Consider the following 46,939-nt stretch of genomic DNA (forward strand, 5'->3'; position numbering starts at 1 on the left):
CTGCAGCGGGCGCAGCCGATTCTGTTCGCGCATCACATGATGGCCTACGTCAGCATGTTCCAGCGCGATCTGGAGCGCTTGCAGGACAGCTACAAGCGCATCAATGTGCTGCCGCTCGGCGCAGGTGCGCTCGCCGGCACGACGTTCCCGATCGACCGCCATTTCGTGGCCGAGCAGCTCGGGTTCGACCGCGTGTATGAGAACTCCCTGGATGCGGTTAGTGACCGCGACTTTATTCTGGAGTTCCTGTCGAACGCGTCGATGATTATGATGCACCTCTCGCGCTTCTGCGAGGAGATGGTGCTCTGGTCCAGCACCGAGTATGCGTTCATCGAACTCGATGATGCTTTCTGCACCGGCAGCTCGATCATGCCGCAGAAGAAGAACCCGGACGTAGCGGAGCTCGTCCGCGGTAAAACCGGCCGCGTGTATGGCAACCTGTTCGGTCTGATGACCGTACTGAAGTCGCTGCCGCTGGCGTACAACAAGGACATGCAGGAAGACAAGGAAGGCATGTTTGATACGGTTCGTACCCTGCAAGGCGCGCTTCAGCTGTTTTCTCCGATGGTGTCTACGATGAAAGTGAACACCGAGCGAATGAGACAAGCGGTCAACCAAGACTTCTCGAACGCGACGGACATCGCGGATTATCTGGTGAACAAAGGGCTGCCTTTCCGTCAAGCGCACGAAGTGATTGGCAAGACGGTGCTCTACTGCATCCAGAACAAAAAATATTTGCTCGATATGACCATCGAGGAATTTAAGACGTTCTCGACGCTGTTTGAATCCGATATTTATCAGGTGCTGCAGCCGGAGCAAGTCGTTAACGCCCGCAACGTGTACGGCGGTACAGCAAGCAATCAAGTCTCCGATGCAATCGGCCGTGCCGAGCAAGTGCTGCAAGAGTCCAACGCCTGGTTTCAAACGTATTTGGAGAAGAGCAAATAACGCTCATCTTATGAAAAATCCTCCGGCCACTGAAAGAGTGAAGCCGGAGGATTTTTTTATTTGCTGCTAACCCTTATGGAGCCAGTGTCGGTACGTACAGTCACTTTATTGCTGCCGTCGCCAATGGTCGCTTTCGCCTGGTGAGGATCGGTGTGCTGTGCGTTTACCCCGGGAATATCCAAGAACACTCTGCCTGTATCCGTGCTTAAGTCGAAACTTGCCGAGCTAGGCGGTGGCGTAAGATGCAGTTCAACGCTGCCTGTGTCCGTCGTCAGAGTGACATTGTTGCCGATATCTTGAAGAGTGGCCTGAATGCTGCCTGTGTCCGCCTGCATAGCTACATCATCGCCCATATTATGGAGATTGGCTTCGATGCTGCCCGTATCCGTAGTTAAGCGGACATTGCCCTGCCCATCTTTGACCTCGATACGTCCCGTATCGGTCTGGAGGTTCAATTGTTTGCCTTCATATCGGTTAATCGTGATACTGCCGGTATCCGCATTCGCAGTCAGAGTCTCGGCTTTCACTTCTTTTAAGTCAATTGGACCCGTATCCGTCGTTAACGTTATCGCTTTGTAAAGTTTGTTCGGCAGGGTCACTTCGGTTCTCAGCCGGTTGCCATGATTGCTGATCAAGTTTTTGAGTTCCTCTAAATTAAAGCTGAAATGGGTCTTCTTGTCTTGGCATACATTCACTTTCCAGCCGTTGGTTCCGACCGTCTCTGCTTCGACGGTGCAGTTCTCGGCGAGACTCGTTGTCGCTGCCCCGACTAGATGCACTTTGATTTCATCGGAGTCGCCGGGGATAAAAGTAATTCCCGCCCGCCCGCTGTTGATGCTAAGTGTATCAATATTCGCCGCGGCAATCTTCTTCTCGACATCTATGTTCGTCGTGCTTGCCGTCCAATCTGTGTCTCTAAATGAAATGGCGCTGCCAATGAGGCCAACGGCCAGACATGCGAAGCCCAGCACCAAGAAAAATTTCATTCCACCATTCACGGTCTAAGCCCCCTTAATCAATTTGGCGTTGAAACGAATATATTTCCATGTCAATTTGAAATACCACTTAAACAGCCAGGAGCTGATGGTGGTCAGGATAATACCGACGCCGAAGCAAGCCAACATGGCGAAAAAGATCAGCCTCATGTCGCTGCCGGCATTGCCCAGGAAGCTCCCTATGACGCCGATGAGAGGCGCAATTAGCAAGGCAATTCCAGAGGTAAATAACGCTACCAGAGCGCCGAGAACTCCAAACCAAGGGGCTATGACAAACAACAGGTTGAAAAAGCCGAGTGCAATGCTCACGATGATCGCTTTAATGCCTGACTCCGGTCGCGTTGGATAAGGCGGGTACGGCGGTTGTTGATATTGTTGATATGCAAAAGCATGGCCATAAGCGTGTGGATTCGCCTGGGTTTGTGCATGGGCTTGAGGTGCATGGCGCTCTGGCTGTTCATAACTTGGCGGAGTGACCGGCGACGGTTCGGGTCTGCGGGGAGGGAGTTCCGGCTCCTCGGCCTTTGCTTTTCTCACCGAATCGGAAGGGCTTGGAGCAGGCTCTGCCGCTGCTTCCTTAGCGGCTTCCCAATTCGGTACGCGTGGATAGCCGAGCGAAGCCGCGACATCCTCTTCGTTTTTGCCGTTCTCCATGGCTTTTTGAAACAGTTCTTCATAAACCGTCAATATATTTTGTCGTTCCTTTTCAGGAAGACCGCGTAGTCGATAGTTTAATTCCTTGAAATAGTCGTATTTACTCATCGTCGTTCCTCCTTCAGTCTTGCTCATGTATATATCATAAAATAAAAAAGTCATAATGACCTAGTATCTAGAGTCATATGACCTGTCACGGGAATTCGTATGCAGTTGAAAGTTTGGCTTGTACTCAGCGAGAGTTAGGGCCCTTTACGCCATCCTCCAGGATCGGAGCCTGGTTCTTGTTCGGATTGTTGTCCTCCGGTTGATCGTCCGCACGATTGGAAGCGAAGAGGGCAGGTACCGGGGCATAGCGGTCCTTGGAGATGAGCTCTTTACTGACGACGCTGCCGTTCACTTTTTTGTAGCGGTAAGTTTCGACAACATACCCTTCTTTCCCTTTGCTGATCAGCTTCGTAGCGCCGCGCTTAATGTTCGGATTGTGCACATATTGAATGGTTGGCTGAATGGTTTCAATGACCTTGGATTCGATATCGTACGAGTCTGAGGGGGGCATGTGGCCATAAAGCTTCACTGTCACGTTGTTGTCCGTCGTTACAGCTCGAATGAGCAGGTAAGCTCCCATGTTGTTGCGGAACTTGAAGTTAATATATCCGTTGGCGAAAGTGGCATCTTGGCCTAAAGGAACGTAGCTGACAGGCAGCGAATGGTTCCGCCGTTCGACAATTTCCAAGCCGCTGCGCAGGACAGCGTTATACAAGGTGGAGGATACTTGACAAATGCCGCCTCCCACGCCGGGAACAAGCTTGCCGTTCAAGATAACGGGTGCCTCCTGATAGCCGAATTTGGCTTCGGTTTGTTCAATGATTTTACTATAGTCAAAAATGTCTCCCGGCGCCAGCAGCATGTCCTGAATCGTTGTTGCTGTGGAACGGATATTGTGGATGCGTCCTGAACCGGAGAGCGGGAATGAGGTCGTGAATTCGATGATTTTGCGGTCTACGCCCTGCTTCTGGAGGGATTCGACTGTCACAGCCGGCGCTTCCGTATAGAAGGGAAGCGTCACGTTGAGCGGTTGGCTGGCTGGCGGCTTGTCCGTAAAAGAGGGCAGCTTTGCGCTAAGTTCTTTGTTCAAGGTGATGGTGTCGAAACGCAGCACACTGCGTTCCGGCTCATAGCGGATAGAATCATTCGGATCGACAATGCGGCGGGCTCCCAAGGGCTGAATGGCATAGAGCTCCTTCCATGACTGCCGCACCGCGGCATTGAGCTTGTCAGGGTCTATCGTCAATGGCAGGGATATCTTGGCGTGGCGCAGGGACCATCTGGCCTCGATCCGCTCTGTGAGTGTCCCTTGAAATAAGCGCTGCATGGCTTGATCTAGCGCGCCTCGCTGCACGACTAAGCCTAGTTGTGATAGGGTTAGGTCTTTGCTTGCGACGTCCGGATGTGAAGAGACGAGATGGACGGGAAGTGAGGCATACTGCTTGAGCTGATGATCGAATTGCTCCTGAAACTGCGCGTGTGTGAGGCCTCCGGCTTGCCACCCGGCAACTTGAAACTGAGCGGGGAGCTTATCGCCAGATCCATAGATATAGAGAGCGCCGCAGCTGGCTCCTGCCAGTGAGGCAACAAGTGCAAGAGCAAGGAGATGCTTTCGAGATAACGATCCGAAGGAAGGAGTGTGCGACATATTCAGCGGCTCCTTTGTATTGATTTTTGAAGCAGGCGCAAGTGTGCCTGTATTCTATTTGTATAGCGGACTAGCGGTATTTAGTACATATTCTAGCTGGAGGGATTTTGCTATTCGGCAAAACTCTCATTCTGACGCAAATAATGATATAATAAGGGTAATCCGCGCTAATGTATGGGAATTCTAAAGGATTTTCGGCCTTTATGTCGAATACGTAGGGGCTATCTATTAAACTAGGATGTGATATTGTGATCGAAATGCAGGACGTATGGAAAACGTACTCCAACGGCACTCATGCATTGAGAGGGATTAATATAAAAGTGGACCGCAACGAGTTCGTCTATGTTGTCGGGCCATCCGGCGCTGGTAAATCTACTTTTATGAAATTAATGTATAGAGAAGAGAAGCCTACGAAAGGGCAAATCTTCGTTAACGGATTTAATTTGGATAAATTAAAACAACGAAAAATTCCGTATGTCAGAAGAAATATCGGCGTTATTTTCCAAGATTTCCGTTTGTTGCCTAAGCTTAACGTGTTTGAAAATATTGCTTTTGCTATGGAAGTCATTGAAGCCCCGAAAAAGCAAATTAAGAAGCGCACAATGGAAGTTTTGGAGCTTGTAAAACTAAAAGATAAAGCGAATTCGCTGCCATCTCAGCTTTCGGGCGGCGAACAGCAGCGCGTGGCTATTGCCCGGGCAATAATTAATAATCCAGCCGTCATTATCGCCGATGAACCGACAGGAAATCTCGACCCTGAAACCTCTTGGGGCATCATGAAATTGATGGAGGAAATTAATTTCCGCGGCACAACGATCGTTATGGCTACACACAACAAAGAAATCGTCAACACGATGCGTAAACGGGTTATCGCCATTGAACAAGGGCTTATCGTTCGTGACGAGATACGAGGGGAGTACGGCTATGAAGATTAGTACTTTTACTCGGCATTTAAGGGAAGGGACTCGCAATGTAATCCGAAATGGATGGATGACGTTCGCTTCGATCTGTTCGATTGCGATTTCATTGTTTATTCTTGGTGTTTTTGTGCTCATCACTTTGAATGTGAACGATATTGCCAGCCAGATTGAGAAACAAGTTGAAATTAACGTTTATCTTGAGGTTAACACGCCTCAGTCGCAGATTGATATATTGCAAGGCCAGATCAAGGCGATACCCGAGGTGAAGAGCATCAAGTTCGTCTCCAAGGAAGAAGGCCTGATTTATCTCCGCGACAAGCTTGGGGAGAGTGGCAAGGCGTTATTGGAAGGCTTTGATGGTGAAAATAATCCGCTCAATGATGCCTTTACTATTGAGGTTAACGATCCGAGGAATGTAGCGGCCGTTGCCGATCAGATTAGCGCGCTTAACCAAGATAAAGATCCTAAACCTATTTACAAAGTGAATTATGGTAAAGGCACGGTTGAAACGCTGTTTAAAGTAACCGAAATTGTACGTTGGGTTGGCTTCGGTATTGTGATTTTATTGTCGTTCACCGCGGTTTTTCTCATTGCGAATACGATCAAGCTCACCATTCTTGCAAGACGCAAAGAGATTGCGATCATGAAGCTCGTTGGAGCGACCAATTCATTCATTCGCTGGCCATTTTTTATTGAAGGAGCGTTACTTGGTGTGATTGGCTCGGTCATCCCGCTGGCCCTCATTTTAGGCGGATATTGGAAGCTATTGAACACAGGCTCTATTGATCTCAGCCTACTTATGATTAAACTAACGCCATTCAATCAAATCTCCCCCACATTGTCAGCCCTGTTGTTAGGGATCGGTATTGTCATTGGTATTTGGGGAAGCTTGATTTCTGTGCGCAAATTTTTAAAAGTTTAATAGATTCGTGTTCACTAGACTCATAGTCCGGGCTAAGATTTGGAAAAGTAGGGAGGCTATTTGATTGAAGAAGAAAATTCTACCCTTGTTGCTGTCCGTAGGGATTGCCAGTACGCTGGCGATTCCCTATGCGGGCTATGCCGCATCAGCAACAGAAAAGATCGATCAGCAGCTGTCTCAGCTAAAGAAGAAGAAGCAGGAAGTGCAGCAGAAGGCCGATGACGCGCAGAACCAAATGTCGAAGGTGCAAACGGAGAAAGACCAAACAACCAAGGACATGAATATGCTTATCGCGCAAGTGAATGAAGCGAGCAAGAAGCTTACAGAGCTGAATAATCAGATCGATAAAGTGTCAGATGATTTGGAAGAAAACGGAAAACAATTGGACGAAGCTGAAGCGCGTGTGGAGACGCGCGATCAGATGTTAAAGTCTCGCTTGCGTTTAATGTATATGAATGGTTTCGTTTCGTATATGGATGTGCTGATGAGCGCCACGAATTTCTCTGATTTCCTGAATCGTCTGGAAGCTTTGAAATCAATCGTAAATCAAGATAAAGAGATTCTGGTCGCCAATCAAAAAGACCGCGACACCGTCGAACAGAAGAAGAAAGAAACCGAGCAGGAGCTTGAAAATGTCAAAGCTCTTTACGCGGAAGCGGATAAGGTGCGGATGGACTTGCAGTCCAAGGAGAAAGAGAAGGAAGTCAAGATTGCTTCTCTCTCCAAGCAGGAGAAAGTGCTGGAAGACATCTCCGAGGAAAGCGAGCGCGAGGTTACGCAAATTGCTAGACAAGAGGCTGCCTTGCAAGAGAAAAAGCGCGCTGCATCCAACGCCAAGTCGCCATTCACCTATTCAGGCGGTAAACTGGGATACCCGTTGGCGGTTCAAGCGCCGATTACATCGGATTTCGTGAACCGGATCAATCCGGTGACCGGCAGGCCGGAAAACCATAAAGGCATCGACTTGGGCGCGCCGAAAGGCACGGAAATTCGCGCCGCCGAGAATGGCACCGTAATCTACGCATCATGGATGAACGGCTATGGCAATTACATCATTCTGAACCACGGCAATGGTCTGTGGACCGCCTATGGCCATATTATGAATGATGGTATTTATGTGAAGGTCGGAGATACGGTAAAGCGCGGCCAAAGGATTGCAGGAGTCGGCTCTACAGGGCAATCAACCGGGTATCACTTACATTTTGAAGTGCGCGTGAACGAAGTACCTGTGGATCCAAAGCCCTATTTGAGATAGATGAACTTGGTTATAAAACAGGGAGAGCTTGTCATATACTAAGCAAGCGGACACGAATGGAAGCGGGCTCGTGGAACATTGCGCAGCCCGCTTTCCGCATAAATGGGTTTCAAGAAAAAGGTGGTGACTCACGCTGTGCAGTTTAAAGGACGCACCGTGCTGGTTTTTGTCTTGCTGACCATGATGGCAAGCAGTTTGTTGACATTGATGATTGTGGATACAACTCCGCTTCAGCTGTGGAAGGAGAAAGCTTCAGGCAGCTCCGCGGCTTCGGCGGCTTCATCTTCGAGTCTGACGAGCAAGGATTTGAACAAAATCTCGACGACGTACCAGTTGATTGAGAGCAAGTATTTGAATCAGACTGACCATGACAAGCTGGTTAATGGGGCGATCAATGGGATGCTGGAATCATTGGAAGACCCGTTTACTGTGTACATGGATCAGAAAGAAGCCAAGCAATTTGATGAAAGTATTTCCTCGTCTTTCCAAGGCATTGGGGCCGAGGTTTCGATGGATGATGGCAAATTCGTCATCGTCTCTCCGATAAAAGGCTCTCCTGCCGAAAAAGCAGGAATTCAAGCCAACGATGTCATCGTTGCCGTGAATGGTGACAAATTGGACGGGCTCACACTCAATCAAGCCGTCATGAAAATTCGCGGCCCCAAAGGTACGCAGGCCAAGCTTGACTTGGTCCGTCAAGGTGTGGGCGACCCGATTCAGGTCATCGTTGTGCGCGATAACATTGATGTGGAAACGGTCTACGCCGAAATGCTGCCGGATCAGATCGGCAAGATTGAAATTCGCCAATTCTCGGCGAATACGGCAACCCGCTTTGCCGAAGAGCTGAAGAAGCTTGAGGGCAAAGGAATGAAAGGGCTTGTCATTGACGTGCGTAACGACCCAGGCGGTCTGCTGAACGTCGTCGTCGACATCGTGAATCCGTTCGTACAGAGCGGCAAGCCGATCGTTCAAGTTGAGAACCGCGACGGGAAGCGGGAGCCGACGCCATCAACCGGCAGCGGCAAGAATTACCCGGTTACGGTCTTGATTAATAAAGGCAGCGCCAGCGCATCGGAGATTTTGGCTGGAGCTTTCCAGGAAGCGGTGGGCAGTAAAATCATCGGGGAAACTTCCTATGGCAAAGGAACGGTTCAAGTGACGTTCGAGAAGGAAATGGGCGATGGTAGCAACATCAAGATGACGGTGTACAAATGGCTGACGCCAAACGGCAACTGGATTCATAAGAAAGGCATTCAGCCGGACATCACTATCGATCAGCCAGCTTACTTTAAGGCGGCCCCGCTGACTAAGAAGTCGGTGTTGAAGCCGGACACGACGAGCGACGATGTGAAAAATCTGCAATTGATGCTCACCGGACTTGGCTTCTCCACGGAGCGGACAGACGGTTACTATAATGACAATACGGTTACGGCTGTCAAAGCGTTCCAACGCACGAACGGATTGCCGATGACTGGCGAAGTGGATACCGATACGGCGAACAAGCTGGAAAAGGCGGTCTTAACGCAAATTCGCGATCCGAAGAATGATGCGCAGCTGAAAGCGGCTGTACAGGAATTGCAGAAAGAAATCGCGAAATAAACTTAGTTTGTTATTGGAAATGAGCGCTGTGCGGCAGGAAATAAAGCTCTGGAGTCGAATTGAAATAGGAAGGCTGCAAATGGAAGCGGCCTTCCTATTTCTTTTGTCAAGGAGCTCGAAAACTTATGGATCTGTTCGTTCAGTTCATGGAGAGATTTCTGGACGCTATATTGCAATTGGTTATGAACCCCTTTTACTATATAGGTATCCTTTTCATCGTTCTGCAATACCGCAAGCAGGTTCAACTGGAGCGTAAGCTTTTTCATACCAAGCTGCACTCTCTGGTCAATGAGACCTGGCGTACCGTATTGTGGGGCTGGATTGGAGGGTTGCTAGCCTCTGTGCTGATGCTCTTTATCGGCGTGACTGTGCAAGCGGAAGCCGTGCTGCTGCTGTGGGTCATAGCTGTGATCCTGTTAATCATAAGGGTTAGATTTCTATGTCTTGCCTATTCGGTCGGCATCTTAGGGGTTGCACACGCAGTAATCGGGTATCTTCCGAATATGGACAGCATGCAGAAAGCAGTACCTTTGCTCAAAATAATTACGGACGCAGATATACCGTCATTGTTGGCGATTGTGGCTGTCCTTCATCTTGTAGAAGGGCTGCTTGTAGGTGTTCAAGGCTCCCGTATGGCCAGCCCGCTATTCCTTGAAGGCAAGCGGGGTAAAATCATCGGCGGCTATCAGCTGCAAGGCTTTTGGCCGGTGCCGCTGTTCCTGCTGGTGCCGCTGGCAGGCGGAGCGCATGGCTTGCCTTGGGGGACGCTGTTCGGCACCAATCTGGCCGCCGGCTGGACGCTGCTGGCTTTTCCAGCGATGATCGGCTTCACCGAGCTGACGACGTCGAGGCTGCCAAAGATGCAGGCGCGGAACAATTCGAACCTGCTGTACATTTACGGAGCCATCCTGTTTGGAGCTGCCGCTGCGGCCCATTTCTGGTCTCTGTTCATCATCGTTGCAGCGCTGCTCAGCATCGCCTTGCACGAGGCGCTGATGGTGTATAACCGCATCGTTGAGTCCAGGCAAAAGCCTTATTACGTTCATTCCAATCAGGGGCTTACGGTGCTTGCCGTGGTTCCTGGCAGTCCGGCAGAAGCGATGGGCATTCAAATCGGCGAAAAGATTTACAAGGTCAACGGCCACAGGGTGGCCAGCAAAGCGGATATTCATGCCGCAATGCAGTTGAATGCCGCGTTTTGCAAGATTGAGGTGCTCGATGCTCGTGAAGAGGTGCGCTTCCTGCAGCGGGCAATCTACGCAGGAGACCATCATCAGCTTGGGATCATCTTGGCGCCAGACCAACAGGCTTTATATTACTTGGAGCAGAAGCCGCTGCATCTCTTTTCTTATTTGCGTGGCAAGCTGACCGGCGTGTTATCCAACGATACGGCCAAATCGAAACCTTTGTAAAGTAAAAAGCCCCGAATCTCCGCAGAGATTTGGGGCTTTTGGTTATTTCGCTGAATCTGTCGAATTAGCTTCATTCCGCAGCACGACAATCTCGACGCGCCGGTTTTTGGCGCGGTTGGCGTCGCTGTCATTGCTGACCTTAGGCATGGTATCGCCATAAGCGGTGGCAATGAATTTATGATCGTCCAAACCGGCTGTGTCGCTAAAATAACGAAGCACGGAAAGTGAACGGGCAAAGGAGAGTCCCCAATTATCCTTATAGGGATTGCCTGTTGCCAAGGGGATATCATCCGTATGGCCCTCGATGCTGACTTTACTGTTCAGCGTCGGGAAGAGCGAAGCGAGCTTCTGAAGAATAGCATAAGAGGCCGGCTTCAAATCCGCTTTACCTAGATCGAATAGGAATAAGTCGTTAAGCGTAATCTCTACGCCGCGCTGTGTATCGCTTGCGGATACTTGGGCTTGCAGGTTTTGATCGGTGATATAGGCTTGAACCTGCTTCAATAAATCCTGCAATTCCTTTTCGCGCTTTTCTTTTTCATTGTCATTCGGCTTGCTCTTATCGTGTTCTTCCTTTTGATCATCTTGATTATGCTGCGTGAAATCTTTGTCTTTGCTGTCAGCATCGCCTTGCTTCGGCGTCATCTGGCCGCTGATGCCATGGCCTTTGTCGAGGACGGAGTCCGCTTTCTGGAATTGCAGGTTCAAGGCTTGCGCCAGAACTTCATACTTCTGCGAGTCGACCTTGCTCATCGCATACATGATAATGAAAAACACAAGCAGAAGCGTGATTAAATCCGCATATGTGATGAGCCAACGCTCATGGTTGACGTGTTCTTCCTTCTTCTTACTTCTCCTCGCCATCATCAACACCTGCCTCTATCGGGTTCTTCGATGGTTTCTCATGGAGGAAGGAGGTCAGCTTTTTCTTGATCAGTTGAGGATTCTCACCGGCTTGCAGTGCAAGAATGCCCTCCAGCATCAATTCCATTTCAGAAACCATCTCTTTGCCGCGAAGCTTGATCTTGCTCGCAATTGGAAGATAGATCAGGTTGGCGCTCATAACACCATATAATGTAGCTGTAAAAGCAACCGCAATGGCAGGGCCCAGCTTGGATGGCTCATCCAGATTGCCGAGCACGTGAATGAGTCCCATGACCGTACCGATGATCCCCATAGTAGGCGCGTAGCCACCGCCGGCTTCAAATATCTTAGACATATGATCAAACTTATGTTCAATAGCGTCCATTTCCAACTCCAGAATTTGCCGCGTCAGTTCTGGATCCGTACCGTCTACGACCATCAACAGGCCGTCTTTCAAGAAAGGGTTCGGGTGCTCTTGAGCACGTTGCTCCAGTGCCAGCACGCCTTCTCTCCGGGCGACAGTGGCCATATCCACAAGCTCTTCGATTGTAGCAAGAGAGTCGCGCTGTTCTTGTTTGAAAGCGATGCGCAGCGCTTGCGGGATCTTGGCTAAGATCGAACCGGGAAAACTAACGGCGACGGCTCCGAACGTGCCCCCGAATACGATCAGCATAGCGCTTGGAATGACCAGGGAGCTAATATGCCCGCCATCCCAAAGATAACCGCCGATTAAACCTGCCAAACCTAAAACTAACCCCAAAATCGTTGTTAAATCCATGAACGTTCCACTCCTACATCAGCATGAGAAAAAAATGATTTGCAAGGTTTGCATTCTGATGAAAGCAGACAGACTGTAAGTATTGCCGTTTGCATCAAAAGTGCAAAAAGAGTATAATGGAAAAACGAGAACAAACATTCTTATGATCCGGAAAATATAAGTCTTCTCATGTTGTTGAAAGAAAATGCCGGAACTTCTATTTATTTATCGGAAATTGTAAAATGATATTTTATAGGATAAAAGTCCGATATATATTTCCATATTGTGGGTGATAATAATGAGTGACATTACGGTCAGTTCAAAAAAGTTTGAACTTGTTTCCGAGTTTGCTCCACAGGGCGATCAGCCCAAAGCCATTGAAGAAATTGTGCAAAGTATTCAGGCAGGCAACAGACATCAGACGTTGCTAGGCGCTACTGGAACCGGAAAAACGTTCACAGCGGCGCAAGTCATTGCAAAGCTGAACCGTCCCACTTTGATCATTGCACATAATAAAACATTAGCGGCGCAGCTGTGCAGCGAGTTTAAAGAATTTTTCCCCAATAATGCCGTCTCCTACTTCGTGAGCTATTATGACTACTACCAACCTGAAGCTTATATCCCGTCCTCCGACACTTACATCGAGAAAGATTCCAGTATTAATGAAGAAATCGACAAGCTTCGCCATTCAGCGACCAGCTCTCTGTTTGAGCGCCGTGATGTCATTATTGTCGCGAGCGTGTCGTGCATCTATGGTTTGGGATCGCCGCAGGAATACGGCTCTTTGCTGCTTTCTTTACGTGTGGGGATGGAGAAATCGCGCAATGAGATATTGCACCGTCTCGTGGATATTCAATATCAGCGCAACGATTTGAATTTTGTACGGGGCACGTTCCGCGTGCGTGGGGATGTTGTGGAAATTTTCCCGGCTTCGCATGGGGAACAGGCGGTTCGGGTAGAGCTGTTTGGCGATGAGATCGAGCGTATAACGGAAATTAATGTGCTTACCGGCGAGATTATCGGGGAACGCGAACATATTGCAATTTTCCCGGCGTCTCACTTCGTAACGCACGAAGATACGATGAAGCGGGCGCTTGTCAATATTGAGCGTGAGCTGGAAGAGCGGCTTGAGGAGCTGCGCGGACAAGGCAAGCTGTTAGAAGCGCAAAGGCTGGAGCAGCGGACCCGCTATGATATGGAGATGATGCAGGAGATGGGCTTCTGCTCCGGCATCGAGAACTATTCAGGACCGCTGACGTTCCGTGAACGTGGCGCTACGCCTTATACCTTAATTGATTATTTCCCGGATGACATGCTGTTCATCGTTGACGAGTCCCATGTCACGTTACCGCAAATCCGTGCGATGTACAACGGCGACAGAGCGCGCAAAGAGGTGCTTGTGGATCATGGCTTCCGCTTGCCGTCGGCTTTGGATAACAGGCCGCTGCGCTTTGAAGAATTTGAAGATAAGGTTAGTCAGATCTTATATGTGTCAGCTACACCGGGGCCTTATGAGCTTGAGCACTGCCCGACCATGATTCAACAGATCATTCGTCCGACGGGGCTTTTGGATCCGATTATTGACGTCAGGCCGACGAAAGGCCAGATTGACGACCTGTTGGCAGAAATTCAAGACCGCATCCGCAAAGATGAGAGGGTTTTGGTGACGACCTTAACGAAAAAGATGGCGGAAGATTTAACCGACTATTTTAAAGAAATCGGAATTAAAGTGCGCTATTTGCACTCTGATATCAAAACGTTTGAGCGGATGCAAATATTGCGCGATCTGCGATTGGGCACCTTCCATGTTCTCGTCGGGATCAACCTGTTGAGGGAAGGGCTCGACTTGCCGGAAGTATCGCTGGTGGCCATTCTCGATGCGGATAAAGAAGGATTCCTGCGCGCGGAGCGCTCCCTGATTCAGACGATAGGCCGGGCGGCACGTAATGCGAACGGCCGAGTCATTATGTACGGGGATAAGATTACCGATTCCATGGAAAAGGCGATCCGCGAGACCTCCCGCCGTCGGACCATTCAAGAAGCCTATAATGAACAGCATGGCATTACACCTCAGACCATTGCGAAGAAAGTTCGCGATGTGATCGAGGCGACAAAAGTGGCTGAGCAGAAGGCGGATTATTTGACTGAAGTGAAGGGTGCCAAAATATCCAAGAAGGATCGGGCTTCGCTCATCGAGCGTTTGGAAGCGGAGATGAAAGAAGCTGCCAAGAATCTGCAGTTTGAGCGCGCCGCCGAGCTGCGTGATGCGATTATGGAAATGAAGGCTGACGCTTAATATAGAAGGATGTTGAAGATAAAGGGTTAGGAGAGGAAGAAACGACGTGTCCAGAGATAATATCGTGATTAAAGGAGCGAGAGCTCATAATCTGAAAAACATCGACGTGACGATACCCCGCGATAAATTTGTCGTACTGACCGGGCTGAGCGGGTCGGGCAAATCATCGCTTGCCTTTGATACGATCTATGCGGAGGGGCAGCGCAGGTATGTAGAGTCGCTGTCCGCCTACGCGAGACAGTTCCTGGGACAGATGGATAAGCCGGATGTAGACTCAATTGAAGGCTTGTCACCGGCGATTTCAATCGACCAAAAGACGACGAGCCGCAATCCTCGCTCAACTGTCGGTACGGTGACGGAGATTTACGATTATTTGCGTCTTTTGTTTGCGCGAATCGGGCGGCCGCATTGCCCGACGCACGGCATCGAAATTACGTCACAGACCGTGGAACAAATGGTTGACCGGATTATGGAGTACCCGGAGCGGACCAAGCTGCAAATTCTTGCCCCGCTGATTTCCGGGCGCAAAGGCGAACATGCGAAGCTGCTGGCTGATACGCAGAAGCAAGGGTTCGTGCGGGTGCGCGTTAACGGGGAAACCCTTGATCTTTCGGAGAAAATTGAGCTCGACAAAAACAAGAAGCACACGATCGAGGTTGTCGTGGACCGGATCGTCGTGAAGGACGATGTGCATGCCCGTCTGGCCGACTCCCTGGAGACGGCTTTAAAACTTGCTAACGGCCGCGTCATTGTCGATGTCATTGATAAGGAAGAGCTGCTGTTCAGCCAGAACTTGGCTTGTCCCGTATGTGGGTTCAGCATTGAGGAGCTGGCTCCGAGAATGTTCTCATTCAACAGCCCTTTCGGGGCCTGTACGGAATGTGACGGATTAGGCAGCCAAATGATCGTTGACCCTGATTTGCTCGTGCCGGATAACAAGCTCACGATTGAAGAAGGAGCTTTTGAAGCATGGGCAGGCAGCACGTCGAACTATTACCCGCAGTTTTTGGCGGCGGTATGTGTGCATTATAATATTCCACGCAACATGCCTGTTTCGGAACTGACGAGCGAGCAGATGAAGGTCATCCTGTATGGTACAGGCGGCGAGAAAATCCGTTTCCGCTATGAGAACGATATGGGCGCGACCAAAGAAGCGCTAGTACCGTTTGAAGGGATTATCCGCAATCTGGAGCGTAGATATAAGGATACATTTTCAGAGGGTATTCGCGAACATATAGAGACTTATATGAGCACGAAGCCGTGCCCGAAATGCAAAGGGCAGCGCTTGAAGCCGGAAACGCTGGCAGTCACTATCAACGGCAAGAATATTGCGCATGCAACAGCGCTATCGATCGGTGAGGCCGATGAGTGGTTCAAATCGTTGAACCTGACGGAGAAAGAGTTGACGATCTCCAATTTAATCCTGAAGGAAATTCGCGCGCGTCTTGGGTTCCTCGTCAATGTGGGACTGGATTATTTGACGATGCATCGCGCCGCGGGCACATTATCTGGCGGCGAGGCTCAGCGGATTCGCTTGGCCACACAGATCGGCTCCAGCTTGATGGGCGTACTCTACATCTTGGACGAGCCGAGCATCGGTTTGCATCAGCGCGATAACACGAGATTGATTCAGACGCTTGAACATATGCGTAATCTCGGTAATACGCTGATTGTCGTCGAACATGACGAGGATACCATGATGGCCGCCGATTATATCATCGACATCGGTCCTGGCGCAGGTATCCATGGCGGTCGGGTTATCGCGCAAGGTACACCGCAGGAGCTGATGGAAGATCCGAATTCGTTGACAGGCCAGTATCTCAGCGGCAAGCGATTTATTCCGATTCCAGCGGAGCGCCGCAAGTCGAATGGCAAGTGGTTAGAGGTGAAAGGCGCCAAAGAGAACAATCTACGCAACGTGTCGGCGAAGATCCCCCTGGGCGTATTCACTTGTGTGACAGGCGTCTCCGGCTCAGGCAAAAGTACGTTGATTAACGAGATTTTGTTCAAAACATTGGCGCGTGATTTGAACGGGGCCAAAGTTCGCCCTGGTGAGTATAAAGAATTTGTCGGTCTGGAGCATGTCGACAAGGTGATTGATATTGACCAGTCGCCGATCGGTCGTACGCCGCGCTCCAACCCGGCCACCTATACAGGCGTATTCGACGATATCCGGGATGTCTATGCGAATACGAACGAAGCCAAGGTGCGAGGCTATAAGAAAGGCCGCTTTAGCTTTAATGTGAAAGGCGGCCGCTGTGAAGCCTGCCGTGGCGACGGTATTATCAAGATCGAGATGCACTTCCTGCCCGATGTCTATGTGCCATGCGAAGTGTGCAAAGGCAAGCGCTATAACCGGGAGACCCTTGAAGTGAAATACAAGGGTAAGAGCATTTCGGAAGTGTTGGAGATGACGATTGAAGATGGCTGCGAGTTCTTCAAGAACTTGCCGAGAATTCATCGGAAATTAACAACACTGCTCGATGTAGGGCTGGGCTACATGACGCTTGGACAGCCGGCTACGACGCTGTCCGGGGGCGAAGCCCAGCGTGTGAAGCTTGCGGCGGAGCTGTACCGCCGCAGCACAGGCAAGACGATCTATATCCTGGATGAGCCTACGACAGGGCTGCATATTCACGATATCGATCGTCTGCTGAAAGTGCTCCACCGCCTCGTCGAGAGCGGTGAGTCCGTGTTGGTCATCGAGCATAACCTCGATGTCATTAAGACGGCTGACCATATCATTGATCTAGGTCCGGAAGGCGGCAGCCGCGGCGGACAGATCATCGCGACGGGTACGCCGGAAGATGTGGTGAAAGTGGCCGGATCTTACACAGGCCAGTACTTGAAGCCGATTCTCGAGCGGGATCGCGAACGGTCGAATAATGATGCCAAACGACTTGAATTGATTGAAGACGCGGTAGGCTAGAGTTGATAGAGCAAGGTCATCTAAGGCGTTACAGCGCCTGGTGCTCTTGCTCTTTTTATGACGAGCGCCCGCGAATGATGTTATAAAGATGCGCGGAGTTGGACATTTTATACTTACGAGGCAGGTTTTGAGGACGTGCGCTTGCTTGAAATTGATGGAAAACGTGACAAACTTGTTACACATCGAGGGAAATACTTGCATCTCTTGTCTAATCAAGCTAACATAGAAATAAAATAGCAGGACGTGTGCCTTGCACCGAGTTACGATGAGGAGGATTCACCATGTTATTTGCGGCAGAAGAAGCGGCAGTATCTACAAGTACGTATACGAGTTTTGATATCTACGTATTGATTTTCACGGCAATCATCGCGATTGGTTTCATTAGGCAGTTAATTATGCCTAAGAAGAACTTCTTCGCTATAGGTTTTGCAGCTATTGCTTTGATTGTATTCGCTATCATGGATGTTGTGATGATCAAAGGCTGGTAAGCACGAATCACTTCCGAATTCAAAACGTAAGAAAGCCCGCGGCTCTGATCTGAAGATCGGAAACTGCGGGCTTTTTATTTGGCTTAAGGAATTATACCCACCACATGTCGCCAAGCGGTTCTTTGATAAGCACTTGCTGTAGGTTAGCTACAGCTTTAGAGAAGCCTTCCTCCACGGACATTAAGCCGTCTTCGTGCTCAATGCTGACAACATAGTCATAACCGACAAGACGCAACGCGCTGATAATATCAGCCCAAGTCTTAAGGTCATGACCGAAACCAACGGAACGGAACTGCCAAGCGCGGTCCAGCATGTTGGAGTAGGACTGCATGTCCGTCACACCATAACGGTTCACGTTAATTGGATCAATTGTCGTGTCTTTGGCATGGAAGTGATGGATCGCGCCGACACGGCCAAGAATTTGAACCGCTTGTACCGGATCGATACCTTGCCACCACATGTGGCTCGGATCCAAGTTCGCGCCAATGACATCGCCAGCTGCTTCGCGGAGGCGAAGGAGTGTTGCCGGAGTATGTACGGAGAAACCGCCATGCAGTTCAAGACCAATCTTGATACCGCGGTCAGAAGCGTATTTACCTGTCTCTGTCCAGTAAGGAATGACTTTGTTCGTCCACTGCCAGTCCAAAATTTCTTGGAAATCGTTTGGCCAAGGCGCTACCGGCCAGTTCGGATACTTGGCATCCTCGTGGTCGCCAGGGCAGCCGGAGAATGTGTTCACAACAGGCACTTCTAAACGCTCTGCCAGGTCAATCGTACGAATGATAGCATCGTGAAAATCTTTGGCAATATGTTTTTGCGGATGTAGCGGGTTGCCATGAACGCTAAGTGCACTAATAGTCAGCCCGCGGGATTCGACTGCGCGTTTGAAAGCTTTCAGCTTGCCTTCATCTGCTAGAAGCTCTTCCGGTTTACAATGTGCGTCGCCCGGGTAGCCGCCTGTGCCGATCTCTACGGCATCCAAGCCTTTGGACGCGATATAATCCAATGCTTCTTCAAAAGGTTTACCACCAAATAGAACCATAAATACGCCTAACTTCATTACGGACACCTCCATTTATAGGTAAAAGAACCCTTACAAATTATAACACTCTCGCTAGCTAAAATGAAGCAAGCCCTTATAAATCCGCAGAACGGTTTCGTAATTGGAACTGTAAATAATGACCGAGAAGGTGACCAATGCTTGGGTGACGAAGCAGCGGAAGTAAAAATACGTTTTCGACACCTTCTTTTTATTGACGGTTGTAATTTTCAACAAGTTCTCAATCGCTATAATAACACCGTGGTATAAGCCATAGAGGAAATACAGCCAGGTGAATCCATGCCAAAGTCCCATCAGAACCATAATGAGCACGGAGAGCCCGGCAGCGACCCAGCGGGACGGTACAGAACGAGAGAAGAACATGAAGATGTGATCTCGGAAAAAGTCCCCCAGCGTCGCGTGCCAATTGCGCCAAAACTGTGTCATGGTTGGGGAGAGGAACGGACGCTTAAAGTTCTCAGGCATCGTGTAGCCCATGAGACGGCCGAAGCCAATCGCCATGTCCGAGTAACCGGAGAAATCAAAATAGATCACGGCATAGAACCATACGAGCAAAAACAACGATTGATGCGTATGCAGATCCTGCTTCAGCACGTGATCGAAAATACCGGTCATCCAGGTGACGACGACGATCTTTTTGAACATGCCGAGTATAATCCGTTTGATGCTGTCTTCAAATAACGCGGCGTCGACTGTGTAAGGCTTCTTGCTATCAGCCATGAAATCGCGAAATTTTAGAATCGGACCCGATGTGAAGGTCGGCACAAATAAAATATAATTCGCATAATCGATGAGCGGAACCTGACCGTCTTTTCCGAAGAAATAAGCGAAATAGTAGGAGTCGATTACTTTTAGCACATTATAAATGAGTCCTAGATAGATGATGGCGTCGAACAATGGATTATGCAGAACATCCATGACATACAGCCGCACACCAAGGAAGACACCGACAACATTCGCGGCGATGCCGAAAATGAAGGTCGCTTTTCGCCAGAGCGCAGTCCGGCATAAATAAACAAAACCACCATAGTTGATAAGCGTATAAGCGGCATAGAACAGACAAAGCTTCTTGCTGAACAGCAGCAAAAAGCACAGATTGAAAATGATCATGAGGACGCGTTTATTTGCCGACCATTTGCGTGTGAGCATGAGAACGGCAATCATTCCAGCCATAGCAACGATTGCGTTCATATTCATATAAAACATAGCTGTAGAACTCCTCGCTAGAACTTCTCATAGATAAACAAGCCCTTACCGGTGAAATAAACGAAAACCAGATAAAGCATGCCCAGATAGATTAGGATTTCGACGGTTTTTTTAATGAATTTAACCATGCGTCAACCTCCTTCGTGAACACTGGAGCCCCATCCTCGCGATTTAAGTGCACGAGATCGTGGAAATACTGCGGATCATACGTGTGCATCAAATCAAGTACTGGCACATTCGCTGCCTGCAGCTGGCGGTTGACTTCTTGCTTCAGCGGAGCTACATAGGGCGGATCAGGATAAGCCTTGTTATACGGCATCCAAACCACGCGCAGCGGAAGCTGATGCTCGCCTGCATAGCGAATGATATAGCCGAGTGCTTCGAGGTTGGCTGAAAAATCTTTGAGCGTCATGGCGCCGAAACGTTTGTTATAATCGTCCCATTTGCTTTGCAGATAAGCATTGTCCTGGCGGCCGGGGTATAATTCCTTATCGATCCAGCGCGGCTGGTATTCGAGGCTGCCTTTGGCCAAATTTTTAACGAACTCTTCGCCCGAATCGCGAAAATAATCGCGGTACGTATACACATAAGGCTGATACCAAGGCTTGAACCATTGATAAGTCGGATCGGTCTCCAGGGCATCAATCATGGTATGGACATCAATGCCGACGACAAGCTCATCCTTCACCTGATAGAGATCGCGTTTTAAAATTTGCTCCAGATCCGTCAGCTTCCCGTAAGAAAGTCCCATTTCGACGAGACGGTCTGTCGACTTCTCTTCGATATAGGCGCCGGTCACAGACGAATTACCGAAGAAAACCGGTCCCGATTGGGACCAGTTATGATGGTAGAGCGTTTTGGTAAAGTCATTTTTATAAAAGCGGCGCGAGCTGACCATCGGGTTCCACCAAGCGATCAACTGGTCGGAAATGATCAGTGCCAACAGAAGGCCGAGCACAAAGCTATTTTTTTTGAAAAAAGCGGCTGCTTTCACAGATTATCACTCATTATCCGGTTAGATTGTATGGAGCGAGGCGCTTACAGCGCCTTCTCCTGCCAAGCATGGTATTGCTCGCGGAAAGCGGCTGGCCATTGCTGTTCATCCAAGCTATATTGCGCCAGGAAAGCAAATGCCCAACGCTCGATACCGAAGCCTACACAGCCAGTCACGGCATTCCGCTTGCCCATTTTGATATTAAAAGCATTGCCGAACGTATTGCTGTGGAAATTGACGGAGCTGCAGGCAATCGACTTCTTCAAGTGCGGAATCGTCAAACGCAGCTCGTATTTCATTTCTTGATTACGTTGGAAAGAAGCTTTTACTTGGAAGTCATTGGTGAAAAATGGATCATTAGCGATTTCCAGCAAGCTGTCGACATTCCATTCAACGGCAAGCTCTTTCAAATATTCGATCGATTTCAAACGGTTTTCTTTCACGAAGTCAGGCTTGCCGACGAAAATAATTTCCCGCATGGAGAAGTCGAGCAAACGGCCGAAATCGGTATGATTTTTCGATTCGAAGCGATGGCACTTGGCGATGGCTGTGACAACAACTCCTTCGCCTTCCAAGGTCTCGTCTTGTAAGCCTTCGTAGCAGTGATAGCAAGTGGAAGGATTCATGGTAAAGTTTGGCTTCGGCATGTTGCGGTCAAGCTCTAAAGCATGGTCTTTATTCCAGCCGCCTGCTTCACGGATCGTTTGCGAGAAAGATTCAATCACATCCAGATCCTCACGCAGGTGCGTCAAAAAGTGGATATGCTCCGGGAACGAGGTGAAGTGATTCGTTTTGTTCAGCGTTTCGGCATGAATCACCGCGGGATAGTGCTCCTCCTGTAAGCCTTCGAAGCGCTTGGCAATCTTCGTAACGAAGGAGTAGTCCAAGAATCGCATCAGGCTGGAGAAAGGCTCGCGGAAAATAAACAGTCCAGGCTCCAGCACTTTGATCGCTTTGCGTTCAATCAACTCTGCGATAATATCGCCTTCATAAGGCGTGTCCACTTTGTGCTCGAACAAAATGTTTTCCTTAAAGCCAAAGTCGCCCTTGGAGAAGCGCTCGATCAGACGCTCAACGCGCTCGATAATTGGCGTGTCGCCCGCTGGCGAGTGATGCTTGATATGAAGATGGCCATCTGCGATAAAAATATCATCGATATGCTCATCGACGAAGGCGGAGGCATATTTAACTTGTCCATGCTGGCTTTCAGCCAGTTTTTCTAAAGAAATCTTACATTCCATCTTTCGTTACCTCGCTGTCTTCTTCGAAATAAATTCAGCAATCTCGCGAACCGTGTTCATCGAATAGAGCATCAGATCCTGATTGGTCACTTGAATGCCATACGTTTTCTCGATATGCGCGATGAGTGCGGTAGCACCGATTGAATCGATAAAGCCATAGTCGAACAGATGGACGTCGACGCCGAAGTCATCATCGTCCTCTTCGATTTCGTAACGCTCGCGGATGTGCTGTTCAAGCTGGGACAATAGTTCTTCATTGGACATGTGGCAAAGCCTCCTAGACAAGATAAGTAAAAGAAATGAAGGCGGGATTAAGGGGCCAGCGCCTTCTTCAATGTGAACGTTATGGAATCTCCGTAACGGGTAATTGTATATGTGTGCGCCTGGCTATCGTGCTCGACAGTCGCGTCGCCCAGACCTTCGAATTGAAGCTCTTGCGGGCTGTAAAACTTGAGCTGCTGCAATCCTGCGGCATTCAAGCGAATCTTCCTGCTTGCGTTGTCGCCAGTCATCGTGAACGGAACATTGGCCCGGACCAGATGCAACCGATCCTTAACCGGCTGAATGCCGATAGAAGCAGCTTTAGGAAGGCCGATATAGATCCGGTTATCCTGAGATGTGTAAATATCAGAGTCGCTCTCCAGCGAATATTGAGCCAGCTTCTCGCCCTTATCAATCACGACGCCCAGCGTATTCGCGTAATCGCCGGCTAAGCTCGGCACGTTTCCAATACTTGGCGTTATCGTTGCATGCCAATGCGGGGTGCCATGACCCATGCGGTCTTTCAGTTTGTTCCATATATAGGATGCCCAAGATTGGCTGATATGGACGTCGCTTTTCATTGCGGTTAAGAACGACTGCGCCATTTGGGTCTCGGTCATAAAATTATAATCGTACTTGGTACGGACTTTATTAAAATAATCGGCAAACTGTGTTAAATCGGCAATCTTCGCCGGTTCGGGAAAATGGTACTCGATGTGTTCGAAATAATCAATCGGCATATCCAACTTCACCATCGAATCGAAAATGTCGGTCGTCGAGTAATCCCCTGTCCGCAGTACCGGTGTCGGTGTGTGCACAAGCATCGTCTGGTCGGTGCTGCCCTGCTGATCCTCCAAGAGAAAGGGGAGCGACCAGATTGCCTCCGGTCTTGACAGCACTTGTGAGTGCGAAGCCAGGAAGCCGAAGTTATACCACATGCGGGATTGCTGTTCATTCTGCAGGGTCTGCAGGCGATCATCATTATTAATCCGCCATGTATGCTGGTTCGTTCCCGGATGCAGCCAAGGAATGCCAAGCTTATCAAAAGCTTGCTTGTGCAGGGCGACTTCCGTACGTTCCTCCTCGGTGCTCTCGTAATTGTGCACATATACATGCGGGTTCAAATCCAGATTATGCTCTTTGGCATATTGAATAAAAGCTTTCAGCTGCTCCGGATACGGAAACTTCGGATCATCGATTGCGACAGGCGAACCGAACTCAACACCGCCGATGATGAGATCCTCGTTGCCGTCATGATTGACGTCCAACCAGAGCGGAACAGAGTAATGCCCAGCGACAATCGCATGGTTGCCGACCTGGTTGAGGCTTGCGCCTTCCAAGGGACCTTGTGCCGTCCAAGTGCCATTGGCGTCTTGCAGGTACACTTGGAGGTCCCCGTCATTGCTCCCGACCACAAGATCCGGTCGGCCGTCGCCGTTCATGTCACGCACCGCCGGAGCGGCGTGCGTGTCGCCGTTAGGCAGCGTAAGGATGACGCGGCCGCTTTGCAGCGTCAGGGCGTTCGTGCTGCTGCCCGGGTATAACCACACGCGTCCATCGGCGCCGCCCAGGACGAGGTCGAGCTTGCCGTCGCCGTTCACGTCGGCGACGGCTGCCGCAGCTGGCCCACCGCCGGGCAGCTGCAGAGGCTTCCCGCCCGCATTTACAGCGGCGGGCGGTCCAAACTTGCCGCCGGCGAGCTGCGGCAGCATCCATACCGCGCCGGACTCGTCGGAGACGATGAGATCCGGGCGCGCATCCCCGTTCACGTCTGCCGCGTGAACGGTCGTGTAAGGGCCGAGCTGGAGCGGCTTGCCCGACGCCAGCATCAGCTTCTCCGCGGCGCCGAACGTGTCGGGCAGCGCCGCGCCTGCCGGCGGCGGCTCACTGGCGTATGCCGCCGGATTCGGCCCTTGATTCGTGTAGACGTACACGAATCCGTCCGCGCTGCCGGCCAGCAGATCTGTGCGGCCGTCGCCGTTCACATCCGCCGCGGCTGGATACGCGCGGTAGGGCAGCTCGATCGCGCTGGCCAGATCGCGATACTGCGGGAACAGCGCCTGGCGCAGCGGCTTGCCGTCCGCCATGAGATGGAGGCCGCTCGCGTAGCCCGAGCCCGGCAGCTCACCGGCGAACTTCGGCTGCGCGTTCGTTCCCGTATTAAGCTGCACCGTCATGCTCTCGCGCCACTGGCCCCAATAGAAGGCGTTGCGCACGAGTGTGAACGAAGGGATCTCCTGATACTTCTTAAGCAGCTCCGCCCAAGCGATGCCGTCTTTTTGCGCGATAGCCGGCATCGCCTCAAAATGGTTCTGAAAGGCCATTGCCGGCCGCCCGTATGGGCCGAGCACTTTGCGCATGCTGTAGCCGAGCTTGTCCTTGGAGACATAGGCCAGCAGTTCGCTGCGGTACTGCATGTTGGCTGCGGCGAAGGAGAAGTCAAAATAAGGCTCCAACGGCAGATCCCTTTTGTTGAAGTAAGTCGTCCCGGGCACAGGCTTGCTCTCAGCTTTATATTGAGCCGCCAGCTGGCTGAAGCCCTGGGCAGGATCCATCCCGCTTTGCATATCATAGCCCGTCAAGAAGTAGCGGTTCGGCAAAAAGTTGCTGCTGATGAGGACCGAGCCGTGACCGACATGGTGCACCAAGCTGAGGGCAACTTCATTCAGCATGACGACTGCTTGCCCGGATGAAGGCGTAAATGCGTAGCCCCATTGCAAGCCAGGCAGCGTCTCTAGCGGGTTATGTTTGAAATAACTGTCGCTAAACAAACGGAACGTTTGCTGAACGCCTTGCACGTTATAAGGCACTTGCGGATAAGCGAACCCCGGTACGCCTGATTTCGGGATGGAGGCCGAGGTCTTCAAATCGATCACCTGACCAGCGCCGAGAAAATCCGCGGGAAAGCTGGTTGCAAACCCGTTTTCCAATAACAAATGACCACCGTGCGCCACGAATTGCATCAGTTTGGAGCTTTGTTCAGACCAGTTGTTGTCCTTGGCCAGGGCGGGGTCAACATAAATCACGTCATACTTGTATAACTTGCTTGCTGATAATGCATGCAGATCCTGCCGTTCAAGCTGAACGCCGGCCTGCAGCGTTTGGGTGAAGTTTCCGTAGGCTGCTGAGTCAAAGGTGCTTCCGCCCGTCGCATAGAGGAGCTTGATACCGTCTACTTTGGAAACAAAGAAAAGAAATGAAATGAAAATCGTGATGCTGAGCACTGCAACAGTTAACAGCTGCGGCAAACGAAATTTCGACAAATCCAACGGAATCCCTCAATTGCTATTAATGGTAACTATCCTCGACATTATAGCATTTATAAGGGGCTTTGTTAACTTTTACACAGGCGGCGTTTGTCGGAAAATGGGTAGTTATGCAAAGTCTGCTGCGCGCACTCAAGCCCTAGCTTCCGATTCTTCCATCTGGTACACTAAGGAGAAGACTTTTTAGATTGAAAGGATATGCTGCCATGCGTACGATACGCAGAGAAGATATAGAATTGCTGGCCCCAGCGGGGGATTGGGATTGTTTAAGAGCGGCTGTCGCCAATGGTGCGAATGCCGTATTTTTTGGTGTGGAGAAGTTCAATGCCCGTGCACGCGCTCATAACTTTACGATGGACGAGCTGCCGGAAATTATGTCGTTCCTTCATTTATATGGCGTCAAAGGCTTTTTGACGTTCAACATCCTTGTATTCGAGGAAGAGTTGAAGGATGCGAAGGAGCTTATCGATGCTTGTGTGGATGCAGGCGTAGATGCCGTAATCGTGCAAGATTTGGGCTTGGTGAAAATGATTCGCGAGATTTCGCCGGACTTCCCGATTCACGGTTCGACACAGATGACGATTACTTCGCCGGAAGCGGTTGAGTTTACGAAGCCTTTTGACATTGAGCGTGTCGTCTTGGGGCGCGAAAATAACTTGAAACAAATTAAGCAAATCGGTGATCAAGCCAAGCTGCCGATGGAAGTTTTTGTACACGGAGCACTGTGCGTATCCTATTCAGGTCAATGTCTGACATCGGAGATGTGGGGCGGCCGCTCGGCGAACCGTGGAGAGTGCGCTCAGGCCTGCCGCTTGCCATACGATTTGATGGTGGATGGCGAGCAGAAGCCGATGGGCGATATCGCTTATCTGCTGTCGCCGAAGGATTTGGCTGCGCTGGAGCTGGTGCCTGAACTAATTGAAGCGGGCGTGACGTCGTTCAAGATCGAGGGCCGTCTGAAAAGCCCTGAGTATGTAGCTAACGTCGTAAGCAAATATCGCCGCGCGATTGACCGTTATTTCGACGGTGAGAATCCGCGTCCGACGAAGGAAGAGCTGCGCGAGCTGGAGCAAAGCTTTTCGCGCGGGTTTACAGTTGGTTTCCTCAAAGGAACCAACAATAAGCAGCTCGTCGAGGGGACTTATCCGAAGAGCCGTGGAGTGTTCGTCGGCCGCGTGAAGCAGATTTTGCGCGACGGAGTTGTCGTTGAGCTGGAAGCGCCGGTGAAGCGTGGTGACGGAATCGTGTTCGACGCCGGTGATCCGACGAAGAAGGAAGAGGGCGGCCGAATCTATGACCTGCGCCGCAAAGGCAATAAGCTGGAAGGCGAAGCCGAGGGCGGGCTTATCGAGGTCATTCCCGGCCGCAACGATGTGAATTTGAACCGTCTGCATGTCGGAGACCGTGTGTGGAAGACGAACGATCCGCATCTGGACAAGCGTCTGCGCCAGTCCTTCGAAACGGATAAGCCGTACCGGACGTTCCCGGTCAGCGTGAAAGTGAGCGGCGCTTTGGGCGAGCCGCTCAAAAGCTGGTGGACGGACGTACAAGGCGGTCACACCGTGTTTGTGCAATCCGAGCTTCCGCTGGAACAGGCGCAGAAGCGTCCGATGGACGAACAGCTGTTCCATGAACAGTTCGGACGTTTGGGCGGTACGATTTATGAGCTGGAACAACTGGATGTCCAGTTGGCCGGCGAGCTCATCGTACCGATGCGCGAGCTGAACAGCATGCGCCGCCAAGCTGTTGAATTGATGGAAGATGAGCGCCAGAAGCCGCGCATGTATATCAAGCGTGATGTCGGCGTGTACGACGATGTTGCAAAGCCTGCTGACAGCCTCGTTCAGCCTGCGGCTGAAGAAGTGCAGCTGACTGCGCTTTGCCGCAATCTGGAGCAGGTCATGGCTGTGCTGGAAACAGATGTGAATTTCATTTACGCGGATTTTGAATTTATTAAGCAGTTCCCTGCAGCAGTGGAAGCTGTTCATGCGGCTGGCCGCAAGATTGCGCTGGTGACACCGCGCATTCACATGCCAGGGGAAGTCGGCTATTTCAATAATATTTTGAAGCTGGGGCCGGATGCCGTCCTGGTGCGCAATACAGGTGCTGTCTACTATTTCCTGAAGCAGCAATGGGAAAATCCGAACGGACCGAAGCCGCAATTGATCGGTGATTTCTCCTTGAATATCGCCAATCATAAGACAGCAGCCTTGTTCCTGGAAGCGGGATTGTCAAAGGTGACCCCTTCCTACGATTTGAACATTCAGCAGATGGTCGATCTGCTGCGCCGTTCTGACACGTCCAACTTGGAAGTTGTCATCCATCAGCATATGCCGATGTTCCACACCGAGCATTGCGTATATTGTACGTTCCTCAGCGAAGGCACGAATTATACGAACTGTGGGCGCCCTTGCGAAGAGCACCGCGTTTCCTTGCAGGACCGCGTTGGGATGTCGCATCCGGTGCGCGTAGATGAAGGCTGCCGGAACACGGTGTACAACGCGATTGATCAATCCGGTGCGGAGTATTTGAGCCATTTTATGGACCTTGGCATCCGTTCGTTCCGGATCGAGTTCCTGGAAGAGTCGCCGGAGAAAGTGCAGGAGATTATTGGTCTGTACCGCCGGGCGATTCGCGGTGAGATCAGCGGCACGCAAGTGTGGAAATCGCTGAAAGCGACCAACCAGCTTGGCGTTACGCGCGGGCAACTGGTGAAATAAAGATATGGGGAGGAGCTAAACGCTTGAGGCGTTTAGCTCCTTTTTGTTTTTTGCCGTACATGTTTGATGTAAAAACTCCCTCGCAGGGGAGCTAATAGCCCCGCAGAATGTGGAGTAGATAGCCCGGGATAGCTTGGCGACGGGCGGAGCTCTTTTCGCTCTAGGGGTTCAAATAGCAGGACTACCCCTCATGCTAAAGCAAATATTCTTCCGGTTATTACATATTTGCACATGTTCGATACATTTGTTCACAATTTAGACACAATATTTTAATCTTTTTTTCAGATTCGTTTAATGTTGGTTTATTGTTGCGCAGGTATAGTGATGATGGTTTATAGGTACGAAAGTTGAAAGTTGAAAGATGAATGTTACGAATGGAGGATCTTCGATGCTTGAGGTCAAACAAGTCAGCAAGCTGTACGAAAATGAGCGCGGCGTGCACAATATCGATTTCTCGATGCAGCGCGGTGAGATCGTCGGCTTCTTGGGCCCTAACGGTGCTGGCAAAACGACGACAATGCGCATGATTACGGGATATCTCAATCCGACCCGCGGACAAATCTTAGTGGATGGCTTATCCATGGCCGACCACCCGAAAAAAGCGCGGCGCAAGATCGGCTATTTGCCGGAAACCCCGCCGCTTTATCCGGAAATGACCGTGCAGTCTTATTTGCGCTTTATTGCTAATTTGCGTGATGTCCCTGCACGGGAACAAAAGCTTCGCGTGGCCGAGGTCATTGACAAGCTGGGCCTGCAGGGGCGCGAGAAGCAGGTCATCCGCGCTCTCTCCAAGGGCTACAAGCAGCGCCTTGGCTTAGCGCAGGCGATCCTGCACAAGCCGGATCTGCTGATCCTGGACGAGCCCACCTCCGGTCTCGACCCGAAGCAGATCATCGAAATCCGCCAGCTCATTCACGAGCTGGGTGAGAACCATACCGTGCTGCTGAGCACGCATATTTTGCCGGAAATTAACGCGATCTGTAACCGCGTTCTTATGATTAACCAAGGCCGCGTCGTCCTGGACGAGCATCCGGAAAATCTTGGCCGCTCGATGGGCGAGACGTTCGAGGTATCGCTCGAGGTCAAAGGACCGCGCGAGCAGATTCTGTCCGAGCTGCGCAGCATGGAAGCCGTCGCAGACGTTAAGGAGCTTGGCGGCTCCGAAGCTCCGGCGCAAGCGGACGAGGACGCTTCCGTGAAGCTGCTGCTCACGTCAGCGGACCGCTCCGACATTCGTGAAGCGGTGTTTTTCCGGCTAGCCCAAGCGGGTTACCCGATTCTCGAAATGAAGCGGGAGAGCCTCAGCCTGGAGGATATCTTCCTCAAGCTGACGACGGACGAGCCGTCTGAGGCTCAAGGCGATCATGACGAGGAGGTGGCGGCTGATGCGTAGAATATGGGCGATCTGCTCCAAAGAGCTGCAGATGTATTTCTTTTCGCCGATTGCTTACGTAGCGTTTGCCTTCTATGTTTTGCTATCGAGCTTCTTCTTCTACGTCAACTTTGTGAATGGGCAGCCGCCGATTGTCGATGCACGTTCTGTTGTCGGCAATACGACTTTTGTGTATCTGTTCATCATTCCACTTTTGACCATGCGTCTTGTAGCGGATGAGTTCCGCCAAGGTACGGACGAGCTGCTGCTCACATCCCCTGCGGGCATTAGTGAGATCGTTATCGGCAAGTACTTGTCTACTTTGGTTGTACAAGTAGGACTTGTCTTAGTCAGCTTGATTTATCCGCTGATTATGTCAGCCTTCGGCCAGCTGGATAAGCCGGTGATGTGGCTATCTTATTTGAGCATGTTTTTGCTGGGCTGCGCGATGATGGCTGTCGGTTTATTCGCTTCAAGCTTGACGAACAATCAGATGGTCGGCGGTATCGCAGGCTTCGTTATTTTGCTGCTGCTATGGTTGCTGGATTGGTTCAGCGACGGCTTTGGCGGCAAGCTTAAAGAATGGGTCAGCCAATTCTCCCTGACCAGTCACTTGTCGAATATGCAAAAGGGCGTTCTGCATGGCGGCGACATCCTCTTTTATATCACGTTAGCAGCTGTGTTCCTTGTTCTTAGCATTCAAGTTCTAGAAAGAAAGCGTTGGAGGTGAGCGGCATGAACAAGTGGATACGGGGAACCAATGCGACTGTATTATCGATTGCCGTTATCGGCATTTTCATCGTTCTGACGATCTTCCTTCATTCGTTGAAGGGCTTCCAGCTCGATCTGACCAAGAACAAGAATTTCACACTTTCCGAGCAAACGGTGACGACGCTCAAGAAGCTGGATAAGGACGTTCATATCATCGCTTTTACTAACAGCGCGGATAACAGTGACTTTATCACCCGTCAAGTAACGGATATGGCGGCTGAGTATAAGAAGCAAAGCAGCAAAATTACCTTTGATCAGTACGATATGCTGAAAGAGCCTTCGATGGCGAAGCAGTATGGCGTGGATCAAGGCGGGACGCTCGTTTTTGAGATGGGCGACAAAAAGCAAAACGTCAACTATTATGAAATGTTTAACGGTCAGCAGGACGGCTCCTACACGTTTACAGGTGAAGAGAAGTTCACACAAGCGATTACGAGTTTGACTTCGACGGAAAAGCACACCGTTTATATCATGTCCGGGCATAATGAATACCCGCTCAGTGCGATGACGATTCTGAGAAGCAGCCTGGAAGGCGCTAACTATGTGGTCAAGGATCTTAATCTGTATGTGGCTGGCAAAATTCCGGATGACGCTGAGATGATCATGCTCCTTGGGCCGCAGAACGATTTGAGCGACAAGGAAACCGAGCTGATCAATGTGTATTTGAAAGATAAAGGCAAAATCTATATTGCTTTAGGCTTCAATAAAGACATGGCAACCAAATGGAAAAATATCGATTCTATTATGAGCACATATGGCATTCAGGATCAGCATGCGGTGGCTATTGAACCTAAGCAAACGTCGCTGTACGATCCGCTCACGATAATTCCTGAGTACGGTTCGCACGATATTACGAACAAGCTTTCGAGCAATAACCTGGTGACCCTGCTGTCGCTTGCGGTGAGTTTGAATGCTGACGAGAATGCCGCTGCGGATTGGACGAAGTCGCTGCTTTTGAAGACGACGGACAAAGCGTACGGTGAGACCGATATTAACCTGTTGGCGCAATCCAAGACCAAACAGGACGCAAACGATGTCAAAGGGCCGCTTAACTTGGGCTATGCGATCTCCAGCAAAGATAACAAGCCGAAGGCTGTCATCTTAGGCGGATCGACCTTTGTGCTGGATCAGGATATTCAAAGCCAAGGTAATAAAGATTTTGCCCTGAACAGTATCGGTTGGCTGCAAGAGCAAAAAGACCAAGTGACGATTCGTCCACGCCAAGGAGATGCTTACCAACAGGCATTGATTACGCCTGGCCAAGCGAATACGATTTTCTTGCTGACAGTTGTCTTCTTCCCGCTCTTGTTCCTGGTTATCGGCGGATTGATCTGGTGGAGGAGGAGAAGAGGATGAAACGGTTTATTCCGACTATTCTGTTAGTCGTCATTTGTATAGGGGCATTCTGGTATGCTTCGAGCAAGGACTTCTTCCGGGAGAAACAAGATGAACCGAAAGCTCTTCTTACGTTGAAGCAGGAAGATGTACAGTCCTTGAGCCTGCAAGGGGCGGATCAGCCAGTGGAGCTGAGCCGCAGCAGCAGCGGCACGGGCTGGGAGATGAAGCAGCCTGCGGCAGCGCCGGTCAACGAGAATCTGGTGAATAACTGGTTGGATGCTTTGGGTTTGGTGAATCAAGAGAAAGTCGTCGAGCCGCAAGCGGCAGATTTGGCGAAATACGGCTTGGATAAACCGGCGCAGACTTATGCGGTCACGATGAAGGACGGCTCCAAAAGAGCGCTAAAAGTCGGTGCACCCCTTCCAATTCAAGGGTACTCCTATGCGATGGTAGACGGTTCACCGGCGGTTTATCAGGTCAGCGAGCAGTCATTGGCTGCGCTGATGAAGACGCCTGTTGATTTTGCGCAGACGAGCCCGGTTGCCTTTGATAATGACAAGGTCCAGAGTGTCAAAGTCACTTGGAAAGGGCAAACCTGGACGTTGACCAAAACGGATAAGGATAAAGTAACCGCTGATGCGAACTGGAAGCTTGGCGATAAAGAGTTGAAAGGCAGCGAAGCGAGTCCGCTGCTCGATCAGTTGACGTTCCTGCATACGGCACAACTGCCGCAGCCTGCGGCACAAAAGCCGACGGCTGGCGGAGAGCTTAAGGTAGAGCTTGGCTTATCTGCCGATGGCAAAGATACAACCGAAGTATATGAAGGCAAGTTGAGTGAAGACCAAGTGTGGCTTGCTAAGCAAGGCGGGGAGTGGGCATTCGCACTCACGGTGGATGATGTGCAAAAGATGGCCGACGCATTTGCTGGCAAGCAGCCGCAGCCTGCCTCTTAATCGAAAGAACCGTTCTTCAGCGTAACGATTGCGCTGCAGGGGCGGTTCTTTTTTTACATCTACATAAAACGGAATAAATTGGTAAAACTATAGGGTAGCAAAGGGAAAGGAGGGGTTACATACACATGTACAATCAAGGAAACCAATCAATTTCCGGCAAAGAACTGTCGTACATCTCGGATTGCCTGAAAAATGAGGAGCTACTTACGAAGCTTTGCGTGCAAGGCGCGGTAGAATGCCAAAGCCCGACTTTAAAACAAACACTGACTCATTTATCTCAGGAGCGTTTGCAAAACATCAGTACGCTGATGAACACGCTGCAGCAGCATTCCGGCATGACCCATTAATCGCACAGACATTAGGGAGGTGTATGAAGTGTATCAACAAAATGCATATCAACAACAGCAGGAACAGCAGCCGGAGGTTGGCTTCCAAGAAGAGGATTTGGCATACTTCGTCCTCTCCGAGCTGAAACGCTCGGCTCGCGAGTACACTACGGCCGCTTTGGAGGCGTCGAACCCTCAGGTTCGGCAAACGTTCCAATCGCTTGTTCAGAAAACATTGCAAGATCAAGCCACTGTCTTTCAAGAAATCCAAAAGCTGGGCAACTATGAAATCCAGCCGGCATCCCAACAGCAGCTATCCCATGAGATGCAAAAACAAAGCCAATGCGCAACCAAGCTGCATGCCTTCGTGCAGCAAAACTTGAACCAAGCGAGCAGCGCCAGCGGCTATCAGCAGCAGATGATGGCTCAACAGCAGTCCCAACAACAATCTCAGCAGCAATCGCAAACGCAGCACCAAGCTATGTATCAGCCGCCTCCTACCATTAGCGCATCCGCTTATCCAAATGCGGTCTATAACCAGGAGTTTTCGCAAAGCCTGACCAACACGCATAACCAGCAGCAGGCTTACGGCGGCATGCAGGGCCAAAGCTACGCGGATCGCGGCGGCTATCAAGACCACAGCTATGGTCAAGTGCAGAGCTATTCCACGGCAGGACATGCTGCTTCCGAAAGCACCGGTTTAACCGGCAGAGGGTCATCCGGCACAGGAATGACTGTTCGTAGACAGTACGGCGGCGGAAAATACAGCTTCTAATATCCAAGACGCTCGGCCAATTGGCAGTGAGCGTCTTTTTTTGCGCTTATTAAAATTTTCTAAATATTTTTCTAATAAGTAGTGTCGGATTGTATAAGATTCCATAGTCGTTCTGCAATATTTAAAAACACAGGTTGTCAATTAATATCACAAGCAGTTGACATTAACTAACGAAGGAAAGGATCCAGCGAAGGGGGGGGTTCCATTGATCTCATTTCAACAAGTAGAGAAGCATTACGGCGATTTTCATGTGCTCAAAGGAATCAATCTTCAAATTAAGCAAGGCGAGGTCGTTGTCGTTGTGGGTCCATCGGGCTCGGGCAAGAGCACTATGCTCCGCTGCATCAATCGCTTGGAGGCGATTACTAGCGGTGAGCTGATCGTAGGCGACTACAGAGTGAGCGATAAGAAGATCAATATTAATGAAATGCGCAGAGATATCGGGATGGTCTTCCAGCATTTTAATCTGTATCCCCACAAGAAGGTCATTGATAATATCACGTTGGCACCGATGAAGGTGCGCGGTATGGCGAAGAAGGAAGCGGAAGAGATCGCCATGTTTTATCTGGAAAAGGTAGGAATTGGGGATAAAGCGGATCGTTATCCATCCCAATTGTCAGGCGGCCAGCAGCAGCGTGTCGCGATCGCGAGAGGGTTGGCAATGAAGCCGAAGATCATGCTGTTTGACGAGCCTACCTCGGCACTGGATCCGGAAATGGTCGGCGAAGTACTCGACGTTATGAAGGCGTTGGCGCACGAGGGAATGACGATGGTCGTCGTGACGCATGAGATGGGCTTTGCCCGCGAGGTGGCGGATCGCGTTGTTTTTATGGATCAGGGGCAGATCGTCGAAGAGTCGCCGCCTGAGGCGTTCTTCTCCAATCCTCGTGAGGAGAGGGCAAGACTGTTTTTAAATCGGGTCCTACATCATTAAATATATAAGAGGGGAGCAATGATCAATGATTACTAAGAAATGGATGGTAAGCTGCTTTGCGTTTATGTTGGCTATGGTGTTCGTTTTATCCGGGTGTGGAAAAACGGCTCAAACAGGGGGCGGCGCGGCGAGTGCGCCAGCGGGCAGTCCTGCGGCAAGCAGTGCGCCAAGTGGAACAACGGCAGCAGGCGGAGGCTCAGCTCTCGATGAGATTAAGAAGAGAGGCAAGCTGGTCGTAGGCGTCAAATATGACACGAAACTGTTCGGTTTGAAAAATCCGACTGGCGGTGAAGTGGAAGGCTTCGATATTGATATTGCCAAGGCGCTGGCCAAAGAAATACTCGGCGACGAGAAAAAGATCGAGCTGAAGGAAGTCACTTCCAAAACTCGCATTCCGATGCTCGACAACAAAGAAATTGACATGATTATTGCGACAATGACCATTACGGATGAGCGTAAGAAGCAGGTGGAATTCTCGGACGTTTACTTCAAGGCCGGCCAATCGTTGCTTGTGAAGAAAGGCAGCCCGATTAAGAGCATCGCGGACATCAAGAAGGGGACCAAGGTTTTGGCGGTAAAAGGCTCGACCTCTGTTATCAACATTAAAGCCAAATCCCCAGACGCTACCGTACTGGAATTTGACAACTACCAAGACGCGTTCAGCGCATTGAAGGCAGGTCAAGGCGATACGCTGACAACGGATAATGCCATCTTATACGGCATGATGGCCCAGGATAAGAACTACGAAGTGGTCGGTGAGCCATTCACAGATGAGCCTTACGGCATTGCGATGAAAAAAGGCGAGACGGCACTGCAAGGCACGGTGAATGAAGCATTGAAGAAGCTGCAATCGAACGGTGCGTATAAAAAGATCTACGAAAAATGGATTGGCCAATCGCCATCCTAACGAAATCCAAGATGGGTGGCTGCCGCCACCCATCTTCTATATAGGAGGGGGAACGTATGCCGGATTTCTCGATTTTTACTGACTATTTCCCGATCTACATGAAGGGCTTCGGCAATACCATTGTTGCCAGCATCATCGCTTTGATCGGCAGCTTTGCCTTGGGCACGATCATTGCCGTATTCCGCATCTCGTCGGTAAAGCCGCTGAACTGGATCGGTACCGCCTATGTGGAGTTTATTCGGAATATTCCGCTGCTGCTCGTCGTGTTTGTCTTTTTCTACGGGCTGCCATCCGTGGGCATCACGCTGAGCGGTTTCGTCTGTGGAACCGTAGGATTGACCGTATACACAGCGTCTTTTATCGCGGAGGCGATCCGGGCCGGCATCATGTCGGTACCCAAAGGGCAGTCGGAGGCGGCACGAGCCTCAGGCCTAACCTACATGCAAACGATGTGGCATGTTGTATTGCCGCAAGCCGTCAAAATTGTAATACCGCCGCTAAGCAACCAGTTTATCAACCTCGTGAAAAACTCGTCAGTGCTCGGCGTGTTTGCCGGTTTTGATCTGATGTACTTCGGCGACCAGATTGCCAGCGAGACGTATGCGACATTTGACACGTATGTTTTTGTCGCTTTGCTTTATCTCGTGCTGACGCTTCCACTGAGCTACCTGGCACTGCGTCTGGAACGCAAGCTGGCGCAGACGGCATAGTAAACACGAATTGGACGCAGGAGGTGAACGAATGGATATCATACATGCTTTTTCGCCGGATAACATCAGATTTATCTTTGAAGGCTTTTATATGACGCTGAAAGTAGCCTTGATCTCAATTATATTGAGTTTCGTGGTGGGCTGTATCGTGGGTACGATTCGTTACACGAAGCTGCCTGTGATATCCCCGATCCTAGGGGTGCTCGTGGAGCTTCTTCGTAACTTGCCGTTATTGTTGATCATCTTTTTTGCAAGATTCGCCCTGCCGGACATTGGGATTAAGCTCGGTGTTGTCAATTCGGCCATTGTGGCGTTAACTTTATTTGAAGGCGCGATGATCGCCGAGATCGTCCGAAGCGGGTTGAGCTCCGTTGATAAAGGGCAGATTGAAGCGGCCCGTTCCTCAGGTCTGAGCTATATGCAAACGCTGTGGCACATTGTGCTTCCGCAAGGGCTTCGCCGGATGGTGCCGCCGCTTGTGAGCCAGTTCATCTCTCTGCTCAAGGATACGTCCCTAGCTGTGGTGATTTCACTCGGCGAGCTGATGCATCATGCCAAAATCGTCATCGGACAAAGCTACAGCTATACGATTCCGATTTTGCTGCTGGTCGCAATTTTATACTTCGCAGTCAATTACGTGCTATCCTTGGCGACCCGCAGACTGGAGACCAAGTTGGTTTAAGTGAAATATGAAGAAGTCCCTATGAAAAATGCCCCAGCATGCTTTACAATAGTTTTACAATCTGGGGGTGCGAGAATGGGGCGCTTGCGTAACGAAGGTCTGCAAATGTTGTTGGTGGCGGTCGTGACGGCCATCGCCGGAGAGTTCAAAATCACGCCTTTCAGCGGCGAAGTGTTTCGAATCGGGCTGGGCAGCAGCGCCTTTCTTCTCTGCCTGCTTTTAATGCGGCATCTGCCGTATGTGTATTCAGGGCTGCTTACTGGGGTAACAGTGCTGGTGTTCCGAATGCTGGAGGATCTGATCATCTCATTAGGTACAGCCTCTATAGCTGACAGCGTTTTGTCACATTTGTCATCATCCATTTACTATATCGTCTTCGGACTGGCGATGAGCCGGATTAAAGATAAGTGGCATGATTTTCACCCTTTTGTCATGGGGATATGCATTGCTGCCATTGACTTGGTGTCCAATGAAGCCGAGCTGCTGGCACGCAGTCTCATCCTTCACTCCCCCTACTTGTATTCGGACCGCTTGGCGCTGATTGCCATTACGGCGATTGTCCGAAGTTATTTCGTTGTCGGCATCTACAGCAGTGTGACGGTCAGCCAGATGCGGGTGCTGCACAGCGAGCAGAAGAAGCGTCTGGAGCAGATGCTGAGCACCAACAGCGGCTTGTACGGGGAAGTTTTTTACTTGCGGAAATCGATGGATACGATCGAGCAAATTACGGCGAAAAGCCACAACTTATATGAGGAAGTTAATAGTGCGGGGCTGAAAAGCTATTCGCGCTCCATGCTGGACATTACACAGCAGATTCATGAAGTGAAAAAGGATTCTCAACGCATCCTCGCGGGTCTGTTAAAGCTGTTCGATCGGGATATCGCCTCGCAGATGAAGCTGGCAGAGGTCGTAGATTTTGCAATACGCTCCAATAGCAGTTACAGCGCGATGCTTGGCAAACGGATCGAATTTCGCAGCGATATCCGAATGGACTACATGACAGATCATTACATTCCGCTGCTCACCATGCTCAACAACCTTGTATCGAATGCAGTGGAAGCGATTGAGGGGCAGGGCGAGATTACAATTCGCGTCTACGAGCATAGCGCTGAGACCGTAATGACTGTGTCCGATACGGGAGAAGGCATTGCCGATCAAGACCGGAACATGATATACGAGCCGGGGTTTACGACGAAATTCAACCAAGAGGGATTCGCTGCCACAGGCATAGGCCTCTCTCATGTTCGGGATATTGTCCGCGATCTGGGAGGGGACATTCATCTGCAGTCCGGGGGAGCCAGCTTCCCGACTACTTTTGTTATCACACTGCCCACCGATACGTTGAAAAAAGGAGAGTAAAGACATGCTTTCATTCGGAATTGTCGACGATGATGCAGTGAGCAGGCTAATGCTGCAAACGATTATTGAAAAAGGCGGGCTTGGCGAAGTTGTGGCAACGGCCCAAAGCGGCACCGAAGGGGAAAAGGTCCTCCTGGAGACGGCACCGGATGTCGTCGTCATTGATTTGCTCATGCCTGAGCAGGACGGGATTGAAACGATCATTCGTCTCAAGGATCAAGGTTTTCAAGGGAAATATGTGATGATTTCGCAGATTGAGAACAAAGAGATGATCGGCAAAGCTTATCAGGCCGGCGTTGAGTTTTATATCCAGAAGCCGATTAACAAGATTGAAGTGGAAGCTGTGCTGTCCAAAGTCAACGAGCAGTGGAATATTAGCCGGTCCTTGCGTGAAATCAAGGAGTCGCTAACAAAGCTGAATCTGCTGAACATGGGGGGCATGGAGAGTACGCGCAAAAAACGCAGTGCCCGTGAGATCCTGCAGCCGATTTTCATGGATATGGGCATTGTCGGGGATAGTGGTAGCAGGGATTTAATGGAAATCATTGAATATCTGACACGGCATCATAAAGCGGACGGCATTCCGCCGCTGAAGGAGCTCTACGAGACGGCGGCTCGCGCCCATAAGATGAGTGGTGCGGACGTCGAGAAGGAAGGCAAAGCCGTCGAACAGCGGATTCGAAGGACGGTTATGGCAGCATTGACCAATATTGCCAGTATCGGGCTGACGGATTATAGCAATCCGAAGTTCGAGCATTATGCTCCGCTCTATTTTGAATTCCAGGATGTGCGGCTGAAGATGAAGGAAATCGATGAGCAGGAGAAACAAGAGAAATGTAAGGTTAACATCAAAAAGTTTTTACAAGTGCTTTATTTGGAAGTAACGGATAAACTGCGAAGCGAACAGTAATCGCGTTCCGAATTTGTCCTGCATCGTGATCAGAATCATGGCATGGAAGCGGCTTGTCACTCATATATAAGGAACAAAGGATGTCCATTTGTCCAAACTTATCCGAAAAGGGTGTGTGAGAAGCCATGAACCAAAAGTGGGTATACGGAACAGCTTCCTTGCTGCTATTAGGTGCTCTGACAACGGCATGCGGGTCGAAGGACGAAGTCAGCGTGACAGGGGCCAAAGCAGGCGCAGGGATAGCGACTAGAACGACGCAAACGGCTGAAAGTAGCATTAAGACGACGATCTCCTCCGGCGCGAAGCCAGCGATTGATGCGAATTTTACAGTGGATGGCCGCAACGCAACGATTACGTACACGACGAGCAATTTTATGATCACGGATTACAAGGATCAGAGTAACCAAAAGAACGTGCAAGGCCAAGGGCATCTCCATCTCTATGTGGACGGCAAGCAAAAAGCTATGCTGACCACCACAGGACCCGTGAAGCTGACCAATTTGGCTGCGGGCAAGCACGAAATTAAGCTGGAGCTGCAGCAAAATGATCATACCGATATCAATGTTGAAAAAATCCTCAACATTGAAGTGAAATAAAACGAACAAATGTTTGTATGGGCGTGAAAATATAAGACCGGATGAAGTCAGGTCGTAAGAAGATCATATTACCCATAAAGACGGGCTATTAGCCCGTCTTTTGTCATTTGACACGTCTGAATGCGTAGCATAGACTGTTGGTAGTATGCGTTATGGACGCTTAATCGGAGGGAAACCATTGATCGTAGATATAAGCAAGTGGAAGCATGTGTTTAAGTTGGATCCGGATCGGGAGATATCCGATGAGGCGCTCGATCGGCTGTGCCGATCCGGTACCGATGGCATTATGGTAGGCGGCTCGACCGGTGTTACCTTCGACAATACTGTAGACCTCTTAGCACGGATTCGCCAATATGAAGTTCCCTGTGTACTGGAAGTTTCCAATCAGGAGGCCATCGTGCCTGGCTTCGATTTATTTTTGATTCCCGTTGTGCTGAATGCGAATGACCCGCAGTGGGTTGTGGGCCAACATCATGAAGCGCTTAAAGAATATGGCGCCATTATGAATTGGGACGAGATTATACCGGAAGGCTACATTATCTTGAACGGTGATGCAGCCGCTGCGAAGCTGACATCGGCGCGCACGGATGTGGATGCCAAGGACGTAGCGGCCTATGCCCGTATGGCGGACAAGCTGTTCAAGATGCCGCTTGTGTATGTGGAGTACAGCGGAGCTTTTGGCGATATGGAGCTGGTTCGCCGTACACGCGGCGTTCTGGAGCATGCCCGACTGTTTTATGGCGGGGGCATCGATACGATCGAGAAAGCTCAGCAAGCCGCTGAGGCAGCCGACACCATCGTGGTGGGCAATATTATTTACAGTGATCTGGAGCGGGCGCTGCAGACCGTGAACTTTGATAGAACAGGAAGGTAACCTAGAACTATGAACGAAACGGTAAATATTTTAGACGCGATCAAAAGGCTGAATCCGCAGCAGCGCAAAGCTGTTGAGGCGGTGGACGGTCCGCTTCTGATTATGGCCGGAGCCGGCTCCGGCAAGACGCGCGTGCTGACGCACCGCATCGCTTATTTGATCGGCACCCGCAAGGCGGCGCCGTGGAGCATTCTGGCTATTACGTTTACGAATAAAGCAGCGCGAGAAATGCAGGAGCGGGTCGGCAAGCTGGTAGGCGGAGCCGGAAGCGATATTTGGGTATCGACGTTTCACTCGATGTGCGTCCGTATTTTGCGCAGAGACATTACACGGATTGGCTTTACGTCTAATTTTACGATTCTCGATTCCGGCGATCAGCTGTCTGTCATTAGAGCGTGCTGCAAAGAGCTCAACATTGACACCAAGAAATTCGAGCCCAAGGCATTCCAAGCCGAAATCAGCACGGCCAAAAATGAATTGATCACTCCGCAGCAATACGAAAACAAGATCGGCGATTATTTTCAGGGACTTACAGCGAAGATTTATGCGCTTTATCAGAAAAAGCTGCGAAGCAACAACTCGCTCGATTTTGATGATTTAATCATGGCGACGATTCAACTATTCAAAGAAGTGCCTGAAGTTCTGGACTTTTACCAAAATAAATTTCAATACATTCATGTCGATGAGTATCAGGATACGAACCGTGCCCAGTATATGCTGTGCCGAATGCTAGCGGAAAAGCATAAACGTCTGTGCGTCGTCGGGGATAGCGACCAGTCCATCTACCGTTGGCGCGGAGCGGATATTACGAATATTTTGAACTTCGAAGAAGATTACCCGAATGCAACAACGATTCTGCTTGAGCAGAACTACCGTTCGACCTCCAATATTTTGCAAGCTGCCAACAAAGTGATCGGCAACAATACCGGCCGCAAGCCTAAGAACTTGTGGACGGACAAAGAAGGCGGCAACGCCATTAAGATGTACCAAGCCGACTCGGAGCACGAAGAAGGTTACTTCATTACCAATGAGATCAATAAGAATAAGTCCAAAGGGAAAAAATTCGCCGATCATGCGATCCTGTACCGAACCAATGCGCAGTCGCGGGTCATCGAGGAAATTTTGATCAAATCGGACATTCCGTATACAATCGTCGGCGGCGTGAAGTTCTATGACCGCAAAGAGATTAAGGACATTCTGGCCTATCTGCGCCTGATCTCCAATCCTGACGATGACATCAGCTTGTCGCGGATCGTAAACGTGCCGAAGCGGGGCATCGGCGATACGACCATGGATAAGGTAGCCGATATGGCGGGACGCCGGGGGATTTCGATCTTTGCCATGCTGGCGGAAGTTGACGCGCTTGAAATTACGGGCAAAGCCAAAAACGCTTTGGCCGATTTCCGGGAAATGATTGATAACTTGAACCGCATGGTCGAATACTTGTCTGTGACCGAGTTAACGGAGAAAATGCTCGAGATGTCGCAATATCGCATGGAATTGCAGCGCGAGAACACGATTGAATCCAAAGCGCGGTTAGAGAACATCGAAGAGTTCTTGTCCGTGACCATGGATTTCGAGAAGCGCAACGAAGATAAATCGTTGGTTTCGTTCTTGACTGATCTGGCGCTCATCGCCGATATCGATACGATGGACAAGGATGCGGACGAAGACGAGAAGGATTCTGTGGTCCTGATGACCATGCACAGCGCCAAAGGCCTGGAATTTCCGGTTGTCTTCATCATCGGTATGGAAGAGGGCGTCTTCCCGCACAGCCGCGCCTTCTCGGACAACGATGAGCTGGAAGAAGAGCGCCGCCTCGCCTACGTAGGCATTACGCGCGCCGAGGAAGAGCTCTTCCTCACGTGCGCCCGCATGCGCACGCTCTTCGGCCGCACCGCCGCTAACGCGCCATCGCGTTTCCTCGCCGAGATTCCGCAGGAACTCGTCGAGAACGTTTCGATGGGCAGCATCGGCGGTGGAGGCTATGGCCGAGCTGGCCGCAGCAGCTCGTGGGGCAACAGTGGCGGCAGCAGCTTCGGCGCTGCCGGCAGTTCAGCGAGCCGCACCACCGGCGGCTCTGCCTGGGGCACGCCGTCCTCCTTTGGCAGGACGGCTTCGAGCGGGGCGGCTGCGCCAAGCGCCGCAGCTCCTGCTAAGCCGGCGGCGTTTCGGGCGCCTCAGCCCGCCGCCGGCGGAGCGGTGCCGGACTATAAAGCCGGCGACAAAGTGTCGCACGGCAAATGGGGCACCGGCACCGTCGTCTCTGTCAAAGGCTCGGGTGATGACACCGAGCTGCAGATTGCTTTCCCGGCGCCTGTCGGGCTGAAGCGCCTGCTTGCGAAATTTGCGCCGATTAATAAAGAATCTTAAACGTCCAATAGAGAGGAAGAGCCCGTAATGACAGATGCCATCACGGCAATGAAAACCCTCATCCAAGAAATTAACAAGCATAATTACAACTATTACACGCTGGATAAGCCGACAATTACCGACCAAGAATGGGATGCTTTGTACGACCGGCTCGTCGCGCTGGAGAAGGAGACAGGGGCGACCCTGCCTTCTTCGCCGACACAGCGTGTAGGCGGCGAGATTCTCAAAGGTTTTGAACCGCACCGCCATCTTGCCCGTCTCTGGAGCTTGGACAAGGCGCAAAATGCCGAAGATCTGCAAGCGTGGCATACGCGCGTATTGAAGCTGATCGCAGACTACAACAGCAAGAACCCGGATCAGCCGCTGCCTGACCCGTCTTATGTTGTAGAGCTGAAGTTTGACGGCTTGACGCTGAATCTGACCTATGAACGCGGTCAACTGGTTCAGGCTTCGACCCGGGGGACCGGTATCGTTGGCGAGGGCATTTTGGCCCAAGTCAAAACGATCAAATCCATCCCGCTGGAAATCCCGTATGATCAAGGTACGATCGAGGTGCAGGGGGAAGGCGTCATGTTTCTTTCTGTGCTGGAAGCTTACAATCAGACGGCCGCAGAACCGCTCAAAAACGCTCGTAACGCCGCTGCAGGAGCGCTTCGCAACTTGAATCCAAAACTGACTGCCGATCGTAAGTTGAACGCCTTCTTTTACAATGTCGGCTACTCTGACAATATTCAGTTCGCGAACCATGCGGATATGGTGCAGTTTCTGCGGGACAATCATTTTAAAATCAGTGAGCGCACGCGATTCTTTTCAAATATGGAAGACGTGACTGCCGAGCTGGAACGCATCGCCGAAGAGCGCAGCAGCTTTGACTTTTTAATTGACGGTAGCGTGATTAAAATTACGGACATGCGCACGCGCGAAGTGCTGGGTTACACGGAGAAGTTCCCGCGCTGGGCGATTGCTTACAAGTTTGAAGCAGAAGAAGCGATGACGACGCTGCAGAGCGTTTCTTGGGAAGTGGGCCGAACTGGCAAGATCACGCCGCTGGCGCGTGTAGAAGCCGTAGAGCTAGCAGGTGTGACCGTGCAAAACTGTACGCTGAACAACATCGGCGACATTGAGCGCAAGAACCTTAAGCATGCCTTGGGCAGCCTTGTGTACATTCGTCGTTCCAACGATGTCATTCCGGAAATTCTCGGCAAGGTTACGGATGAGAACGACGGGGAAGAAATCGTGTACCCGACGCATTGTCCGTCCTGCGGCAGCGAGCTCGAAATGCGCGGCGCGCATTTGTTTTGCAACAACCGCTTGGGCTGCAGCCCGCAGCTTGTGGGGAGAATTGCGCACTTTGCCTCGCGCGATGCGATGGATATCGAATCCTTCAGTGAAGCGACAGCTTCACAGCTGCATCAAGAGCTGGGTGTCCGCGATCCTGCCGACTTGTACACCCTTCAATTCGAAGACCTTGTCAAGTTGGTGCGCTTCGGGGACAAAAAGGCGCGGAATCTGCTTGACGCCCTGGACAAGAGCAAGACTCGCGACTTGGCTTCGTTCCTCTACGCCCTCGGCATTCCGAACTCGGGCAAAACGACGACGAAGGTACTCGCCGATCATTACCGCAGCCTGGCGAAGCTGATGGAGGCTACGCCGGAGGAGCTGATTACGCTGCCGGATATCGGCGGCATTGTCGCGGATAGCATCTATACGTTTTTCCGTGATCCGGTTATGGTTTCGAGCATCGAACGGATGCTCGCCTCCGGGGTCAGTCCGGTTGCTGAGGAACCTGCGGTCATTCAGGCAAGCCCGGACAACCCGTTTTTCGGCAAAACGGTCGTTCTTACTGGCACGCTGAGCACAATGGGCCGCGACGAATGTGCCAAAAAGCTTGAGGCGCTCGGCGCCAAGGTGACCGGCAGCGTTTCGAAGAAAACGGATATTGTCATTGCGGGCGAAAGCGCCGGCAGTAAGCTGACAAAGGCCCGAGACTTGGGTATTCGAATTATCGAAGATGAACAAGAGCTGCTTCAATTGCTTGGAGAAGCCTAGAAGGAGTGAAGCGCCATGCCAAAGTATCTTCATATCGTGAACGGAGACGTCTTTGCTGAGAAGCTTCGTGCATCGGGCATACCAGGCGATATTTTGGTATGGCGCGAATCTTTATATGAAGGACCTGTCGGACTGCAAATGTCTGACTGTGTCCTTTTGTCATTTAGAGCTCAATATATGAATCGCCGTTATGGCATTCCGATGGCGCATTTTATAACCAATACAATGGAGCAAGAGCGTGCTCTTGAGCACGTTTCTTCAGATATAGATGAAGTCGTTCTGTGGTTTGAGCATGATTTGTACGATCAGCTTATGCTTTGCTATTTGCTGTACCGGCTTTCAGGGTTGGTCAATCAAACGCATTACAGCCTCTCTCTGCTCTCGATCAATCACTTTCCGGGGATTGCACGTTTCTTTGGGCTTGGTCAGCTGTCCGCCGATCAAGTGCATCAGCTGCAAGGGACGTGGAAGCCTGTTACAGCGGAACAAATGAAGCTGACCCGGCGCGTATGGAGGGCTTACGTAGGAGAGGATCCATCTTCTATGAATGAATTGCTGGATGCCGATCTGTCAGCATTGCCATTTCTAAAGGATGCGCTTGAAGTCTATCTAGGTCGATTCCCATCCGAGCAAAACGGCCTATCGGCAGTGCAGCAGTATACACTTGAGCTATTAGAAGAGAGAGATTATTCAGGCGGTGAGCTCTTTGGTCAGGTTAGCCAAAAATTTATGGATTATGGCTTGGGTGATTTACAGTTCTGGGGCATATTGAAATCCATGATCCTTTGTCATGTACCGCTTATTCGCGTTGCAGCTGGAGATAATCAATTTATTTCCGACAAGGTGTTCGCGGATAGTCGGCTCCTAAGTGGACTTGTGCAACTTACAGAGGAAGGACGAAGTGTTCTTGGCTATGAACGCGACCACATCCTTATGAATGGGGTTGATGAGTGGATTGGCGGTGTCCATCTGCAAGGAAACCAGGTGATTTGGCGCAGAAATGCCTCAACCATGCGGCTTGTCAGGTTGTCAGATTATGGGTGAAAAAACATGCTTGCATTTTGTTTTTAAAGCTGATAATATATGTACTTGTCACCGCAAGAGCGACACATTAACGCTTTAAACGGAGGACGTAAGCTCCTTGAAAACTGAACAAATGAGTGAAATAATCAGCAAGTCACGCAAGTGACTTTAAAAGAGATTAACAATCTCGTCAGCTTTAAATGAGCTATTCAGATTCATCCTTTTTGGAGAGTTTGATCCTGGCTCAGGACGAACGCTGGCGGCGTGCCTAATACATGCAAGTCGAGCGGTCCCTTCGGGGATAGCGGCGGACGGGTGAGTAACACGTAGGCAACCTGCCTGTAAGACTGGGATAACTATCGGAAACGATAGCTAAGACCGGATAGCTGGTTCTCTCGCATGAGAGAATCATGAAACACGGGGCAACCTGTGGCTTACAGATGGGCCTGCGGCGCATTAGCTAGTTGGTGAGGTAACGGCTCACCAAGGCGACGATGCGTAGCC

The 46,939-nt window shown here is 50.6% G+C and carries 38 protein-coding genes and 1 rRNA gene (1 of these 39 running past the window's edge); 28 read left to right on the forward strand and 11 right to left on the reverse strand.

The window, feature by feature from the left end:
* Positions 1-948, forward strand: the 3' portion of a protein-coding gene (gene argH, locus O9139_RS25560; RefSeq protein WP_270884587.1) for an argininosuccinate lyase. The gene continues 468 nt to the left of window position 1, outside the view; the window shows 948 of its 1,416 coding nt (coding positions 469-1,416); its start codon lies beyond the left edge, outside the window; it ends in the stop codon at positions 946-948.
* Between the two features lie 56 nt (positions 949-1,004).
* On the opposite strand, the gene O9139_RS25565 is transcribed toward argH, so the two are convergent.
* The 3 genes from O9139_RS25565 to O9139_RS25575 all read right to left on the reverse strand — a co-directional run bounded on the left by O9139_RS25565 (position 1,005) and on the right by O9139_RS25575 (position 4,293).
* Entirely contained in the window at positions 1,005-1,946 is a 942-nt protein-coding gene (locus tag O9139_RS25565; RefSeq protein WP_270884588.1) for a DUF4097 family beta strand repeat-containing protein, read from the reverse strand.
* A gap of 3 nt (positions 1,947-1,949) precedes the next feature.
* Complete coding sequence (locus O9139_RS25570; RefSeq protein WP_270884589.1) at positions 1,950-2,705, reverse strand: DUF1700 domain-containing protein; 756 nt, start codon at positions 2,703-2,705, stop codon at positions 1,950-1,952.
* Between the two features lie 124 nt (positions 2,706-2,829).
* The gene (locus tag O9139_RS25575; RefSeq protein WP_270884590.1) at positions 2,830-4,293 is read right to left on the reverse strand and encodes a VanW family protein; all 1,464 of its coding nucleotides are present in this window, start codon (positions 4,291-4,293) and stop codon (positions 2,830-2,832) included.
* Positions 4,294-4,541: 248 nt separating this feature from the next.
* Between O9139_RS25575 and ftsE the strand changes: the two genes are divergently transcribed.
* The 5 genes from ftsE (at position 4,542) to O9139_RS25600 (ending at position 10,401) form a co-directional block, all read left to right on the forward strand.
* Positions 4,542-5,228 (forward strand): cell division ATP-binding protein FtsE, encoded by a 687-nt coding sequence (gene ftsE / locus O9139_RS25580; protein WP_270884591.1) that lies wholly within the window; start codon positions 4,542-4,544, stop codon positions 5,226-5,228.
* A complete protein-coding gene (gene ftsX / locus O9139_RS25585) occupies positions 5,218-6,135 on the forward strand; it encodes a permease-like cell division protein FtsX (RefSeq protein WP_270884592.1) in 918 nt (305 codons plus the stop codon). The genes ftsE and ftsX overlap by 11 nt, the downstream gene beginning before the upstream one ends.
* 64 nt (positions 6,136-6,199) lie before the next feature.
* A complete protein-coding gene (locus O9139_RS25590; RefSeq protein WP_270884593.1) occupies positions 6,200-7,390 on the forward strand; it encodes a murein hydrolase activator EnvC family protein in 1,191 nt (396 codons plus the stop codon).
* Between the two features lie 135 nt (positions 7,391-7,525).
* Positions 7,526-8,989: a S41 family peptidase gene (locus tag O9139_RS25595; RefSeq protein WP_270884594.1), complete on the forward strand. Its 1,464-nt coding sequence runs from the start codon at positions 7,526-7,528 to the stop codon at positions 8,987-8,989.
* A gap of 125 nt (positions 8,990-9,114) precedes the next feature.
* Entirely contained in the window at positions 9,115-10,401 is a 1,287-nt protein-coding gene (locus tag O9139_RS25600) for a PDZ domain-containing protein (protein ID WP_270884595.1), read from the forward strand.
* 42 nt (positions 10,402-10,443) lie between these two features.
* Here O9139_RS25600 and O9139_RS25605 read toward each other — a convergent pair whose 3' ends face one another.
* Together O9139_RS25605 and O9139_RS25610 are read right to left on the reverse strand one after the other, a co-directional pair.
* Complete coding sequence (locus O9139_RS25605) at positions 10,444-11,265, reverse strand: flagellar motor protein MotB (RefSeq protein WP_270884628.1); 822 nt, start codon at positions 11,263-11,265, stop codon at positions 10,444-10,446.
* The gene (locus O9139_RS25610; RefSeq protein ID WP_270884596.1) at positions 11,249-12,043 is read right to left on the reverse strand and encodes a flagellar motor protein; all 795 of its coding nucleotides are present in this window, start codon (positions 12,041-12,043) and stop codon (positions 11,249-11,251) included. Before O9139_RS25610 ends, O9139_RS25605 begins: the two co-directional genes overlap by 17 nt.
* 277 nt (positions 12,044-12,320) lie before the next feature.
* Here O9139_RS25610 and uvrB point away from each other — a divergent pair, with 277 nt between their 5' ends.
* The 3 genes from uvrB to O9139_RS25625 all read left to right on the forward strand — a co-directional run bounded on the left by uvrB (position 12,321) and on the right by O9139_RS25625 (position 17,735).
* On the forward strand, positions 12,321-14,318 hold the full coding sequence (gene uvrB, locus O9139_RS25615; protein WP_270884597.1) for an excinuclease ABC subunit UvrB: 1,998 nt from the start codon (positions 12,321-12,323) through the stop codon (positions 14,316-14,318).
* Positions 14,319-14,364: 46 nt separating this feature from the next.
* Positions 14,365-17,247, forward strand: coding sequence for an excinuclease ABC subunit UvrA (gene uvrA, locus O9139_RS25620; RefSeq protein ID WP_270884598.1), 2,883 nt, complete (start codon positions 14,365-14,367; stop codon positions 17,245-17,247).
* A gap of 281 nt (positions 17,248-17,528) precedes the next feature.
* Complete coding sequence (locus O9139_RS25625) at positions 17,529-17,735, forward strand: hypothetical protein (RefSeq protein ID WP_270884599.1); 207 nt, start codon at positions 17,529-17,531, stop codon at positions 17,733-17,735.
* A gap of 91 nt (positions 17,736-17,826) precedes the next feature.
* Here O9139_RS25625 and O9139_RS25630 read toward each other — a convergent pair whose 3' ends face one another.
* From O9139_RS25630 to O9139_RS25655, 6 genes are all read right to left on the reverse strand, one after another.
* A complete protein-coding gene (locus O9139_RS25630; RefSeq protein WP_270884600.1) occupies positions 17,827-18,795 on the reverse strand; it encodes a sugar phosphate isomerase/epimerase family protein in 969 nt (322 codons plus the stop codon).
* A 54-nt stretch (positions 18,796-18,849) separates the two neighbouring features.
* Positions 18,850-20,001 carry an MBOAT family O-acyltransferase gene (locus O9139_RS25635; protein ID WP_270884601.1) on the reverse strand — a complete coding sequence of 384 codons (1,152 nt, stop codon included), beginning with the start codon at positions 19,999-20,001 and terminating at the stop codon, positions 18,850-18,852.
* 91 nt (positions 20,002-20,092) lie between these two features.
* Positions 20,093-20,995 (reverse strand): hypothetical protein, encoded by a 903-nt coding sequence (locus O9139_RS25640; RefSeq protein WP_270884602.1) that lies wholly within the window; start codon positions 20,993-20,995, stop codon positions 20,093-20,095.
* Between the two features lie 44 nt (positions 20,996-21,039).
* Positions 21,040-22,236: a class-II aminoacyl-tRNA synthetase family protein gene (locus O9139_RS25645; RefSeq protein ID WP_270884603.1), complete on the reverse strand. Its 1,197-nt coding sequence runs from the start codon at positions 22,234-22,236 to the stop codon at positions 21,040-21,042.
* Between the two features lie 6 nt (positions 22,237-22,242).
* The gene (locus O9139_RS25650) at positions 22,243-22,500 is read right to left on the reverse strand and encodes an acyl carrier protein (protein WP_270884604.1); all 258 of its coding nucleotides are present in this window, start codon (positions 22,498-22,500) and stop codon (positions 22,243-22,245) included.
* A gap of 47 nt (positions 22,501-22,547) precedes the next feature.
* On the reverse strand, positions 22,548-25,760 hold the full coding sequence (locus tag O9139_RS25655; RefSeq protein ID WP_270884605.1) for an FG-GAP repeat domain-containing protein: 3,213 nt from the start codon (positions 25,758-25,760) through the stop codon (positions 22,548-22,550).
* Positions 25,761-25,969: 209 nt separating this feature from the next.
* On the opposite strand from O9139_RS25655, the gene O9139_RS25660 reads away from it, so the two are divergent.
* The 19 genes from O9139_RS25660 to O9139_RS25750 all read left to right on the forward strand — a co-directional run.
* Positions 25,970-28,483: a DUF3656 domain-containing U32 family peptidase gene (locus tag O9139_RS25660; protein WP_270884606.1), complete on the forward strand. Its 2,514-nt coding sequence runs from the start codon at positions 25,970-25,972 to the stop codon at positions 28,481-28,483.
* Positions 28,484-28,871: 388 nt separating this feature from the next.
* Positions 28,872-29,876: an ABC transporter ATP-binding protein gene (locus O9139_RS25665; RefSeq protein ID WP_270884607.1), complete on the forward strand. Its 1,005-nt coding sequence runs from the start codon at positions 28,872-28,874 to the stop codon at positions 29,874-29,876.
* Complete coding sequence (locus tag O9139_RS25670; RefSeq protein ID WP_270884608.1) at positions 29,869-30,585, forward strand: ABC transporter permease subunit; 717 nt, start codon at positions 29,869-29,871, stop codon at positions 30,583-30,585. The genes O9139_RS25665 and O9139_RS25670 overlap by 8 nt, the downstream gene beginning before the upstream one ends.
* Before the next feature lie 5 nt (positions 30,586-30,590).
* The gene (locus O9139_RS25675; RefSeq protein ID WP_270884609.1) at positions 30,591-31,982 is read left to right on the forward strand and encodes a GldG family protein; all 1,392 of its coding nucleotides are present in this window, start codon (positions 30,591-30,593) and stop codon (positions 31,980-31,982) included.
* Complete coding sequence (locus O9139_RS25680; RefSeq protein ID WP_270884610.1) at positions 31,979-32,917, forward strand: DUF4340 domain-containing protein; 939 nt, start codon at positions 31,979-31,981, stop codon at positions 32,915-32,917. The genes O9139_RS25675 and O9139_RS25680 overlap by 4 nt, the downstream gene beginning before the upstream one ends.
* Positions 32,918-33,042: 125 nt before the next feature.
* Positions 33,043-33,264 carry a hypothetical protein gene (locus O9139_RS25685; protein ID WP_270884611.1) on the forward strand — a complete coding sequence of 74 codons (222 nt, stop codon included), beginning with the start codon at positions 33,043-33,045 and terminating at the stop codon, positions 33,262-33,264.
* 28 nt (positions 33,265-33,292) lie between these two features.
* Positions 33,293-34,018 (forward strand): spore coat protein, encoded by a 726-nt coding sequence (locus O9139_RS25690; RefSeq protein WP_270884612.1) that lies wholly within the window; start codon positions 33,293-33,295, stop codon positions 34,016-34,018.
* A gap of 205 nt (positions 34,019-34,223) precedes the next feature.
* Positions 34,224-34,952 (forward strand): amino acid ABC transporter ATP-binding protein, encoded by a 729-nt coding sequence (locus O9139_RS25695; RefSeq protein WP_270884613.1) that lies wholly within the window; start codon positions 34,224-34,226, stop codon positions 34,950-34,952.
* 25 nt (positions 34,953-34,977) lie between these two features.
* On the forward strand, positions 34,978-35,859 hold the full coding sequence (locus O9139_RS25700) for a glutamate ABC transporter substrate-binding protein (RefSeq protein ID WP_270884614.1): 882 nt from the start codon (positions 34,978-34,980) through the stop codon (positions 35,857-35,859).
* Positions 35,860-35,915: 56 nt separating this feature from the next.
* Positions 35,916-36,569, forward strand: coding sequence for an amino acid ABC transporter permease (locus tag O9139_RS25705; RefSeq protein WP_270884615.1), 654 nt, complete (start codon positions 35,916-35,918; stop codon positions 36,567-36,569).
* 31 nt (positions 36,570-36,600) lie between these two features.
* Complete coding sequence (locus O9139_RS25710) at positions 36,601-37,251, forward strand: amino acid ABC transporter permease (RefSeq protein WP_270884616.1); 651 nt, start codon at positions 36,601-36,603, stop codon at positions 37,249-37,251.
* A gap of 75 nt (positions 37,252-37,326) precedes the next feature.
* Positions 37,327-38,610, forward strand: a complete 1,284-nt coding sequence (locus tag O9139_RS25715; protein ID WP_270884617.1) for a sensor histidine kinase — start codon at positions 37,327-37,329, stop codon at positions 38,608-38,610.
* Between the two features lie 4 nt (positions 38,611-38,614).
* Entirely contained in the window at positions 38,615-39,520 is a 906-nt protein-coding gene (locus tag O9139_RS25720) for a response regulator (protein ID WP_270884618.1), read from the forward strand.
* Positions 39,521-39,645: 125 nt separating this feature from the next.
* Entirely contained in the window at positions 39,646-40,116 is a 471-nt protein-coding gene (locus O9139_RS25725; RefSeq protein WP_270884619.1) for a DUF6130 family protein, read from the forward strand.
* A gap of 178 nt (positions 40,117-40,294) precedes the next feature.
* Entirely contained in the window at positions 40,295-40,990 is a 696-nt protein-coding gene (gene pcrB / locus O9139_RS25730) for a heptaprenylglyceryl phosphate synthase (RefSeq protein WP_270884620.1), read from the forward strand.
* Positions 40,991-40,999: 9 nt separating this feature from the next.
* Positions 41,000-43,363: a DNA helicase PcrA gene (gene pcrA / locus O9139_RS25735; protein ID WP_270884621.1), complete on the forward strand. Its 2,364-nt coding sequence runs from the start codon at positions 41,000-41,002 to the stop codon at positions 43,361-43,363.
* A 27-nt stretch (positions 43,364-43,390) separates the two neighbouring features.
* Positions 43,391-45,412, forward strand: coding sequence for an NAD-dependent DNA ligase LigA (gene ligA / locus O9139_RS25740; protein WP_270884622.1), 2,022 nt, complete (start codon positions 43,391-43,393; stop codon positions 45,410-45,412).
* A gap of 15 nt (positions 45,413-45,427) precedes the next feature.
* A complete protein-coding gene (locus O9139_RS25745; RefSeq protein WP_270884623.1) occupies positions 45,428-46,456 on the forward strand; it encodes a DUF1835 domain-containing protein in 1,029 nt (342 codons plus the stop codon).
* 200 nt (positions 46,457-46,656) lie between these two features.
* A 16S ribosomal RNA gene (locus tag O9139_RS25750) occupies positions 46,657-46,939 on the forward strand; the annotation flags it as partial.

Source organism: Paenibacillus aestuarii (assembly GCF_027789125.1).
GTDB classification, from domain to species: Bacteria; Bacillota; Bacilli; order Paenibacillales; family NBRC-103111; genus Paenibacillus_E; species Paenibacillus_E aestuarii.

What these genes read in the sequence shown, in the direction of transcription:
- O9139_RS25685 (WP_270884611.1), top strand. Translation starts at nt 33,043, where the DNA reads ATGTACAATCAAGGAAACCAATCAATTTCCGGCAAAGAACTGTCGTAC.
- ligA (WP_270884622.1), top strand. Translation starts at nt 43,391, where the DNA reads ATGACAGATGCCATCACGGCAATGAAAACCCTCATCCAAGAAATTAAC.
- O9139_RS25745 (WP_270884623.1), top strand. Translation starts at nt 45,428, where the DNA reads ATGCCAAAGTATCTTCATATCGTGAACGGAGACGTCTTTGCTGAGAAG.
- O9139_RS25635 (WP_270884601.1), bottom strand. Translation starts at nt 20,001, where the DNA reads ATGTTTTATATGAATATGAACGCAATCGTTGCTATGGCTGGAATGATT.
- O9139_RS25630 (WP_270884600.1), bottom strand. Translation starts at nt 18,795, where the DNA reads ATGAAGTTAGGCGTATTTATGGTTCTATTTGGTGGTAAACCTTTTGAA.
- O9139_RS25710 (WP_270884616.1), top strand. Translation starts at nt 36,601, where the DNA reads ATGGATATCATACATGCTTTTTCGCCGGATAACATCAGATTTATCTTT.
- O9139_RS25650 (WP_270884604.1), bottom strand. Translation starts at nt 22,500, where the DNA reads ATGTCCAATGAAGAACTATTGTCCCAGCTTGAACAGCACATCCGCGAG.
- ftsX (WP_270884592.1), top strand. Translation starts at nt 5,218, where the DNA reads ATGAAGATTAGTACTTTTACTCGGCATTTAAGGGAAGGGACTCGCAAT.
- O9139_RS25575 (WP_270884590.1), bottom strand. Translation starts at nt 4,293, where the DNA reads ATGTCGCACACTCCTTCCTTCGGATCGTTATCTCGAAAGCATCTCCTT.
- O9139_RS25715 (WP_270884617.1), top strand. Translation starts at nt 37,327, where the DNA reads ATGGGGCGCTTGCGTAACGAAGGTCTGCAAATGTTGTTGGTGGCGGTC.
- O9139_RS25720 (WP_270884618.1), top strand. Translation starts at nt 38,615, where the DNA reads ATGCTTTCATTCGGAATTGTCGACGATGATGCAGTGAGCAGGCTAATG.
- O9139_RS25570 (WP_270884589.1), bottom strand. Translation starts at nt 2,705, where the DNA reads ATGAGTAAATACGACTATTTCAAGGAATTAAACTATCGACTACGCGGT.
- O9139_RS25625 (WP_270884599.1), top strand. Translation starts at nt 17,529, where the DNA reads ATGTTATTTGCGGCAGAAGAAGCGGCAGTATCTACAAGTACGTATACG.
- O9139_RS25660 (WP_270884606.1), top strand. Translation starts at nt 25,970, where the DNA reads ATGCGTACGATACGCAGAGAAGATATAGAATTGCTGGCCCCAGCGGGG.
- O9139_RS25700 (WP_270884614.1), top strand. Translation starts at nt 34,978, where the DNA reads ATGATTACTAAGAAATGGATGGTAAGCTGCTTTGCGTTTATGTTGGCT.
- O9139_RS25725 (WP_270884619.1), top strand. Translation starts at nt 39,646, where the DNA reads ATGAACCAAAAGTGGGTATACGGAACAGCTTCCTTGCTGCTATTAGGT.
- O9139_RS25705 (WP_270884615.1), top strand. Translation starts at nt 35,916, where the DNA reads ATGCCGGATTTCTCGATTTTTACTGACTATTTCCCGATCTACATGAAG.
- O9139_RS25600 (WP_270884595.1), top strand. Translation starts at nt 9,115, where the DNA reads ATGGATCTGTTCGTTCAGTTCATGGAGAGATTTCTGGACGCTATATTG.
- O9139_RS25645 (WP_270884603.1), bottom strand. Translation starts at nt 22,236, where the DNA reads ATGGAATGTAAGATTTCTTTAGAAAAACTGGCTGAAAGCCAGCATGGA.
- O9139_RS25665 (WP_270884607.1), top strand. Translation starts at nt 28,872, where the DNA reads ATGCTTGAGGTCAAACAAGTCAGCAAGCTGTACGAAAATGAGCGCGGC.
- uvrB (WP_270884597.1), top strand. Translation starts at nt 12,321, where the DNA reads ATGAGTGACATTACGGTCAGTTCAAAAAAGTTTGAACTTGTTTCCGAG.
- O9139_RS25605 (WP_270884628.1), bottom strand. Translation starts at nt 11,265, where the DNA reads ATGGCGAGGAGAAGTAAGAAGAAGGAAGAACACGTCAACCATGAGCGT.
- O9139_RS25670 (WP_270884608.1), top strand. Translation starts at nt 29,869, where the DNA reads ATGCGTAGAATATGGGCGATCTGCTCCAAAGAGCTGCAGATGTATTTC.
- pcrA (WP_270884621.1), top strand. Translation starts at nt 41,000, where the DNA reads ATGAACGAAACGGTAAATATTTTAGACGCGATCAAAAGGCTGAATCCG.
- O9139_RS25610 (WP_270884596.1), bottom strand. Translation starts at nt 12,043, where the DNA reads ATGGATTTAACAACGATTTTGGGGTTAGTTTTAGGTTTGGCAGGTTTA.
- O9139_RS25675 (WP_270884609.1), top strand. Translation starts at nt 30,591, where the DNA reads ATGAACAAGTGGATACGGGGAACCAATGCGACTGTATTATCGATTGCC.
- O9139_RS25680 (WP_270884610.1), top strand. Translation starts at nt 31,979, where the DNA reads ATGAAACGGTTTATTCCGACTATTCTGTTAGTCGTCATTTGTATAGGG.